The 42,240-nt window shown below is 54.7% G+C and carries 39 protein-coding genes, 1 rRNA gene, 1 pseudogene and 1 riboswitch; of the genes and pseudogenes, 36 read left to right on the top strand and 5 right to left on the bottom strand.

What is annotated here, in order from left to right:
* The first annotated feature begins 321 nt into the window (after positions 1-321).
* The 3 genes from rrf to FCN15_RS18375 all read left to right on the top strand — a co-directional run bounded on the left by rrf (position 322) and on the right by FCN15_RS18375 (position 2,564).
* Positions 322-438: ribosomal RNA gene (gene rrf / locus FCN15_RS18385) — 5S ribosomal RNA — on the top strand.
* A 324-nt stretch (positions 439-762) separates the two neighbouring features.
* Positions 763-1,512, top strand: a complete 750-nt coding sequence (locus tag FCN15_RS18380) for an acyl-[acyl-carrier-protein] thioesterase (RefSeq protein WP_238996748.1) — start codon at positions 763-765, stop codon at positions 1,510-1,512.
* 236 nt (positions 1,513-1,748) lie between these two features.
* Positions 1,749-2,564: a CAP domain-containing protein gene (locus FCN15_RS18375; protein WP_238996747.1), complete on the top strand. Its 816-nt coding sequence runs from the start codon at positions 1,749-1,751 to the stop codon at positions 2,562-2,564.
* Between the two features lie 84 nt (positions 2,565-2,648).
* Here the strand turns inward: FCN15_RS18375 and FCN15_RS18370 are convergent, their stop codons facing one another.
* Positions 2,649-2,909: a GlsB/YeaQ/YmgE family stress response membrane protein gene (locus FCN15_RS18370; RefSeq protein ID WP_138496469.1), complete on the bottom strand. Its 261-nt coding sequence runs from the start codon at positions 2,907-2,909 to the stop codon at positions 2,649-2,651.
* Between the two features lie 131 nt (positions 2,910-3,040).
* Here FCN15_RS18370 and FCN15_RS18365 point away from each other — a divergent pair, with 131 nt between their 5' ends.
* The 22 genes from FCN15_RS18365 to FCN15_RS18265 all read left to right on the top strand — a co-directional run bounded on the left by FCN15_RS18365 (position 3,041) and on the right by FCN15_RS18265 (position 28,669).
* Positions 3,041-5,179: a DNA topoisomerase III gene (locus FCN15_RS18365; protein WP_138496467.1), complete on the top strand. Its 2,139-nt coding sequence runs from the start codon at positions 3,041-3,043 to the stop codon at positions 5,177-5,179.
* Between the two features lie 99 nt (positions 5,180-5,278).
* Entirely contained in the window at positions 5,279-5,410 is a 132-nt protein-coding gene (locus tag FCN15_RS19630) for a hypothetical protein (RefSeq protein ID WP_275259494.1), read from the top strand.
* 199 nt (positions 5,411-5,609) lie between these two features.
* A complete protein-coding gene (locus tag FCN15_RS18360) occupies positions 5,610-5,873 on the top strand; it encodes a DUF1294 domain-containing protein (protein ID WP_138496465.1) in 264 nt (87 codons plus the stop codon).
* Between the two features lie 92 nt (positions 5,874-5,965).
* The gene (locus tag FCN15_RS18355; protein WP_138496463.1) at positions 5,966-6,397 is read left to right on the top strand and encodes a universal stress protein; all 432 of its coding nucleotides are present in this window, start codon (positions 5,966-5,968) and stop codon (positions 6,395-6,397) included.
* A gap of 194 nt (positions 6,398-6,591) precedes the next feature.
* Positions 6,592-6,693: riboswitch (purine riboswitch) on the top strand.
* Between the two features lie 143 nt (positions 6,694-6,836).
* Complete coding sequence (gene purE, locus FCN15_RS18350; protein ID WP_138496462.1) at positions 6,837-7,337, top strand: 5-(carboxyamino)imidazole ribonucleotide mutase; 501 nt, start codon at positions 6,837-6,839, stop codon at positions 7,335-7,337.
* 104 nt (positions 7,338-7,441) lie between these two features.
* Positions 7,442-8,662, top strand: coding sequence for a 5-(carboxyamino)imidazole ribonucleotide synthase (gene purK / locus FCN15_RS18345; RefSeq protein ID WP_138496481.1), 1,221 nt, complete (start codon positions 7,442-7,444; stop codon positions 8,660-8,662).
* Entirely contained in the window at positions 8,659-9,957 is a 1,299-nt protein-coding gene (gene purB, locus FCN15_RS18340) for an adenylosuccinate lyase (RefSeq protein WP_138496460.1), read from the top strand. Before purK ends, purB begins: the two co-directional genes overlap by 4 nt.
* Positions 9,958-10,102: 145 nt before the next feature.
* Positions 10,103-10,996: a phosphoribosylaminoimidazolesuccinocarboxamide synthase gene (locus FCN15_RS18335; RefSeq protein WP_138496458.1), complete on the top strand. Its 894-nt coding sequence runs from the start codon at positions 10,103-10,105 to the stop codon at positions 10,994-10,996.
* Between the two features lie 266 nt (positions 10,997-11,262).
* Positions 11,263-11,508, top strand: coding sequence for a phosphoribosylformylglycinamidine synthase subunit PurS (purS, locus tag FCN15_RS18330; RefSeq protein WP_138496456.1), 246 nt, complete (start codon positions 11,263-11,265; stop codon positions 11,506-11,508).
* 5 nt (positions 11,509-11,513) lie between these two features.
* Positions 11,514-12,203 (top strand): phosphoribosylformylglycinamidine synthase subunit PurQ, encoded by a 690-nt coding sequence (gene purQ / locus FCN15_RS18325; protein ID WP_138496454.1) that lies wholly within the window; start codon positions 11,514-11,516, stop codon positions 12,201-12,203.
* The gene (purL, locus tag FCN15_RS18320) at positions 12,181-14,427 is read left to right on the top strand and encodes a phosphoribosylformylglycinamidine synthase subunit PurL (protein ID WP_138496453.1); all 2,247 of its coding nucleotides are present in this window, start codon (positions 12,181-12,183) and stop codon (positions 14,425-14,427) included. Before purQ ends, purL begins: the two co-directional genes overlap by 23 nt.
* The gene (gene purF / locus FCN15_RS18315; RefSeq protein WP_138496451.1) at positions 14,412-15,890 is read left to right on the top strand and encodes an amidophosphoribosyltransferase; all 1,479 of its coding nucleotides are present in this window, start codon (positions 14,412-14,414) and stop codon (positions 15,888-15,890) included. Before purL ends, purF begins: the two co-directional genes overlap by 16 nt.
* A 662-nt stretch (positions 15,891-16,552) precedes the next feature.
* Entirely contained in the window at positions 16,553-17,596 is a 1,044-nt protein-coding gene (gene purM / locus FCN15_RS18310) for a phosphoribosylformylglycinamidine cyclo-ligase (RefSeq protein WP_138496449.1), read from the top strand.
* A complete protein-coding gene (gene purN, locus FCN15_RS18305) occupies positions 17,596-18,207 on the top strand; it encodes a phosphoribosylglycinamide formyltransferase (RefSeq protein WP_138496447.1) in 612 nt (203 codons plus the stop codon). Before purM ends, purN begins: the two co-directional genes overlap by 1 nt.
* Before the next feature lie 275 nt (positions 18,208-18,482).
* Entirely contained in the window at positions 18,483-20,030 is a 1,548-nt protein-coding gene (gene purH, locus FCN15_RS18300) for a bifunctional phosphoribosylaminoimidazolecarboxamide formyltransferase/IMP cyclohydrolase (RefSeq protein ID WP_138496446.1), read from the top strand.
* 137 nt (positions 20,031-20,167) lie between these two features.
* A complete protein-coding gene (gene purD, locus FCN15_RS18295) occupies positions 20,168-21,439 on the top strand; it encodes a phosphoribosylamine--glycine ligase (RefSeq protein WP_138496444.1) in 1,272 nt (423 codons plus the stop codon).
* A 219-nt stretch (positions 21,440-21,658) separates the two neighbouring features.
* A complete protein-coding gene (locus FCN15_RS18290; RefSeq protein WP_138496443.1) occupies positions 21,659-22,603 on the top strand; it encodes a VOC family protein in 945 nt (314 codons plus the stop codon).
* Between the two features lie 137 nt (positions 22,604-22,740).
* Positions 22,741-24,024: a threonine ammonia-lyase IlvA gene (gene ilvA, locus FCN15_RS18285; protein ID WP_138496441.1), complete on the top strand. Its 1,284-nt coding sequence runs from the start codon at positions 22,741-22,743 to the stop codon at positions 24,022-24,024.
* A gap of 189 nt (positions 24,025-24,213) precedes the next feature.
* Positions 24,214-26,640: a heavy metal translocating P-type ATPase gene (locus tag FCN15_RS18280; RefSeq protein WP_138496439.1), complete on the top strand. Its 2,427-nt coding sequence runs from the start codon at positions 24,214-24,216 to the stop codon at positions 26,638-26,640.
* A 205-nt stretch (positions 26,641-26,845) separates the two neighbouring features.
* Positions 26,846-27,235, top strand: coding sequence for a GntR family transcriptional regulator (locus FCN15_RS18275; RefSeq protein ID WP_138496437.1), 390 nt, complete (start codon positions 26,846-26,848; stop codon positions 27,233-27,235).
* On the top strand, positions 27,219-27,983 hold the full coding sequence (locus FCN15_RS18270) for an ABC transporter ATP-binding protein (protein WP_203232180.1): 765 nt from the start codon (positions 27,219-27,221) through the stop codon (positions 27,981-27,983). The genes FCN15_RS18275 and FCN15_RS18270 overlap by 17 nt, the downstream gene beginning before the upstream one ends.
* Entirely contained in the window at positions 27,980-28,669 is a 690-nt protein-coding gene (locus FCN15_RS18265) for a hypothetical protein (RefSeq protein ID WP_138496435.1), read from the top strand. The genes FCN15_RS18270 and FCN15_RS18265 overlap by 4 nt, the downstream gene beginning before the upstream one ends.
* A gap of 126 nt (positions 28,670-28,795) precedes the next feature.
* On the opposite strand, the gene FCN15_RS18260 is transcribed toward FCN15_RS18265, so the two are convergent.
* On the bottom strand, positions 28,796-29,515 hold the full coding sequence (locus FCN15_RS18260; protein WP_162515403.1) for a DUF1129 family protein: 720 nt from the start codon (positions 29,513-29,515) through the stop codon (positions 28,796-28,798).
* Positions 29,516-29,711: 196 nt separating this feature from the next.
* On the opposite strand from FCN15_RS18260, the gene FCN15_RS18255 reads away from it, so the two are divergent.
* Complete coding sequence (locus FCN15_RS18255) at positions 29,712-29,927, top strand: hypothetical protein (protein WP_138496431.1); 216 nt, start codon at positions 29,712-29,714, stop codon at positions 29,925-29,927.
* A gap of 130 nt (positions 29,928-30,057) precedes the next feature.
* On the opposite strand, the gene FCN15_RS18250 is transcribed toward FCN15_RS18255, so the two are convergent.
* Entirely contained in the window at positions 30,058-31,065 is a 1,008-nt protein-coding gene (locus FCN15_RS18250) for a hypothetical protein (protein WP_138496429.1), read from the bottom strand.
* Between the two features lie 169 nt (positions 31,066-31,234).
* Between FCN15_RS18250 and FCN15_RS18245 the strand changes: the two genes are divergently transcribed.
* From FCN15_RS18245 to corA, 5 genes are all read left to right on the top strand, one after another.
* Positions 31,235-32,065, top strand: coding sequence for an alpha/beta hydrolase (locus tag FCN15_RS18245; RefSeq protein WP_138496427.1), 831 nt, complete (start codon positions 31,235-31,237; stop codon positions 32,063-32,065).
* A 142-nt stretch (positions 32,066-32,207) separates the two neighbouring features.
* Positions 32,208-33,002 (top strand): DODA-type extradiol aromatic ring-opening family dioxygenase, encoded by a 795-nt coding sequence (locus FCN15_RS18240; protein WP_138496425.1) that lies wholly within the window; start codon positions 32,208-32,210, stop codon positions 33,000-33,002.
* Positions 33,003-33,410: 408 nt separating this feature from the next.
* Positions 33,411-34,028 carry a DUF47 domain-containing protein gene (locus FCN15_RS18235; protein ID WP_138496423.1) on the top strand — a complete coding sequence of 206 codons (618 nt, stop codon included), beginning with the start codon at positions 33,411-33,413 and terminating at the stop codon, positions 34,026-34,028.
* A 17-nt stretch (positions 34,029-34,045) separates the two neighbouring features.
* Positions 34,046-35,044, top strand: coding sequence for an inorganic phosphate transporter (locus tag FCN15_RS18230; RefSeq protein ID WP_138496421.1), 999 nt, complete (start codon positions 34,046-34,048; stop codon positions 35,042-35,044).
* A gap of 122 nt (positions 35,045-35,166) precedes the next feature.
* Entirely contained in the window at positions 35,167-36,129 is a 963-nt protein-coding gene (gene corA / locus FCN15_RS18225; RefSeq protein WP_138496419.1) for a magnesium/cobalt transporter CorA, read from the top strand.
* Positions 36,130-36,479: 350 nt separating this feature from the next.
* Here corA and FCN15_RS18220 read toward each other — a convergent pair whose 3' ends face one another.
* Positions 36,480-37,085: a hypothetical protein gene (locus FCN15_RS18220; RefSeq protein WP_238996745.1), complete on the bottom strand. Its 606-nt coding sequence runs from the start codon at positions 37,083-37,085 to the stop codon at positions 36,480-36,482.
* Positions 37,086-37,323: 238 nt separating this feature from the next.
* On the opposite strand from FCN15_RS18220, the gene FCN15_RS18215 reads away from it, so the two are divergent.
* The 4 genes from FCN15_RS18215 (at position 37,324) to rlmD (ending at position 41,150) form a co-directional block, all read left to right on the top strand.
* Entirely contained in the window at positions 37,324-37,617 is a 294-nt protein-coding gene (locus tag FCN15_RS18215) for a YerC/YecD family TrpR-related protein (RefSeq protein ID WP_138496417.1), read from the top strand.
* The gene (locus FCN15_RS18210) at positions 37,614-38,378 is read left to right on the top strand and encodes a sirohydrochlorin chelatase (RefSeq protein WP_138496415.1); all 765 of its coding nucleotides are present in this window, start codon (positions 37,614-37,616) and stop codon (positions 38,376-38,378) included. Before FCN15_RS18215 ends, FCN15_RS18210 begins: the two co-directional genes overlap by 4 nt.
* Before the next feature lie 34 nt (positions 38,379-38,412).
* A complete protein-coding gene (locus FCN15_RS18205; protein ID WP_138496413.1) occupies positions 38,413-39,294 on the top strand; it encodes a diacylglycerol kinase in 882 nt (293 codons plus the stop codon).
* Between the two features lie 203 nt (positions 39,295-39,497).
* The gene (gene rlmD / locus FCN15_RS18200; protein ID WP_138496474.1) at positions 39,498-41,150 is read left to right on the top strand and encodes a 23S rRNA (uracil(1939)-C(5))-methyltransferase RlmD; all 1,653 of its coding nucleotides are present in this window, start codon (positions 39,498-39,500) and stop codon (positions 41,148-41,150) included.
* On the opposite strand, the gene FCN15_RS18195 is transcribed toward rlmD, so the two are convergent.
* Positions 41,108-41,560 (bottom strand): hypothetical protein, encoded by a 453-nt coding sequence (locus FCN15_RS18195; RefSeq protein ID WP_138496412.1) that lies wholly within the window; start codon positions 41,558-41,560, stop codon positions 41,108-41,110. The two genes, rlmD and FCN15_RS18195, sit on opposite strands and share 43 nt — an antisense overlap.
* Positions 41,561-41,711: 151 nt before the next feature.
* Here FCN15_RS18195 and FCN15_RS18190 point away from each other — a divergent pair.
* A pseudogene (locus FCN15_RS18190) lies at positions 41,712-42,240 on the top strand (transposase); the annotation flags it as partial.

Genomic DNA, 42,240 nt, shown 5'->3' with positions numbered 1-42,240 from the left:
TGGAGCTGACCAGTACTAATCGGTCGAGGGCTTATCCAAAAAAGTACCCACCAAAGTGAAGAAAAAGCTGACGAAGCGGATTCCGAGTACTTTGGCGGGGCCCAGAAAGATACCCCAAAAAGTGACGCGTGGCTTCGAAGGTAATTCTGATTACTTTTCGGGGACCCCGGAAAACCCATTAGGGGCTAATTCGAAATATTGTTTCGTATCCAGTTTTCAGGTGATCAAACATCTGAACCGATTTTTAAGCTGCATGCCTTTTATAAGGTCTGATATTTTGCTGAAGCGGTAACGCAGAAGTGAAACAGCGCAAAAATCACGTTTGGTGGCGATGGCGGAGGGGTTCCACACGTACCCATCCCGAACACGACCGTTAAGCCCTCCAGCGCCGATGGTACTTGGACCGCAGGGTCCTGGGAGAGTAGGAAGCCGCCAAGCAAATGAAAGACCACTGTTGATAGATTTCGGCAGTGGTCTTTTTATTTTCCACATGTGAATAAGTTGAGATGTGCGCTTGATTCATCCACAAGTTGATCAAAATCAAATAGATATAACGCTTATTCACAGAAATGAATGTGTAAAACGTATACATCATTATATTTTTAAAAATTAATTCTCCACAAATTCACACATTCATCCCCATAACCCACAGAGAGAAGTGAATAGCCCAAGAGGAATGAGTAAATCGGCTGCTCTTTTTTGTGTATAATATTGCTTTAGAGGAATATTTGCGGTTAGGCCGGCAGAAGAGGAGGAAGAGATGTGGATAACAAGGCTTTGGTTTGGTCGGAAGAGCGGCTGATTTTTACCAGTGATGCTGATTATCGTGCGAATTGCCGATTGTCTGTTCTGCTCGATTATCTGCAGCAGGCTGCCGACTCGGCAGTTAACGCGCTGGGGATCAGCTGGCAGGAGCTTCTGGCTGGCGGAATGGGGTGGATGCTGATGACGCTTGACCTGGATATTGATCAGCATCCCCGGTTCGGAGATAAAGTGACAATCAGCACCTGGAGCAAAGGAACGAAGGGCCCTGTCTGGCAAAGGGATTACAGGCTAAAGGGACAGAATGGTGAACAAGCGGCGGCGGCCCGTTCGACTTGGACGCTGGTGGATATTCATAAACGTAAAATTTTAAGGCCTTCTGCGCTTCCTGTGGAGGTTCCTCCCTACACGGAAGATTCAGTTGGCGCAATGCCGGAGAAGGTCAGCATCCCAGAGACCATCCGTCTGGAGGAAGCGCTGGCTTTTGAATTGAAGTATAGTTCAGTTGATATTAACGGGCATGTGAATAATGCGCGGTATGCGGATTTTTGTTATGATACGCTCACGCAGGAGGAGCTTGCCGAGCTGGAGCTGCGGCGTTTTCACATTACATATATTAAGGAGACAAAGATGGGGGACAGGCTGAGAATTTGCCGATCGTCCTTAGCGGAGGGCCGGATTTATATTCGTGGATATGCTGGGGATGAAGCGGGTACGGTTTGTTTCGAGGCCTGCCTATATTTTGCATAATATATATATAAAGTAACCCAAGCTTATTAAAAATAAGCCGTGCTCAGGGAGATTATCCTTGGACACGGTTTTTTTGTTGTGCGGTCAAGTGGCCGACTCTATCAATTCCCAATATCTGAGGGGTTACGGCGTCCTGTCTTCATGTTATGATATTAAAGGTTACAAGAATGTTACCTTTTGTAAACTTTGATTATTATTTTCACATCTAACAAGGAGATGACAGGATGAAGACAAACATGACAAAACGTATTGCTGCCGGAGCTTTTGCTATATTACTATCGACAGGTATGGCTTTGCCATCTTTTGCAGCTTCCTCATCGACCGGAGGATCTACAACAAATCAACAGACCATTACGTATAAAGTGTACACAACAAATGGAACTGTGCTGAGCACTTCTAATTTATCCAGCTATCTGAAGAATTCGAATTGGAGCCAGCTTGTGAACCAACTGAAGTCCGGAAGCGGACAAGCCCAGGTGACTCAGCCGACAACAACTCAACCTGCAAAGCAAACTACAACAACACCAACTACAACTACAACAACACCAACTACAACTACAACAACACCAACTACAACTACAACAACACCAACTACAACTACAACTACAACTACAACAACTCAGCCGACGACAACCAAGCCGTCCACAACAAGCGGACAGCAGTCGACAACAACAACGGATCAATCCAGCTTTGCCAAACAGGTTATTGCTTTGGTGAATCAGGAACGCGCCAAACAGAATCTCAAACCGCTGACAGAAGATACGGCATTGTCGAATATGGCTTTGGTAAAAGCTAAGGACATGAGCCAAAATAATTATTTTGACCATACGTCTCCGACTTACGGCTCGCCGTTTGACATGATGAAGAAGTTTAATATCAGCTTCAGCTATGCAGGCGAGAATATTGCCAAAGGCCAAAAGACGCCGCAGGAAGTCATGACAGCCTGGATGAACAGTGCAGGCCACCGTGCGAATATTTTGAACGCTAATTACACGGTAATCGGTGTTGCTTATTACAATGGCTACTGGGTACAGGAGTTTATTGGCCGCTAAGGGCCGGACAGTCAAATTATGTTAATGAAGAAAACCGGTAGAGCTGAGCTCTGCCGGTTTATTTTTCCTTACACCTATATTTATTTACGGAGTTCTTCGTTTGCCCATAGCGCCCATAATCAGGCTCACAATAAAGACAAGCACCAGGGAACCGATCAAGGCCGGAATAAAGTAGAAGTCCCCAACGACAGGGCCCCAGTTACCTAATAGGAAGCTGCCCAGCCATGCGCCGATAAACCCTGCAATAATATTACCGATAATACCGCCTGGAATATCTCTGCCCATAATCAGACCTGCTAACCAACCGATAATACCGCCGATAATCAACGACCATAGGAATGCCATTTTCCGTCACCTCTTTAATAATTTTGTTGTGTAACAACTGTTGATGTCTACTTATTAACCTAAATGATTGGAACGAAACAGGATACCGCTGGAAATGTTATAATAGGCTGATGGAATAAAGGGGGAAGAAGATGAAAACCTTAGTATTGGCAGAGAAACCATCGGTTGCGAAAGAAATTGCACGAGTGATGGGGAGCCGGGATAAACATAAAAGTTATTTTGAAGGGCCGCAGTATGTGGTGACCTGGGCGCTGGGGCATTTGGTCGGACTTGCGGAGCCGGAGGATTACGATCATAAATATGCAGCCTGGAGTCTGGAGGACCTTCCTATTCTTCCGGAAAAAATGAAGCTGAAGGTGCTGCGCGAAACCAACCATCAGTTCAAAGCGGTTCAGCAGCTTCTGCGCCGCAGCGATATTAAAGAGTTAATTGTCGCGACCGACGCGGCGCGTGAAGGAGAGCTCCTGGCACGCTGGATTATCGACATGGCGAAATGGAACAAGCCGTTTAAGCGGCTGTGGATCTCATCGCAGACGGATAAAGCAATTAAAGAGGGCTTCGCCCAGCTCAAGCCGGGCAGCCAGTTCGACCGCCTCTATCAGTCGGCCAGATGCCGGGCGGAGGCGGACTGGATGATCGGGCTCAACGTTACCCGGGCGCTGACAACCAAATTCAGCTCACCTCTATCAGCCGGACGGGTTCAAACGCCGACACTCGGCATGATCATGGCAAGAGAGCAGGAGATCACCTCCTTCCGTTCCGACGAATATGCAAGAATCAAGGCCGAGCTGGGCGGGTTTGAGGTGCTTTGGCAGGGCCGCAGTGGGGACAGCCGGATTTTTGACATGGCCAAGGCCAAAGAGCTGCAGTCCAAACTGGAAGGCGCTAATGGAACCATTGTTAAGGTGAAAAAGAGTGAAAAAACCGTGCCGCATCCGCAGGCTTACGATTTAACGGAGCTGCAGAGGGATGCGAACCGCAGGTATGGTTTTTCGGCTAAGCAGACTTCGAATGTCCTGCAGAAGCTGTATGAGCAGCATAAGCTCGTTACCTACCCGCGTACCGATTCGCGTTATTTGACCTCCGACATGGTCGGCACGCTGAAGGAGCGTCTAAGCAGTGTGGCTGTAGGCCCATATGCTTCGATGGCGCGGCCGCTGCTGCGGGGCAGTATGACATTGGGCAAGAGAGTGGTCGACGACAGCAAGGTTACCGACCACCACGCCATCATTCCTACCGAGCAGACGGTGCTGCTGAATGCGCTGACCAGCGAGGAACGCAAACTGTATGACCTGATTGTGCGCCGGTTTATCAGCTTGTTTTACGGGCCTGCCCGCTTCGATCAGGTGGCGGTAACGGCGGATATCAGCGGCGAGATTTTTACGGCTAAAGGGATTACGGTTAAGGATCCGGGCTGGAGAGCGGTATATGAAAGCGCGGATTACGAGGAAACAGGCGAAAATGAAGAGGAAAATGCAGAGAACGATGCGGATTCCTCCGTTTCTTTGCCCGAGCTGCAGGAAGGGATGAAAGTAACCGCGAAGCGCTGCCGGCTTGAAACCGGGCGCACCCAGCCGCCGAAGCGCTATACCGAAGCGGCGCTCCTGTCGCAGATGGAGAAGCATGGGCTTGGAACACCGGCTACGCGTGCGGATATTATCGAGAAGCTGGTCAGCTCGGATACCATTGAACGTAAAGGGAACACGCTGCATCCAACGGGCAAGGGCAAACAGCTGATCGAGCTTGCGCCGTCGGAGCTTCGGGCTCCGGAGCTTACGGCCAAGTGGGAGGCGGAGCTCGAGCGAATTGCGCGGGGCAGCGGCAAGCCGGAGCCGTTCCTGCAGGATATCCGGAAAATGGCGGTTGGTCTGGTCAGCAAAGTCAAATCCAGTGACGCCGTATATAAACCGCACAACGTATCCAACAGCCATTGTCCAAACTGCGGTACACGGCTCTTGGAGAAAAAGACCAAACGCGGCCTGCTTCTGGTCTGCCCGGCCGACGACTGCGGGTACACCCGCTCCGGCGAGAAACGGCTGTCCAACCGGCGCTGTCCGCAGTGCCATAAGAAGATGGAGCTCAAAGAGGGCAAGGCCGGACTTTATGTCCAGTGCCTGTCGTGCGGAATTACGGAAACGGTCAATAAAGAGAACAATCATGTCAATAAGCGTGAACAGCAGAAGCTGGTTAAACAGTTTGCCAAACAGGAATCGCTCGGCTCCAACCTGGGTGAGCTGCTGAAAGCGGCCCTGGAGCAGAAGAAGGATTAATCACCGGAATAACCGCCGATGTGCCCGTTCTTGGTTTGGGCAAAGGCAGGAATAATTCCTCGTGCCAAGTGGGATGTTAACCTCAGGAGGTGAGGTTCCATGCCGCATCATAAGCCGAAGAAGCTGAACAACCAGCAGAACAAATCCAGCATTATGGAGGAAGCAAGGGAGACCAAGACCAAGAAACAAGCCGATTATCCGGCTAGTTTGAACGGAGTCCCCAAATTGTAAGGCTTGATCCATTGTGATGGATGATTGTTGATGAATGATTGTTGATGGATGATTGTTGATGAATGATTTTTGTTGAATGATGCTTGTTTTATTCACGGCGTCCTTTAGGGGGGCGCCGTTTTCGTTTGTTTTTGCCAGGAGGCAGATTTATAATAAGAGTGTAAGGATAATCAGCTTGCAGGGAAGGAGGCAGGATGCCATGAGGGAAGCCCTGCTCGTATGGTTCGTGTTTATCAATCTCATCTCTTACCTGATTATGTCGGATGATAAACGCAGGGCCAGAGAGAGGAAGGAGCGCATTCCGGAACGGACGCTGTTTCTCCTGGCTGTTATGGGAGGCGCGCTGGGGGTGCTCGTGGCTATGTATGCCAAGCGTCACAAGACCCGGCATAGCAGCTTTGTCGTCGGCATTCCGCTGCTGCTGTTCTTGAATGCTGTTCTTTATACTTATTTCTTGAGGTAGACTTAGCAGAACGCTGCTCTGCCGCCGGGCTGGTTTCATCAACGGCTGAATGGTTTACAGATTTACCAAGTACATAGAAAGAGGTGTTCGATATGTTATTTAACAAAATTCTGGTTGCGTTCGACGGCTCCAAAGCATCCAACAAAGCGCTTGATAAAGCGATTGAACTTACCCGTTTGACCGGCGCTTCCCTGGACGTTGTTCATATTTATGATTTCCCGCGGTTTTATGTCGCAGAAGGCTTCGCGCCCGTTCCAGCACAGGTGAATGAGGAATTCTATGAGCTTGCGAGCAAAACGTCGGATGAAGCTGAACGACGCCTTCAGGAGGCTGGCGTCACCGGGAAGGTGGAGCTTCTCCAAGGTCCGGCAGCGGAAGGCATTCTTGAATATGCGGCAGCAAACGGACACGACGCCATTGTAATCGGCAGCCGCGGTCTTGGCGGAATCCGCGAGTTTGTACTTGGCAGCGTCAGCCATAACGTCGTCCAGCATGCGAAGATTCCGGTTCTGGTAGTAAAATAATGAAGAGTTTTAGAGGAATGCCTGCAGAAGGCATTCCTTTTTTTGTTGCTGTCTGGCTAAAATAGCCAGGCTTTATCATTGTTTTCGCGATAAATACGAACGTTTAATTAAGTGTAAAAAGGAACGTTCGGTTTTAAGTTGACATGACATGACCGGTATTGTTAAACTGTTCATAGAAGAGCAGCGGTTATTACCATGCTTATATAGCCGATTATCGTATAAAGCCGGGAATAGGGCCCGGCAGTTTCTACCTGAAAACCGTAAATTTTCGGACTACGAGGGCTTATATTTCAATGAAGAACGACTTTCGTCCTGCGAGAGGCCAGACGAAAGGCTTGTTTTGACTTGTCCATGCCCGCGTAGTCCGATATCACGAAAATGTTGTATTTTCCTAGATATCGGATTTTTTATTGAAATAAAGAGGGGAGTAGGTCAAACGATGTCAGCGCAGGTAGCTGTGATCATGGGCAGCAAATCAGATTGGGAAACCATGAGCCATGCATGTGTGGTGCTTGAAGAGCTTGAAATTCCATATGAGAAAAAGGTTGTTTCCGCGCACCGGACCCCGGATTTGATGTTTGAATTTGCCGAACAAGCGGCGGAACGCGGAATTAAAGTCATTATAGCCGGAGCCGGAGGCGCGGCCCATCTTCCAGGGATGGTAGCTGCCAAAACTGTGCTGCCGGTTATTGGCGTTCCGGTTAAATCAGCGGCTTTGAACGGATTAGACTCCCTGCTGTCCATCGTGCAGATGCCGGGCGGAATTCCGGTTGCGACCGTGGCCATCGGCAAAGCCGGGGCGACCAATGCGGGGCTGCTTGCGGCACAGATTCTCGGCGCGTTTGACCCTGAGCTGAGCGCGAAGGTCCAGGCCCGCCGCGATCGTATTAAAGACGAAGTGCTGGAAAGCGGCGCTGAGCTGGAGCAGGTGAAGCTGTGAGCGGGTTACATAGCGGAGGAGCAGGACAGGGAAATGACGGACAGGTCTTGACGGGAGCCGGGCACGGGCGTGAGCAGCAGGCTGGAGAGCAGCGGAGTGCAGAGATGCAGAGCGCAGGGAAGCAGACCGGCCTGGAGAGCGGGATTGGCGCGGAATTCAGCGCAGAGCAGCAGGCTGTGAAGCCCGGAGCTGCGATCGGGCTGCTCGGCGGCGGCCAGCTTGGCCGCATGATGGCCTTGGCGGGCACGAACCTGGGGTACCGGTTCGTGACGCTCGATCCGACACCGGACAGCCCGTGCGGGCAGGTGGCGGATCAGATTGTCGCGGCATACAGCGACAAGGAGGCGGCCCGCGAGCTGGCGCAGCGGGCGGACGTCATTACGTACGAGTTCGAGAATGTCGATTCCGAAGTCGCGGCGCTCTTGGAGGAGCTGTCCTCGGTTCCGCAGGGCAGCGGGCTGCTCTACACCACGCAGCACCGCCTGCGTGAGAAGCGGGCCATTGAAGCGGCAGGCGTGCAGGTCGCGCCGTACGCGGAAATCCGCAGCGAAGCTGAGCTGCGGGAAGCAGTGGGCAGGCTCGGCATTCCGAGCGTGCTGAAGACGGCGACCGGAGGCTACGACGGGAAAGGCCAGTGGGTCATCCGCAGCGAGGACGAAATCGCGGAGGCCTACGCGACGCTCAGCCGGGGCGGAGCGGAGCTGGTGCTCGAACAGTTCATCAAGTTCGAGAAGGAGCTGTCCGTGATCGCGGCGCGGAGTCCGCGCGGGGAGATCAAGACTTTTCCGGCGGCAGAGAATATTCACGTCGATAATATTTTACATGCTTCCATCGTTCCGGCACGGGCTGCGGCAGACATTCAGGCTCACGCCGAGGAGCTGGCATCACGGATTGCGGAATCGCTGGGCGCTGTCGGCCTGCTGGCGGTAGAGATGTTCCTGACGGCTGACGGACAGATCTATGTCAACGAGCTGGCGCCGCGTCCGCATAACTCGGGACACTACACGATGGAAGCCTGCACAACCTCGCAGTTTGAGCAGCATGTTCGGGCGGTGTGTAACCTTCCGCTGGGCGAAGCAAAGCTGCTGACACCGGTTGTGATGGTCAACGTGCTGGGCGAGCATCTGGAGCAGGTCATAGAACGGACGGCGGATGGCGCGTGGCTGAACCCTGCAGACGGCGTCGTGCCAAAGGTTCATTTATACGGCAAAAGCGGATCGGCCCCGAAACGGAAAATGGGCCACATCAACCTGTTATGCCAAGACGTCCAGCAGGGGCTGGACTGGATACAGCAAACCAATATTTGGAGGAATCAACAACGATGATTGAACGTTACAGCAGACCCGAAATGAGAGCCATCTGGACGGAGCAGAACAAATTCCAGGCGTGGCTGGAAGTCGAGCTTTGCGCCTGTGAAGCCTGGGCCGAGCTCGGCGTTATTCCGAAGGAAGATACAGCGGCACTCCGGGCCAATGCCAAATTCGATATTGACCGCATTTATGAAATCGAACAGGAAACCCGCCATGACGTGATCGCGTTTACGCGTGCCGTTTCCGAAAGTCTGGGCCAAGAGCGCAAGTGGGTGCACTACGGACTGACTTCTACGGACGTTGTAGACACAGCGCTGGGCTACCTGCTCAAGCAGGCCAACGAAATCCTGGAGAAGGATATCCTTAACTTCATTGAAATTTTACGTAATAAAGCAATCGCTTATAAAAATACCCCAATGATGGGCCGCACGCACGGCGTTCACGCTGAACCGACTACTTTCGGCCTCAAGATGGCCCTGTGGCATGAAGAAATGAAACGGAATCTGGAGCGCTTCCGCCATGCGGCGAACAACGTCCAGTTCGGAAAAATCTCCGGCGCTGTCGGCACTTACGCCAACATCGACCCGTTTGTTGAAGAATTTGTATGCCGCAAGCTGGGCACTTCTCCGGCGCCGATCTCGACGCAGACGCTGCAGCGTGACCGCCACGCCGAATACATGGCAACGCTGGCTCTGATCGCAACGTCGCTGGACAAGTTCGCGACTGAAATCCGCGCTCTCCAGAAGAGTGAGTTCCGCGAGGTGGAGGAAGCTTTTGCTAAAGGTCAAAAAGGTTCTTCCGCCATGCCGCACAAACGTAATCCGATTGGCTGCGAGAACATTTCCGGCTTGTCCCGCGTCATCCGCGGGCATATGCTGACGGCTTACGAAAATGTGACGCTCTGGCATGAACGCGACATCTCGCACTCCTCTGCAGAACGCGTCATTCTGCCGGACGCAACGATGCTGCTCAACTATATGCTGAACCGCTTCGGCAACATCGTGAAGAACCTGACCGTGTTCCCTGAGAACATGAAACGCAACATGGAGCGTACCTTCGGGGTTCCATTCTCCGGCCGCGTCATGACGAAGCTGATCGACAAAGGCTTCAGCCGCGAGCAGGCGTACGACACCGTGCAGCCGCTGGCGATGCAGGCTTGGGAAACACAGCGTCAGTTCCGCGATATTATCGCAGACACGCCAGCGATTACCGAGGTGCTGAGCGCAGAGGAGATCGACGACGCGTTTAATCCAGCATGGCATTTGAAGCATGTGGATACGATTTTTACAAGATTGGGCTTGAATGACTGATCTTTAGCTGCTTTTGAACAATCCGTTCTAAACGAGAACAAGGAGTTAACCGGGGCGTAACCTGCGGTTGATCCGCGGGGCGTGACCCATTAATTTTTTGGAATAGATAACCCGCTGCAGCAGGCGGACAAAGGAGAGGGCTTACTTGGCAGCAACCGCGATTTCGACGGCCGTGGATCTGATAGATCTGCCGCTGATTTACAAGGGGAAAGTCAGAGAGCTTTATGATCTTGGCGAGCATTATCTCATCGTTGTCACCGACCGCATTTCGGCGTTTGACTACATTTTGGATCCGGCGGTTCCGGACAAAGGCAATGTGCTCAACCGGCTGAGCGCTTTCTGGTTCGAGCGCACCAAGGACATTATGGAGAACCATGTTGTTCATACCGATGTGGATTTGCTGGGCGACGTCGTTAAGGACAAAGAGCTGCTCAGAAACCGCATCATGGTGACCCGCAAAGCGGAGCGCATCGACATTGAATGCGTGGTGCGCGGTTACGTGACCGGCGGCGGCTGGCGCCAATATGAGACAACAGGCGAGGTCAACGGCATCAAGCTGCCGGAGGGCCTGCGCAAGAACAGCAAGCTGGAAGCGCCGATCTTCACGCCTGCTGCCAAGAACGACGTCGGGCATGACGAGGACATTTCTTTTGAGAAAATGACCGAACTCGTCGGCCGGGAACTCGCCGAACAGCTGCGTGACCGCACGCTCGAGCTCTACGCCTACGTCCGCGACTACTGCGAGGAACGCGATATTCTCCTTGCGGATTGCAAGCTGGAATTCGGCCTGCTGGACGGCAAACTGATCGTCATCGACGAGATGTTCACCCCGGACGCCTCCCGCTTCTGGGCCAAGGAAAACTATGTGCTCGACATCGATATTGACAGTATGGACAAGGAACCGGTGCGCACATACCTGGCCAACTCCGACTGGGACATGAACAGCGCACCCGAGCCGCTGCCGCCGCTTGTCGTGCAGGAGACTACCAACCGCTACCGCGAAATCTACCGCCGTCTGACGGGGGAAGAGCTTAACTAGGATTCGCGTTGCTAGACTGCCGTATCACCCCAATTATTTGAAAAAGCTGCACCCGGCACGCCGTATCTGGCGGAGGGGCAAGTGATTCTGAAAAAGCGTAAGCGTCCGCCTTTGCTCCCGAATTTTAACCACCTTAATAGAATAAGAAAAATTCAGGAGCAACAGCGGTTGTAAGACCATTCGCCCCGCAGCCCATGCGCAACATAGGCAGCATCAATAGCAATCTTTTTAAAATAATCCCACTCTCTAGGAGGAACCAAAAACCCATGTTAAAAGCAAAGGTATACGTCACCATCAAGCAAAGCGTACTCGACCCGCAGGGGGTTGCCGTTCAAGGCGCGCTGCATTCCATGGGCTTCGGCGAGGTTGAAAGTGCCCGTATCGGCAAGTATATGGAACTGACGCTCGACACTGCGGACCGCGCGGAAGCGGAAGCCCGCGTCAAAACGATGTGCGAAAAGCTGCTGGCCAACACAGTCGTGGAAGACTATCGCTTTGAATTGGAGGGCTAACCGCCATGAAATTTGCTGTACTTGTGTTTCCGGGTTCCAACTGTGATATTGACTGCTATAAAGCTGTAGAAGAGGTGCTGGGTGAGCCGGTGGATTATGTTTGGCATACGGCAACCGACCTGTCCGCTTATGACTGCATTTTGGTGCCGGGCGGCTTCTCTTACGGCGATTATCTGCGCTGCGGCGCGATTTCCCGATTTGCTCCGGTAATGGCGGAAGTCGCCAAAGCGGCTGAGCAGGGAAAATACGTCCTGGGCATCTGCAACGGATTCCAGATCTTGACCGAAGCCGGCTTGCTGCCGGGCACGCTGCTCCGCAACACGTCCCTGAAATTCCTCTGCCACGACGTGGTGCTGCGCGTGGAGAACAACAGCAATCCTTTTACCGTGGATTACGCGCAGGGGGAAGAAATTACGATTCCGATCGCTCACGGCGAAGGCAACTACTACTGCGACGAAGCTACGCTTGCGAGCCTGAAAGCGAACAAGCAGATTATTTTTACTTATGCGAGCAACCCGAACGGATCTTTGTCCGACATTGCCGGAATTTCGAACGAACGCGGCAACGTGGTCGGCATGATGCCCCATCCGGAGCGCGCAGTGAATACGCTGCTGGGCAGCGAGGACGGCAAACGGATGTTCACATCTATTTTGAAAGCATGGAGGGATCAACATGACGCAGCAACTATCCGCTAAAGAGCCGACGGCGGAGCAAATCGCCGAGCAGCAAATTTACAAACAAATGGGCGTTTCTGACAGCGAATATGAGCTGATCTGCGGTTTTCTCGGCCGGAAACCAAACTATACGGAAATTGGCGTGTTCAGCGTCATGTGGTCCGAACACTGTGCTTACAAGAACTCGAAGCCGCTGCTGAGACGCTTCCCGGTAGACGGGCCGCGCGTCCTCATGGGACCGGGCGAAGGCGCGGGCATCGTGGACATCGGCGATAATCAGGCTGTTGTATTCAAAATTGAAAGCCACAACCACCCTTCGGCCGTTGAGCCATACCAAGGCGCGGCGACAGGCGTGGGCGGCATAATCCGCGATATTTTTTCCATGGGCGCAAGACCGATTGCATCTCTTAACTCCCTGCGTTTCGGCAGGCTGGAGAGCGACCGCGTGAAATATTTGTTCGAGCATGTCGTTTCCGGCATCGCCGGTTACGGCAACTGTATCGGCATCCCGACAGTCGGGGGCGAAGTGGTTTTTGATGAAAGTTATGAAGGCAACCCGCTTGTTAACGCGATGTGCGTAGGTCTGATCGACCATGACAAAATCCAGCGCGGCGTCGCCAAAGGCGTTGGCAACCCGGTGTTCTACGTGGGACCTCCAACCGGCCGCGACGGCATCCACGGCGCAACGTTTGCATCCGAGGAATTGACGGAGGAGTCCGAAGCGAAGCGGACAGCGGTGCAAGTCGGCGATCCGTTTATGGAGAAGCTCGTTATGGAAGCTTGCCTGGAGCTGATTGACACCGGCATCGTGCTCGGCATTCAGGATATGGGCGCTGCGGGCCTGACGTGCTCCAGTGCGGAAATGGCAAGTAAAGCGGGCAACGGTCTGGAGCTTTATCTGGATCAGGTGCCGCAGCGCGAAGAGGGCATGACGGCTTACGAAATGATGCTGTCCGAGTCCCAGGAGCGCATGCTGTTTGTCGTGGAGCCGAAGGATGAAGCGCAGGCGAGAGAAATTTTTGACCGCTGGGGCGTTATTTGTGCCAAGGTTGGCAAAGTGACCGATGACGGCCGCTTGAAGCTGTACCATCACGGTGAAATCGTCGGCGACATGCCGGTGACGGCGCTCGTTGACGAATGCCCGATTTACAACAAGCCATCCACTGTACCGGCTTACTATACAGAGAATGAGAATGTAGACACCACCCGTTATGCAGAGGTCAAAGATTTGGGAGCAGCCCTCGAGCAGGTGCTCGGTTCCCCGTCCGTAGCCAGCAAAAGATGGGTCTACGAGCAATATGATTACATGGTGCGCACCAGCACGGCGGTTCGTCCGGGTTCGGACGCAGCGGTAGTTACGGTAGGCGGAACGCGCAAAGCGTTAGCGATGACGACGGACTGCAACGGACGTTTTGTGTATCTCGACCCTGAGGTGGGCGGACGGATCGCAGTAAGTGAAGCGGCGCGCAACATCGTCTGCTCCGGCGCTGAGCCGCTGGCAATCACGGATAACCTGAACTTCGGCAGCCCGGAGAAACCGGATATTTTCTGGCAGATGGAAAAAGCGGTAGACGGCATGGCTGAAGCCTGCCGCGTGCTGGAAACGCCGGTCATCGGTGGCAACGTCAGCCTGTACAACGAAAATGCCAAAGGCGCGATTTACCCGACACCGGTTGTCGGCATGGTAGGTCTAGTGCACGATGTAGACCACATCACCACACAGGGCTTCAAACAGGAGGGCGACGTCATTTTCCTGCTGGGCGAAACGAAAGCGGAGCTTGGCGGCAGCGAATTCCAGGCGGTTGTGCACGGCGTAACCGAAGGACGTCCTCCGGTATTGGATCTGGATACGGAGAAGAAGCTGCTCGGGACCGTACTTGCTTCTATTCAAAAAGGGCTGGTCAGCTCGGCGCATGACCTGTCTGAAGGCGGTCTGGCTGCCGCATTGGCTGAGTCCTGCATCAGCGGCTCTGTTGGTGCCAAGATCGCTTTGGAATCCGGCGGACTTCGCCCGGACCATCTGCTGTTCAGCGAATCGCAGTCCCGCATCCTGCTGACGGCTTCCGCTGACAAGGCGGAGGAGCTCGAACAATATATTGCCGGCCAAGGCGTGCCGGCGGCTGTAATCGGACGCGTAGAAGGAACCAGCTTGGAGATTGAAATCAACAGCGTTTCGGCCTTGAACAAACCAGTTGAAGGTTTGAAGCAGGTCTGGGAGGAAGCGATTCCATGTCGGATGAAATAAAGCAGAATAAGCTTTGGACAGGCGACTATTACAACCAGGGCACGGGCCCAAATGATATTTTTGACACGCTGAAAGAGGAATGCGGCGTCTTCGGGGTCTTCGGACATCCGGAGGCCGCCTCCTTGTCTTATTACGGGCTTCACGCTCTGCAGCACCGCGGGGAAGAAAGCGCGGGCATGTGCGTCACCGACGGTAAGGAATTTCACTATCACAGAGGCATGGGGCTTGTAAAAGAGGTCTTCGACAAAGACCGTCTCGCTTCGCTCACCGGCAGCCTCTCCATTGGCCATGTGCGCTACTCCACGAGCGGCGACAGCCGCCTGGCGAACGCGCAACCGCTGGTGTTCAAGTACCGCGACGGCGACCTGGCGGTGGCTACCAACGGGAATATCGTCAACGCGCCGAAGATCCGGCGGGAGCTGGAGGAGAGCGGGTCGATTTTTCAGACGACCAGTGACACCGAGGTTGTGGCGCATCTGATCGCCAGATCCAAGAAACCGCTCGTTGAAGCGGCGAAGGACGCGTTCCGCCAAATCGTTGGCGGCTTTGCCTTTCTGCTGCTCACCAACGACAAGCTGATTGTCGCTTCCGACCCAAATGGTCTGCGCCCGCTGTCGATGGGCCGCCTGGGCGACGCTTATCTGTTCTCATCGGAGACCTGCGCATTCGAAATCGTCGGCGCCGAAATCATCCGTGACATCCAGCCGGGCGAGCTGCTGGTGCTGGACGCTGACGGTCTGCATGAAGACCGTTTTGCCGAGCCGCAGCGCAAGGCGCTGTGCGCGATGGAGTACATCTATTTTGCCCGTCCGGACAGCGACATGAACGGCTCGAACCTGCATTCGGCCCGTAAACGGATGGGCCAGCGTATGGCCTTGGAATCCTTCATTGACGCTGACGTCGTAACCGGCGTTCCGGACTCCAGCATCTCCGCCGCAATCGGCTACGCTGAGCAGACCGGCATTTCCTACGAGCTTGGACTCATCAAAAATAAATACACCGGCCGGACCTTCATCCAGCCGAGCCAGGAGCTGCGCGAGCAGGGCGTCAAAATGAAGCTCAGCGCCGTGCGCCGCGTCGTTGAAGGCAAACGGGTTGTCATGATCGACGACTCCATCGTCCGCGGCACGACCTCGCGCCGCATCGTCAACCTGCTGCGCGAGGCCGGCGCCACCGAGGTGCATGTGCGCATTACGTCTCCTCCCTTTAAAAATCCCTGCTTCTACGGCATCGACACGCCGGATCGCAGGGAGCTGATCGCTTCCTACAAAACGATCGACGAAATCTGCAGGGAGATCAACGCCGACTCCTTGTCCTTCCTCAGTCCGGAAGGCCTTGTCGAAGCCGTTGGCGGCGGCAATGTCACCGACTACAAAGGCGGCCTGTGCATGGCCTGCTTTGATAACGACTATCCGACGCAGACGGATTTCGGGGGCGAGGAGCAGTTCGGGTGCGGGTGCTGATTCGAGGAAGATTCACTGAAGAGGGTGCGGGAACCGCTGCGGGGCGAAAAATCTTTCGATCGCTGTTGTCTTCGGATTTCCTCTTAATGAACTAACAATGAAGAAATCCGAAGACGCCTATGCTTCCGATGAAAGCTTTCCTTCGGAAAGCTTTCAGGCGAATGCTGCGCTTCTACAGATTCTTTTCGCCCCTGCGCTATGCACCATGTTTACCCACTCTCCCCCGCATCCCAACTGATGTGCGAGGCAGCGGGAGAGCGCAGCCGCGCTGCCCGCAGCTCTTTCAGCCGGTAAATACTTACCGGCATGAAATACCGGGCGAGCGGGGCGTTAGCAGCGAGCCGCCGCTTTTCTGTAAGGCCCCATTTGAAAACAAATGGGGCCTCGCGATCAGGCAGCGGAGCGCAGCTGCCAAAAGAAAAGCTGAGCGCGGGAGCGACAGCAGTCGGAATTGGGTGGAGGAACGAAGTGTTCGCCTTTATCCTTGGATAATCCCAATTTAATCTAATTCAAATTATCCCAGGATAACAGCGGCCGGATCCCAATCCGACTGCCGAGCGGTACAGAGCGACGATTTTTTGTTAAAGGGGAGTTTCGCTCCAAATTCGCCAGTCCTATTTTTTTCAAATACTATTTCAAATACTATTTAGGAGAGTGTCACAGTGTCAGAAGCCTACAAAAGCGCCGGCGTCGATATCGCGGCAGGAAATGAAGCAGTCGAACGGATGAAGAAACACGTGAAGCGGACCTTCCGTCCGGAAGTCATGACCGATTTGGGCGGCTTTGGCGGATTGTTTGGCCTGAACAAGGACAAATACGAGGAGCCGGTGCTGGTCTCCGGTACGGACGGTGTCGGCACGAAGCTGAAGCTGGCTTTTGCGATGGATAAGCATGATACGATCGGTATTGACGCCGTGGCGATGTGCGTGAACGACATCGTGGTGCAGGGGGCGGAGCCGCTCTTTTTCCTCGACTATTTAGCTTGTGATAAAGTGATTCCTTCCAAAATTGAAGCCATCGTGGCGGGCATCGCCGAGGGCTGCGCCCAGTCGGGCTGCGCTTTGATCGGCGGCGAAACCGCCGAAATGCCGGGTATGTACGCTGAAGGCGAATACGACATTGCCGGATTTACGGTCGGCGTTGTCGACAAGAGCAAAATTATCAACGGCAGCACGATCAAGCCGGGCGACACGGTCATTGGGCTGCCGTCGAGCGGCGTGCACAGCAACGGTTTTTCGCTGGTCCGCAAGCTGCTGCTTGAGGATGCCGGCTGCAGCCTGCAGGATGCACTGCCTGAGCTGGACGGGGCGAAGCTCGGCGACGTTCTGCTGGAGCCAACCCGTCTTTATGTCAAACCGGTCCTCTCCCTCGTCGACAAAGTTCAGGTGAAGGGTATGGCGCATATTACGGGCGGCGGCTTTATTGAAAATATTCCGCGCGTGCTGCCGGACGGCGTAAATGTCGAAATCGACTATGCTTCCTGGCCGATCCTGCCGGTATTCAAGCTGCTTCAGGAGAAGGGCCAAGTGTCGAACCGCGATATGTTTACGACGTTCAACATGGGGATCGGCATGGTGATTGTCGTCGGAGAGGAAGAGGCAGAAGCAGCAAAAGCGGCTCTGACCGAAGCCGGAGAAACGCCTTATGTGATCGGCCGCGTCACCGCAGGCAGCAGGATCGTGACTTTTACGGGAGCTGAGGTTTAATGGTGAAGATTGCGGTATTTGCGTCCGGTCAGGGCAGCAACTTTCAGGCTTTGGCGGACGCGGCTGCGGCCGGCCGTCTTGGCGGGGCATCGGTGGAGCTGCTGGTTTGCGACAAGCCGGAAGCGCCTGTCATCAAACGGGCGGAAGCTGCGGGGATCGACACCTTTGTGTTCCGGCCGAAGGAATACGCCAGCCGCGAAGCTTACGAGGCAGAAATTGCAGCAGAGCTGGAGAAGCGGGGCATTGAGCTGATCGCGCTTGCCGGTTATATGCGGTTGATTACCTCGGTTCTGGTCAAACCTTATGAAGGGCGGATGCTGAATATCCATCCTTCGCTGCTGCCTGCTTTTCCGGGTAAGGATGCAATCGGGCAGGCGCTGGATTATGGCGTAAAATGCACCGGGATTACGGTTCATCTTGTCGATGGCGGCATGGATACCGGAGCCGTTGTCGCACAGCTGCCTATTGCCATTGAGGCGGAGGATACGCGTGAGTCGCTGGAGGCCAGAATCCATGCCGCGGAGACGAAGCTTTATCCGGAGGTTGTGGCAGTTTTTGCAGAGAAGCGCGTATCTGTCGAGGGACGCAAGGTGTCGATTGCCGGGCGTTAATGGGAAGCAGAACGGGGATTTGGCGGGCCAGTCAAACTCCTGCTTTCTTTGGCGAATGGGCAATGATGGAAGGGGCAATTCGATATTTCCCGAGAAATATTTGCGAATTAGCTGGAATACAGCACATGCTGTCATGCGGCTGAACAAGCCGTCGACTGCTGAAGTCAGCTGCTTCAAGCACGAAAGCTGGAGAATAGGAAGCATCATGAATATCCGAATGGGCGGGCGGGAACAGAGGGTTTCGCTCCCTGCAAATATTAAGGAGGTTGTTTCTTTTGACGATCAAACGTGCGCTGGTTAGCGTGTCAGATAAAAGCGGGATTGTGGAGTTTTGCCGCGAGTTGTCCAACCTGGGTGTGGAGATTATTTCAACAGGCGGTACTAAAAGTCTGCTGGCCAAAGAAGGCGTTCCAGTCATCGGCATTTCCGAAGTGACCGGCTTCCCTGAGATTTTGGACGGGCGCGTCAAGACGCTGCATCCTGCCGTGCACAGCGGTTTGCTGGCTGTTCGTGACAGCGAAGAGCATCAGGCGCAAATGAAGGAGCTTGGACTGGACTATATCGACATGGTTGTCGTTAACCTGTATCCGTTCCAGGAGACGATCGCGAAGCCGGATGTCGAATACGAAGATGCCATCGAAAATATCGACATCGGCGGGCCTACAATGCTCCGTTCCGCAGCCAAGAATCACGCGTTCGTCAGCGTTGTCGTGGACTCGGCTGATTATCCGGCCGTGCTGAACGAAATCAAAATCAAAGGCGACACTTCCCTGGAGACCCGCAAACGCCTTGCGGCAAAGGTATTCCGTCATACGGCTTCGTATGATGCCTTGATCTCTGACTATTTGTCGAACGTAACGGGCGACCCGCTGCCGGAGCGTTTTACAGTGACCTATGAGAAGATCCAGGACCTCCGCTATGGGGAGAACCCGCACCAGAAAGCAGCCTTCTACAAAAAACCTCTTGCCGCAGCCGACACGCTGACTACAGCCAAGCAGCTTCACGGCAAGGAGCTTTCCTATAACAACATCAATGACGCTAACGCAGCGCTGCAGATCGTCAAAGAATTTGAGGAGCCGGCTGTGGTTGCGGTTAAGCATATGAACCCTTGCGGCGTCGGCATCGGCGGCAGCGTGCTTGAGGCCTACCAGAAAGCTTATGACGCGGATCCAACCTCGATCTTTGGCGGCATTGTAGCGGCTAACCGGATTATTGATGCGGATACAGCTCTGCTGCTGAAAGAGATTTTCCTGGAGATTATCATCGCACCGGGCTTTACGAAGGAAGCGCTGGAAATTCTGACCCAGAAGAAAAATATCCGCCTGCTCGAAGTAGGCTCGCTCAAATCCGGCGAGAACCGGGAGAAGAGCTTCACCATCACAACAATTGACGGCGGCATGATCGTGCAGGAGAGCGATGTTCACTCCTTGAACGCCGATGATCTGCAGGTCGTAACCGACCGCAAGCCGACCGAAGAAGAGCTGAAGCAGCTGCTGTTCGGCTGGAAGGTTGTGAAGCATGTGAAGTCGAATGCGATTGTGCTTGCGAAAGACAGCATGACCGTTGGCGTGGGCGCGGGTCAAATGAACCGCGTAGGCGCGGCGAAGATTGCGATTGAGCAGGCTGGCGAGAAAGCGAAGGGCAGCATCCTCGCTTCCGACGCCTTCTTCCCGATGGGCGACACGCTCGAGCTGGCCGCTAAAGCGGGCATTACGGCGGTCATTCAGCCGGGCGGCTCCATTAAAGACGAAGAGTCCATCAAAGTAGCGAACGAGTACGGGATCGCAATGGTCTTCACAGGCGTGCGCCACTTCAAGCACTAATTTCAGCTTCGAACAATGACCAAGGCCCGCCTGTGCGGGCCTTCTTTAGAATTCAGGCTGCCGGGCTGGACGGAGAACAAGCTAAGACGCCAAGCTGGGCAGAACCTATTTTTCAACCATGGGGAGGATTTCGGGTAATGGATATTTTGGTGGTTGGCGGGGGCGGCCGCGAGCATGCAATCTGCTGGGCTTTGTCGAAGAGTCCAAAAGCGGATAAAATCTACTGCGCGCCGGGCAATGCGGGAATCGGACAGGTGGCAGAGCTGGTGCCGATTCCGGTAAGCGATTTTGACAGTCTGACCGCATTTGCGGCAGAGAAGAAAGTGGATTTAGTGGTGATCGGACCGGATGACCCGCTGGCGGACGGCATTGTGGACGCTTTTGAAGCGAAAAATATTCCGGTCTACGGCCCGCGCAGGAACGCGGCACATATCGAAGGCAGCAAAACCTTCATGAAGGATCTCCTCAAGAAGTACAGCATTCCAACAGCGGCTTACGAAAAATTCGACAATTACGAGGCTGCGCTGGCGTATCTGCGCTCCCAGCCGGTGCCGATTGTCATTAAAGCAGACGGGCTTGCGGCGGGCAAAGGGGTTACGGTTGCTTTTACCCGCGAAGAAGCCGAACAGGCGCTGAAAGATATTATGGTGGACAAGGTATTCGGCAGCTCCGGCAGCCAGGTTGTGATCGAGGAGTTTATGGAGGGCCAGGAAATGTCGATTCTGGCCTTCGTGGACGGCGAAACGGTGCGTCCGATGGCAGCCGCGCAGGACCACAAGCAGGTGTTTGACGGCGACAAGGGGCCGAACACCGGCGGCATGGGCACGTATTCGCCGCTGCCGCATATCGACAATGTCATTATTGAAGAAGCGATTGAAAAAATCATCAAACCAACCGCCAAAGCCATGGTGGCGGAAGGGCGCCCGTTCCGCGGCGTCTTGTTCGCCGGCCTGATGATTACGCCGGGCGGCGTGCCGAAGACGGTAGAATTCAACGCCCGCTTTGGCGACCCGGAAACCCAAGTGGTGCTGCCGCGTCTCAAGAGCGACCTGCTGGACATTTTTCTGGCATCGCTGGACGGAACGCTCGACCAGGTGGAGATCAAGTGGAGCGACGAAGCCGCGGTTTGCGTCGTGCTTGCATCCCCGGGTTATCCGGCCTCTTATCCGAAGGGACTGGTCATTTCCGGACTCGACACCGTGTCCGAGGACGAGGCCTTGGTGTTCCACGCAGGCACGTCTAGAAGCGAAGCCGGCGAGTGGCTGACGAACGGCGGGCGCGTGCTGGGCGTTGTAGGCCGCGGCACGGACATCGCCGCCGCCAGGGAGCAGGCTTACAAGGCTGCCGAACGCATTCAGTTTGAAGGCAAACACCAGCGCTCCGATATTGCAGCGAAAGCGCTGGTCTAGAAGGGGTTATTTATTTTAGAAGGGATTATTTACAGAGAAGCCGCTGATCGGCCGGGACTGTCCTCTTGTCTAAGAAGGGGAGGGCAGTGCGAGGCGATCAGCGGTTTTTTTGCGAGTCTGCCAGCATGCGGGGATGATTTCAGCCGTCCGATTCTTTATAATGAAAAAAATGACAGACAAAGACCGACATGCGGATTTCAAAGCCGAGGAGGATTCAACTTGCTTAAGACGGCTGGCATTCATCACATTACGGCCTATGTTCATGATGTTCAGGCCTGCGTGGATTTCTACGCGGGGCTGCTGGGACTGCGCCTCGTTAAACAAACGGTTCATTTTGACGCGCCTGAAGTAGGCCATTTCTATTTCGGCAATGAGGCGGGTCATCCGGGCACTTTGGTGTCCTTTCTGTTCCGGAAGGATCTGCCTGCAGGAAGGCTTGGCGGCGGACAGGTCGGGGTAATCGTGTATGCCGTCCCTGAAGGCGGCCTGCTGTATTGGCGCCAGCGGCTTAAGAAATATGATATTCCGTTTATGGAAACGCGCCGCTTCGGCAAAGATTATGTCCGGTTTACCGATGAGGCGGGGCTGCTGATTGATCTGGTGGAGCTGGAGCCTGGAGCGGCGGCGGGAGCCAGAGGCAGCGGAGAGGGGCCGATTCCTGAGAGGTACGCCATTCAAGGCATTGACGGCGTGCTGCTGTTCAGCAGACAGCCGGAGCGGACGGCGGAGGTTCTGGAGAACAGCCTTGGGCTTGCCTATAAAGGCAGCGAGGAAGGGCTTGTCCGCTTTGAAGCTCACGGCCCAAGAGGCAGCAGGATCGACATGAATGTCGAGCCGATGCCTGCCGGCTCCCCGGGCGCCGGCGTGGTCCAGCATTTGGCGTGGCGGACCCCGGACGCCAGCGAACAGATCCTGTGGCAGGAGCAGCTGAAGGAAGGCGGACTTGATCCGACACCGGCGATCAACATGGAGTATTACAAGACGGTGAAGTTTCGCGAGCCTGGCGGGATTCTTTTTCAAGTGGCTACGGATGCTCCAGGCTTCCTGAGAGATGAAACGGCTGGACAGCTGGGCCGGGAGCTGATGCTTCCGGACAGGCTTGAACCGGACAGGACTTCCATTGAACGGAATTTTCCGGCGTTCCGGGTTCGTGAATTGGGCTGATTGTAGGCTGTGAGGGCCGCAGGCGATGGGCAAAGAAACTTGCCCCGCTGCGCTGACAAGGTGGTACAATCAGTGTAACAGGCCGGCAGCGGCATTATAGAATCTATGAATAGAATAAGCGGAGTGTGGAGAAGAAGATGAAACAGACAGATGACACCCCTAAGACGGCCCCTTCAGCGTCAGTGGGTATGGAAGATATCGTACGTGCGCATCATGTACTGCGTGAGGTGATTGTGCGGACGCCGCTGCAGCGGGATCCGGTTTTGTCGGCCAAATACGACTGCAACGTCTATTTAAAGAGAGAGGATCTGCAGATTGTCCGCTCGTTCAAAATCCGCGGGGCTTACAATATGATCCGGAGCCTGACGCCGGAGGAGATCAGCCGCGGCATTGTCTGCGCCAGCGCGGGCAATCATGCGCAGGGTGTGGCTTTTTCATGCAATGCGCTGGGCATCCAGGGGAAGATCTTCATGCCGGCAACGACGCCTAACCAGAAAGTGAAGCAGGTGAAGCGGTTCGGCGGCTCGCATGTGGAGGTCATTTTGACGGGCGACACGTATGACGATGCCTATGAAGAATCTATGAAAGCCTGCCGGGAGCAGGGCATGACGTTTATTCATCCGTTTGATAATCCGAAGATTATCGCGGGCAACGGAACGATCGGCATGGAGATTATGGAGGACCTGCAGAGTCCTGCTGATTATGTCTTCGTAACGATCGGCGGCGGCGGTCTGGTATCGGGCGTGGGCGCCTATCTGAAAATGGTAGCTCCGCAGACCAGGGTCATCGGCGTGGAGCCGCTCGGCGCGTCGTCCATGACCGAAGCTTTGAAGCTGAATCAGGTGGTCACGCTGGATACGATCGACAAATTTGTAGACGGCGCAGCCGTGAAGCGGGTCGGCGACCTGAATTTTGAAATTGCCAAGGAAGTGCTGGAGGATGTCGTTAAGGTGCCGGAAGGCAAAGCGTGCACTACGATTCTGGAGCTGTATAACGAAAATGCTATCGTCGTTGAACCGGCCGGTTCTCTGCCTGTAGCCGCGCTCGATATGTACCGGGATCAGATTCAGGGCAAGACGGTCGTCTGCGTCATCAGCGGCGGCAACAATGATATCGACCGGATGCAGGAAATGAAGGAGCGTTCGCTGATTTACGAAGGGCTGAAGCACTATTTCATGGTAAACTTCCCTCAGCGGGCGGGCGCGCTGCGCGAGTTCCTTGCGGAAGTGCTGGGTCCGAACGACGATATTACCCGGTTTGAATACACGAAGAAGAACAACAAGGAGAACGGTCCGGCGCTGGTCGGCATCGAGCTGATGAACAAAGAGGATTATGAGCCGCTCATCCGCCGGATGGATGCGAAGGGCATCATTTATACGGAATTGAATCGTGACCTGAACCTGTTTAATCTGCTGATTTAAGATTGGAGTCTGTCTGAAAGTCCCTCGGTATTGAGGGGCTTTTCTTTTTTTTCCAGAGTGAACCGCGGGCCCTCTCCCTTGAATACCCCCATGGGGTATGATATGATGAGTTCAGAGCTTATCAATTCATGAATATTTTTAATAAAAATATACCCCCATGGGGTAAAATAAAGACAGGGGTGAAGCAAAATGGAGAAACATCCAGAGGAGCGGCAGGTGACCTTTCAAATTGCCGGCATGACCTGCGCGGCCTGCGCCAGCCGGATCGAGAAGGGCATAAAGAGGCTGGAGGGCGTGGAGGACGCGAACGTCAATTTTGCGCTGGAAAGAGCCTCGGTGACCTATCTGCCTTCCAAAGTGGATACAGCTGCCATGGAGCAGAAGATTGCGGATCTGGGGTACAGCACGGTTAAAGACGGGGTTGATTTCAAGCTGGAGGGCATGACCTGCGCAGCCTGTGCGAACCGGATTGAGAAAGGTCTCGGCAAGCTGCCGGGCGTCAGCAGGGCGGCGGTGAATTTTGCGCTGGAGAGCGCCCATGTCGAATATAACGCGGCAGAGGTTACGCCGGCCGATATGATGAGGAAGGTGGAGCAGCTCGGCTATAAAGCCCTTCCTAAAGAGGAGGCAGCCGCCAAGGGCGGGGATTACAAGCAGAAGGAAATCCGCCGCAAGAAAATGCAGCTGCTCGTATCCGCCTTGTTGTCGCTTCCGCTGTTCTGGGCGATGGCCGGCCATTTTTCATGGACCTCCTGGATTTATTTGCCTCAATTTCTGATGAATCCGTGGGTGCAGCTGGCGCTGGCGACTCCGGTCCAATTCTGGATCGGCCGCCAGTTTTACGCCGGAGCCTATAAAGCGCTGCGCAATAAGAGCGCCAACATGGATGTGCTGGTTGCTCTGGGCACGTCGGCCGCCTATTTCTACAGTCTGTATTTGACGCTGAGCTGGGCCGGATCGGAACACGGCGGTATGGCGCCGGACATGTATTACGAAACGAGTGCGATCCTGATTACGCTGATTCTTCTCGGAAAATTATTCGAGGTGCTGGCCAAAGGGCGCACGTCGGAAGCGATCAAGAAATTAATGAACCTGCAGGCCAAGCAGGCCACGGTCATCCGCGGCGGCAGGGAAATGTCCGTGCCTGTGGAGGAGGTAGCGGTGAACGAAATCGTCCTGGTCAAGCCGGGCGAGAAGATTCCGGTGGACGGCGAAGTGCTTGAGGGGATATCCGCGGTGGACGAATCCATGCTCACAGGGGAAAGTATCCCGGTTGAAAAAGAACCCGGCGCCGCCGTTATCGGCGCCACCCTGAACAAGCACGGCGCTCTGAAGATCAGAGCCGCCCGCATCGGCAAAGAAACCGCCCTGGCCCAGATCATCAGGGTGGTTGAAGAGGCCCAGGGCTCGAAGGCGCCGATTCAGCGCGTGGCCGATTCGATCTCCGGCATCTTCGTTCCGTTCGTCGTAGGCATCGCGGTGCTCACCTTCCTGATCTGGTTTGTCTTCGTATCGCCGGGCGACTTCGCGTCCGCGCTGGAGAAAGGCATTGCCGTTCTGGTCATCGCCTGCCCCTGCGCCCTAGGCCTTGCGACACCGACCTCGATCATGGCGGGATCCGGGCGCGCGGCGGAGTACGGGATTCTGTTCAAGGGCGGTGAGCATCTGGAATGGATGCAGAAGGTCCAAACTGTAATTCTGGATAAGACGGGTACGGTTACGAAAGGCAAGCCGGAGCTGACGGACATTCACATCGAAGGCATGGATGAGGCCGAAGGGCTTCGCCTGATCGGTTCTGCCGAGAAGCAGTCGGAGCATCCGCTCGCCGAGGCAATGGTTGCCGGGATACAGGCAAGAGGCATTTCCCTCCCGGCTGCAGAGCAGTTTGAGGCGATACCCGGATATGGAATCCGCGCCCGTGTAGAAGGGAGAGAAGTGCTGGTCGGCACGCGCAGGCTTCTGAGCCGCGAGCAGATTGAGTTTAGTGAAGCCGGCGAGCTGATGAACCGCCTTGAAGCTGAAGGCAAAACCGCCATGCTCCTGGCCGTGGACCGGACCTATGCAGGTGTAGTTGCTGTTGCCGACACCATCAAGGAGACCTCCGCAGCTGCGATTGCGAAGCTGAAGCAGCTGGGCATAGACGTCGTGATGATCACGGGCGACAACCGGCGCACCGCTGAAGCGATTGCGGGGCAGGCCGGGATTGAGCACATCCTTGCTGAAGTGCTGCCGGAAGGCAAAGCGGAGGAAGTGAAGCGGCTGCAGTCCATGGGGCAAATCGTCGCCATGGTAGGTGACGGCATCAACGATGCGCCGGCGCTTGCAACCGCCGATATCGGCATTGCGATCGGAACCGGCACAGACATTGCGATGGAAGCCGCGGATGTGACCCTGATGCGCGGCGAGCTGACCAGCGTGGCGGACGCCATAACGATGAGCCGCAAGACGATGAGGAATATCCGGCAGAACCTGTTCTGGGCGCTCGGATACAACACCCTAGGCATCCCGATCGCTGCCGCAGGGCTGCTCGCCCCTTGGGTGGCGGGAGCCGCGATGGCGCTCAGCTCGGTTTCGGTCGTGCTGAATGCCCTCCGCCTGCAGAGAGTCAAATTGTAAGCAGCGTTAAGCGTGCCTGCAAGCATCAGAAGAGACAAGGTATACCTCGCGGAGGTATGCCTTTTCTTTTTTTCAGGCAGCCATTTAATTGAATTAAATTTTAATTGAAAAAAAATTCCTTAAAATCCTCTTTACACGACTACGATATTAGTGTACTATTCAACTATAACAGTGATACAAAACGGAAGAGAGGGGCAGCGAGCAGGTGAGCATAGAATTTGATAACAACCTTCCGATCTATCTGCAGATTATGAACTATATCAAACGGCAGATCGTAAGCGGAATCCTCGCGCCGGGAGACAAAATTCTGTCGGTGCGGGAGCTGGCGGCAGAGCTCCAGATTAACCCGAACACGATACAGCGGACCTTTCAGGAGCTGGAGCGTGAAGAAATTGTTGAGACCCGGCGCGGGCTGGGCAGATTCGTGACAAGTGAGGAATCGAAAATTATGGAGATCAAGAAAGAGATGGCCGGCGAGCTGCTGGAGAAATTTGTGCAGGGCATGAAAGAGCTTGGATTTGCAGAGCGGGACATTGTATCCATCGTATCCGAAGCGGTAGAGCAGGAGGGAGAAGCGCATGAACGCAGTAAATAACGGGACCAGGAAGGCAGAACCGGCAGCCTATACGGCGAAGGCCAGTTTGACCCAGCCTGTGCTGAGCGTCAGCAATCTGACCAAAACTTATGGTCGGAAGACGGCTTTAAATAACGTAACCTTTGATATTGAGCCCGGGCGGATCGTGGGCCTTCTGGGAACGAACGGAAGCGGCAAAAGCACGCTGATGAGAATTGCAGCCGGGCTGGCCCAGCCGTCCTCCGGGCAGGTGACGGTAGCCGGAGAGCCGGTTGGCGTCCGCTCCAAGGGCCTGGTTTCATTCATGCCGGATGCGCCGGTGACGGAGGATTGGATGCGGATAAAGGATGCGATGGGCTTCTACCGCGATTTCTATGCCGATTTTGACAGCGCCAAAGCGTCCGAAATGCTGCAGTTCATGAAGCTGAATCCGGACGACCGGGTGACCTCGCTGTCCAAAGGGATGAAGGAGCGGCTTCAGCTGACGCTGGCCTTCTCCCGAAGATCGAAGCTGTACCTGCTCGATGAGCCGATCGGCGGGGTGGATCCGGTAGCGCGGGGCAAAATTTTGGATGCCATCCTGGAATTTTACGATGAAGACAGCAGCGTTGTCATTACGACTCACCTGGTGCGGGATATTGAGCGGATATTTGACCAGGTTGCTTTTATCCGGAATGGGGAGCTTGTCCTGATGGATGAAGTGGAGACGCTCCGGACGAGAACGGGGAAAAGTGTGGACGAATTATTCAGAGAGGTGTTTGCCGAATGATCAGATTGCTGAAATATGACTGGAGAAGGAACATGACTTATCTGCTGAGCGCGTTTGTGCTGTTTGTGCTCGGAGAGCTGGCGGTGGAGTGGTTTGTGAGCAACAGCGATGCCGCTGTCTCGCTGATGATTATCGGTTACGCGGCGATGCTGGTCTTTATCGTTGTGTCAGCGGTCAAAACCTATGTGAAAAATATCGGCTCCAGCGGCCGGCGCATGCTCCCGGTGACCAGCCTGCAGCATATCCTGTCCCCGCTGGTGATGGGCCTTGCGGGCACCCTGGTGATCGGACTTCTGTTTGTGCTCCACTTTTCCATGAGTACGACTTTTCAGCATTATACTGAATTTGACCAGGTGAGCAGCCTGGACCCCGGTTCCGTCGTGCTCCTTGGCCTTTCCGGCCTTGAGTCGATGATGTTCGAGCTGCTGCTCTTCTTCCTTGCTTATACCATCGGGCGCAGCCTCCGCGTCAAATTTAAAGCGGTCATCATCGTAGCTGCTTATCTTGTTCTGCAAAATGGCCTGCTGCTGATTGAAGACGCCCTGAAGCTTGATAACTTGGGCTTGAACAGCTCCGAATTCTTCTCCATGAAGCTGGTGTCTGCCTCCACGGTTTTTGAACTGATCTGCAGTCTCGTCATGATCGTGGTCATGGTGAAGCTGATCGACAAACGGGTCGAAGTGTAAGCTGCATTTCAGCAGCCCCGGCCCCTTGAACAATAGAAGAGGAACGCTTCCGCACAGCCTGGCCGGCGCGGGGCGTTCCTTTTGCTGTTCCGTTCTAGTTCGTTTTCTAATCCGCTCTAATTCGTATTAATCCGCTCTGTTCCGTCGAGGCTTCCTCAGGAAAAAGTATTGCCCCGCCAGTCCGGCGGCGAACAGCCCCAGGCATGTCCACACCGATAAGGTGAAGGCAGGCAGCATCTGCTGCAGCATGGCATAGAGGGCTACGACCACAATCGCGGTGCCGATGGTCAGAGCCGCCGATTTCAGCTCGGCCTTGAGCGGCCGGCGTCCGTCAGTGCTGTTCTGCGAATCCGGCGCCCCCAGAAAGCGGGTCATCAGTTCCATCAGCAGCAGGGAGCCGGCGGCAATGAGAATCAGCGTAGGCAGCTTCACCGTAACCTCACCTGCTTCTCCCTTGAACCATCTGTTCATGAAGCCCAGGAACGTATAAATAAAGAATACCCAGGTCAAAGCAATCCAGGGAATCATCGTATAATATTTGACCTTGTCCCGGAGCGTCCGCGGCCGGCGCATCTCCAGATCGGTAAGCAGCTCCTCCGTATAAACCTCAGGATCGTAGCTGTAGCGCTCAAGATAAGATCTGCCCCTGTTCTGGTCCTTCAGCATTTGGCGCGCCGTGTCCAGCAGGGCGTAGGCTGCCGCGGGTCCATTAAGCGGGCTTGCGCTTACTCTACGGGATACTTCGTCAAGAAACAGAGAGTTCGCCTCGGTCAGCTGCGGGCGGAGCCGCTCCATTTCCTGTTTGATCTGCTGCGTGTTCATAACCTTCCAATTCCCTTCCTGCATGTTAGTAAAAGTATACTGTTCACCGGTCCGCTCCTGCAAGGCGGGAGCCAGATATGTCATTTTTGCGGCAGCCGAATAAAACCGCTCCCTTTCAGCCCACAATATTCCTGAATGATCAAGCTTCGAAGCTCCTCGTTACTTATGGAATGGGGCCAAGCAATCCTGGCTTGTACTTGAATATAAGGAGTGGGATGAAATGGAACGGTCAGGCGAGGAAGAAACACGGGCGATGCTGCTGAACAGCCAATCCCGCGGCTCGCTGCATGAAGTAGCGGGCGAGGACGACAGGGTGGAGCTGGGCGGTTTAACCGGCAGCGCTGCCGGAGACGGCGAAGGGGAGAATGCCCCCTTTTATTACAGCTGGGAAGGCCGCGACCTCACCCGAAAAATGTATCTTCAATCCTACGATTGAAGGACTTGCCTGCCGGCTGCTGCGGCTTAAGCGCACAGCAAGAGGAGGTCCGGTGCCGTAAGGCAGCCGGGCCTCTTTGCGTTTGGTCAGGCTAATAAACCAGCCTTGAACCCGCTCTTATGACTCAGCCTTATGACTCAGCCGGAAAATGCTCACTCCGGTACTTCTCCACCTCGGCGGTCAGCTTGCCGCCATTCTGGTCGACCACCTTCATGAAGGCCGCAAGGCCGGTCAAATAATCGCTGCCGGCCGCATCCCGGTACTGGAGCGCCGCTTTGTAGCCCCGGCTTGCATCAGGCTGAATCTTCTTGTCGTCATATTGGAACAGAGGCGTATTGTTGAGCCCGTAATAGGTATACAGCTCATAATTGCTGAACAAGCTGCGGATTTGCCCGATCCGGTTGGAGTAAGGATAACTTTTTATAAAATGCTCCTGAGCCACCGCCCGGCCCACAATCTGCTGGTAGCCGATGACCAGCCCTCCATCCTCAGCAGGCGCCAGCCGGCTCTCCTCGGCCATGATATCTATATAGGCCTGGATGTCCGGAGAAACGTAAGCCCGGTAATCCATGTACTGGGAATAATCCAGCACGGGGAAGAGCATTCCCTCCGCCATTTCCGGCTTATAACCGCTGGCTCCCGCCTGGCTCAGCAGGCTCTTCAGCGTTTTGCTGGAGGTCCGTGCCGCCATATTAGCAAAAGAATCTCCGCTTCGGTACAGGGACGCCAGCTGCGGCTGTACGGCCGGGTCAGACAGCTTGGCAGTGCAGCTGTCCAGCTGCTTCAGCTGTTCATTTTCGAGATGAAGCGTCATGACAGAGGCCTCCTGCCGGCTGACCTGGGAACGGTGGGATTTGAAATAGGCAATCGCCTGCGCCAGCCGGCCCTTGCCGAGCAGCGCCTCGAACTCTTTGTAGGTATTGCTGTGCGCACTGGACGCGGAAGCGGCAGAGGACTGAGCCGATGAGGACTGAGCCGATGCGGACTGGGCAGAAGCGGCCGGGATAAGGCCGGCATTTCCGCCAAACGATACCAGCCCCAAACCTAAGGCCAGCGCGGCGGCCAGGCCTGCGGCAGCAAAGCGTCTTTTTCCGGATAACTTGGATGACCCTGATGACTCGGATGGTAGAATGCGCATGTTAAACCTCCTGCAGATCGGATTTTTGGATCTCACCCAAAATTACCCATTCAGACGTCTTCCGGCTGCAGAAGGTTGCATTGACAGAAAATCCTGCAGGGTGTTACACTCTAAATACAATTAAACAACTCGGAATTATAAGGTTTATTTTATTGAGGAGGAATCCGGCATGGAGCGGCAGATTACGATTCATTACGGCAAGGAGGATATTGCGGCAAGCCTGCATTATCCGGCTGAAACGGCCAGGAAGGAGGGGCGGTGCAAGAGCCGTGTTCCTCTTGTGGTCATCTGCCACGGTTTTGTCGGCAGCCGGATCGGCGTAGACCGCCTGTTCGTGAATACAGCCAGGGAGCTTGCGGCATCCGGTTATCTCGTACTGCGCTTTGACTATCTGGGCTGCGGGGAGAGCAGCGGCAGCTATGGGCAGGAGGGGCTGAAATCCATGGTTGAGCAGACCAAGGCCGTCCTCGATTACGCCCTGGGATGCAGCGATGTGGATCCGGCGCAGGTCACCCTCATCGGCCACAGCCTTGGCGGCGCGGTGGCGGTGCTGACGGCGGCATCGGACCGCCGGGTGAAGAATCTGGTGCTGTGGTCTGCTGTAGGATATCCGTTTAACGATATCGTGAAGATTACGGAACGCAGCGTCTATGACAGCGCCGTAAAGCATGGCCGCGCAGATTACCTCGGCTATGAAATGACGCCCGTATTCTTCGATTCGCTGGCGCTTTATCAGCCGTTCCAGGAGGCCGCCAAGTTTGACGGCAACGTTCTGGTCATTCACGGAACATCGGACGATGTGATTCCCGCTGATTATGCCTTCCTGTATCAGAAGGTGTTCTGGACCCGGCGGGAAGGGCGCTGCGACAAGGACATTATTTTTCAGGCCAATCATACGTATTCTTCCGGCGAGCACCGCAGGCATCTCATCAAGACGACGAAAGACTGGCTGGACGGCCAGGAGGCGCTGCAGGCGGAGTGGCAGAACTGGATGATCTGACAGCTGGTGAAGAAGGCGTCCCTGCGGGGCGCCTTTTCTGCTATTTTTCCTATGTCCCATAAGCTCCCAAGTGGTAAATAAGTCACAAAAGCGATACAATGAGGATAAATATACACTATCAAGGGATAAGGAGGTGGCCCGGTTGACGATGCCATCCTTATTTATCGCACACGGTTCACCGTTGCTCGCAGTAGAAAACAGCGCGTATACCGCTTTCCTGAAGCGGCTGGGCCGTCGCCTGCCTGTTCCCAAGGCCGTTGTCATCTTCTCGGCCCACTGGGATGAGCCGCAGCAGCAGCTGACAGACGCGGACCGTTATGAAGCGATTCATGATTATTACGGGTATCCTGAGGAGTTGTATCAAATCCGTTATTCCATTCCCGGCGACCGGAAGATTGCCGCTGAGGTGCAGCGGTTGTTCCAGCAAGGGAATCTCAAGCACCAGACCGTGCCGGACCGCGGGCTTGACCACGGGGCATGGATTATTCTCAAGCAGCTGTACCCGGATCTGGAGATTCCGGCGATGGAGCTGTCCATTGATTCCAGGCGGTCACCGTCTGAGCAGTATGAAATTGGAAAAATGCTGGCCGCTCTCCGTGAGCAGAGCGTCCTGATCATCGGCAGCGGCGCTTTGGTGCACAACCTGCGCCTGCCAAGCCAGAACGGCCCTGTTCCGCAGGTCGAGGCCTTCGACCAGTGGATCAGCGAGAAGATCAGCCGCTGGACCCTGCCGGAATTGTTCCGGTACGACAAGCTGGCTCCGAATGTCAGAGACGCTGTTCCGTCTTATGCACAAGAGCATATCAGTCCTTTGTTCTACGCGATGGGAGCCGCCGATCAGGAACGCACAGCGAAGCGGCTGTTCCAGGACCGCAGGCCCGGGGCGCTGAATCTCGATATTTGGCAGTTCGGGGGCGATGAGCTTACCGGCATTTGAGCAGACAACCAGAATGGCTATAAATCAAGAGCCGTGCCCTAGAGGTGCGGCTCTTTTGGCGCTGGGCTTAGCGCCGGATGCGGCGTAAGGTGTGACGTTGGTTGTGACGCCGGGTGCGCCTGCTCTTCTCCTTTTCGCTTTGCCCGGTTTGGCTTTATAATAGAAGAAGAGCCTGGGGGCTCTTGCAGGACTTTGGCGCAGCTCCTGTGCGAATTATTGATGCATGAAAAACCCCCTTTTTACTAATATTAGGAATAGAAGGGTTCAGATGGGGTAATGTTAAATGAATATTGACTGAAAGTTTTGATAATGCGCTTACATAATCTTTACAATAGGTCTTTCAGGTTGGTAAGATAACAAGGGTTGTCATCAACTGCTTAAATTCACCAAATTTTTTATAAAGGAGATATCCAGGTGGCCAAGAAGAAGGATATTTTTTTCCAGACACTCGAAAATATGGCGGACACGATTGTACAAGCCGCTGATTATTTTGCCGCACACGTTTCGGATTTCAACAACATTTCCGATTTTGCGAAAGCCATGAAAGAATTTGAAAGAAAATGCGATGAATCCACGCATACCATTATCAAGGAACTGAACAAAACGTTCATTACGCCGATCGAGCGGGATGACATTATGGATCTGGCCACGACAATGGACGACGTGATGGACGGGCTCGAAGCGACGGTATCCCGGTTCTACATGTATCATTTGGGACAGCCGGACAAATATATCGTCCAGTTCGGGGAAATTCTGCGCAACTCTGCGTATGAGATCCAGAAAGCGGTTCAACTGCTGTCTTCCAAGAAGCTGCTGGCCATTCGTGAGCATACGATCCGTCTGAACGATCTGGAGAACCAGGGCGACGACCTGCTGCGGATCTGCATTAACGAGCTCTTTAAATCCGTTACGGACCCGATTGAGCTGATCAAGAAAAAAGAAATCTACGAGCGTCTTGAGACGACGACGGATGCCTGCGAGCACGTAGCCAATATGCTGGAATCCATTATCATGCGCAATTCGTAAGGGGCGTTGACAAAACAATGGATACAACTTTGCTCGTATTAGGCGTCGTCATTATACTCGCGCTTGCTTTCGACTTTATCAACGGTTTCCACGATACGGCGAACTCCATCGCTACATCGGTATCGACACGGGCGCTGACGCCCCGCAGAGCGATTATTTTGGCGGCCGGAATGAACTTTCTCGGCGCGATCCTGTTTACAGGCGTCGCCAAGACCATCGGCGGCAAGATCGCCGACCCGACTACAATGGACAACGGCCTAGAAGTCATCATCGCGACGCTGCTCGCGGCGATTATCTGGAACCTGGTCACCTGGTATTTCGGCATTCCATCTTCCTCCTCCCATGCGCTGATCGGCGCGTTGGTAGGTGCAGTCTTCGTCGGTGCCGGCTCCGATCAAGTCAAATGGGCGGGCTTTAGAGAAATTGTGGAAGGCCTGCTGCTTTCGCCGATTATTGCTTTTATCATTGGTTATATTGTTATGACGATTCTCAAATATATCTTTGCCAAGCGAAGCCCGCACACCGTTAACAAAGGTTTCCGCACCCTGCAGATCCTGACAGCGGCGCTTCAGTCTTTCACGCACGGCACGAACGATGCGCAGAAGGCGATGGGGATCATTACCTTCGCGCTGGTGACCTCCGGTCAGCTGTCTGACCTGACAGTCCCGCTCTGGGTAAAGATCGCGGCTGCACTGTCTATGGCGGTCGGCACTTCTGTTGGCGGCTGGAAGATCATCAAGACAATGGGAACGAAGATCTTCAAGATCGAGCCGATCAACGGCTTTGCGGCGGACATCTCGTCGGCCTCCGTTATCTTCTCGGCAACGCTGCTGCACCTGCCGGTCAGCACGACGCATGCGATTACGCCGGCCATTCTGGGCGTGGGCGCTGCCAAACGGTTCTCCGCGGTGCGCTGGTCGCTGGCCGGACGGATCGTTATTACCTGGTTTATCACCATTCCGATCTCGGCCGTTCTGGCCGGTTTGATCTTCAAGCTCCTGTTCGGATGGTCTTAACCTGCAAAGCTAAGCTCTTCAGGGCCTGGAAAGGCCGGGGGAGCTTTTTTCATACCTGAGCCCAGAGTTCAGGCGTTTGAGCCCGATATTTTCCCAGAAGACAGAAACGAGGAGAAATCACGATGATCCGCACGCTATCCATTTCCCTTGATAACGAAATAACAGAAGGAAGCTCTCTGCAGGAGCTGGACCGGGATTCGGCCAAATGGATTTGGGCCGATTTCTGTCAGCCAACGGAGGATGAATGCGCGCTGCTGAGCAGCTATTTTCACTTCCATCCGCTCGCGATCGAGGACTGTGTGCTCCATAATCTGCAGCGTCCCAAGCTGGATGTGTACGAGGACGTCCGGTTTTATGTGCTGCATGCGATCGACCCGGACCGTCTGAAGGCGAGAGAGGTGAACCTGTTTGTCGGGGAGAAGCTGATCGTATCCTTCCATAAAAATAAACTCGAAGAGGTGGATCAGGCCATCCAGCAAATGGTCAGCCTGGTCCGCAGCGGGCAGGAGGTGCAGCAGGGGCCGATGGCGGCTGCGCACGCGGTGATGGACCACCTGGTGGATTCGTATTTTCCAAGCCTCTATGCTATTGAAGACGAGCTGGCGGATATTGAATCCATCGGGAGCGGGGAGCCGGTGGAGACGCTGATGAACCAGGTGTTCGACCTGCGGGGGCGGCTGCTGAAGCTGCGCCGGTCGGTGGTGCCGATGCGCGACCTGCTGTACCGGATCGTCAATTCCCAGCATATGCAGGAGAACGGGCTGCTGCGGGCTTATTTTGCCGATATTCATGACCATCTGCTCAAGCTGTCCGATATGATCGAGGCGGACCGGGAGATGACGGCGGACCTGCGCGACTCCTACATCTCGCTGAACTCCAACCGCATGAACGGCATCATGAAGACGCTGACGGTTATCACCACCATCTTTATGCCGCTGACGCTGATCGCCGGGATCTACGGCATGAATTTTGAGAGGATGCCAGAGCTGCACTGGGCCTACGGCTATTTCACCGTGCTGCTGTTTATGGCGGGCTTGTCCCTCTGGATGGTGCTCTGGTTCAACCGGCGCGGCTGGTTTAAATAGGAAGACGGCAGCGCTTATAAATAACGTGAAATCTTCCGATGAAAAAAAGAGGGAGGCGTGCGGGAAGGCCTGCACGCCTGTTTGCGCTGTCTGCGCGCTTGCCCGCGCATGTATATAGGACGAGATAGGACGATAAAGGACGGGCGAGAGGGCGATATAGGAGAGTAGGGAGATAAAGGGCGATGTAAGGCGATGTAGGATGATGTAGGCGATACGTTATAGGGCGATATAGGACGAGGTAGAGCATGATAAAGGGAAGGGCGATAGGGCGCTAGGGCGGATCGATATAGCGATATAGGGCGGGCCTGTGTCTGCGGCGCCGGCGGCGCCTTCCTTCCCGGCCGCAGCTGTCAGCGGCGGCGCGGGCTGCGGCGCTTGGCGGAAGAGGAGCGGCGGTAGCCGTTTTTGCCGGAACGGCCCTTGCCGCCGGAGCTGCGGCGTCTCCCGCTCCCGGAGCCTTTGCGTCTGCGCTTCGGACGGTATTCATCCAGCCGGTCAGGGTCGGCTGTGACACCTGCGGCTGCTTTGCCTCCAGGGAGGAAGGAGCCCATCAGCAGTTTGGCCATCGGCGCGATCTGCTGGAAGCTGGACATGATCTTCTGCACACGGCCGATATGGCCCATGATGCCGTCAATACCGCCAAGGCGGTCAATCATGCCTTTCAAGTCGCCGATGTTGGAGAGCAGTCCGCCGCCTTTGCCGGCAGCTCCGGCGCCTGTGGCAGCCGCGTCCGTTACAGAATTGGCCGCATTGAACGGGACGAGAGAGCTCTCAGGTGAAATGCCGTAAGGATTAACACCTGGATAATACTGCGGGACGGACGGCAGCTCGGGCGGGGCCGCGCTGCTGGTGCCGACACTCCGGTAGCGGTTCATGCCCGGATAAGAGGCTGCGCCCTGCCGATGGTTCGTATTCCGGTTCGGAATGTTGGGATTTGGATTGTTGTAATGAGGCAATTTGCATCACGTTCCTTTTCCAGTATTTGTGTCTATGAATGATAGACATTCGTGGATGCCTTTCTCTACAACATCGTATGATTTAGGCAGGAGCGGGGTATAGACGAACGCCCGGTTTTGGGCTGGGCGAATGCGGAAATCAGAATTAGGCTCTGCAACGCGTGAATCCGTTAACGCTTGAAAATGAGGCCTTCACTCGTGTACAATGAAACTACTAATGGTAGGGGATGATAAACAGGTGCAGCTCAAGAAATTGAATGATTCCAGCATTGATCAATTATTTCAAGCGATTCTTACTCTTGATAACCTCGAAGAATGCTATGTGTTCTTTGACGATCTTTGTACTGTGAATGAAATCCAGTCCATGGCCCAGCGGCTCGAAGTTGCGCGCATGCTTGGGAAAGGCTGTACGTATAATCAAATCGAAGCCGAGACAGGCGCCAGCACGGCTACGATTTCCCGTGTCAAGCGCTGCCTGAACTACGGCAACGATGGATATAAAATGACATTGGACCGGCTGGAGAGCAAATGAAGCATCCAGGCGTTCTGATTATCAGCCACGGTTCGCCGGACGATGCCTGGATCAGGCTCGTCGACGACGCCGTGGCGGAACTGAAGCTTCCAACCGGGATTCCGGTGGAAGCTTCTTTCTTGGAGGACGACGGAGACCGGAGCATTCAAGGCGGCATCGACCGCCTGGAGGCAGCTGGCGTGACCGATCTGGTCGTCATCCCTTTGTTTGTGTCTTCAGGCAGCACGCATATCGACGAGATCAGCTATGCGCTGGGCGTGAAGCCGGAGCCGGAGCTTCCGACGGATCTCGCGCCCTTCCGGATCGGAGAAGGGGTGGCCGTGCATTTCGGCCGCCCGGTGGACGACGATCCGGTGATCGCGCACATGGTCTGGGACAAGGTGCGCGGTTTGTCCCGGGACCCGGACCGGGAAGCGGTGGTGCTGGTCGGGCACGGAAGCGGGCATGACGGCTTCCGGCAGCGCTGGGAGGCAGGGATGGCTTCCCTGGCGGCCAGCGTGCAGGCCATCAGCGGCGTGGCAGCCGCCGATTATGGCCTGCTGCGGACGGACACCGTGCGCAGCAAGGTGGCCGAGTGGAGCGGGCGGGGCTACGAGGTCATCGTGGCCCCGCTGTTCCTGAGTGCGGGATATTTCACGAAGCAGGTGATCCCTTCCAGGCTGGAAGGCCTGGAATACCGGTACAGCGGAGAGGCGCTGCTGCCGCATCCGCGCCTGGCGGACTGGATACAGGAACAAATCTCGAATATAATGGAAAGATAATGACTATTCGAGAATAAATGGAGCTGCAGCAGCAATGAAGAGAGCGAGATTAATTTATAATCCTTCCTCCGGACGCGAGGAGATTCGAAGACTGCTTCCGGACATCTTAAACCGGCTGGATCTGGCCGGGATTGAAACCTCCTGCCATGCGACCACCGGCGAAGGCGACGCGACCCGCGAAGCGGCTGAAGCCGTGTACCGCGGGTATGACATTATCATTGCGGCGGGAGGCGACGGCACCCTGAACGAGGTCGTGAACGGCATGGCCGGTAAGGAGAACCTGCCGCCGCTCGGCGTTTTCCCTATGGGAACGACCAACGATTTTGCCCGCGCCATGGGCATCCCGAGAAAATGGGAAGAATACTGCGATCTGCTGATCAAGGGCGAGACCCGTCCGATCGATATCGGCAAGGCGAACGACCGCTATTTTATCAACATCGCCGGAGGCGGCTCCCTGACCCAGCTTACCTACGAGGTGCCGAGCCGTCTGAAGACGATGATCGGGCAGCTGGCCTATTATATGAAGGGCATCGAGAAGATGGTGAATCTGTCCCCGACCGAGCTCTCGATAATGGCAGACGGCTATGACCCGATGCACGGCGAATTCATGATGTTCCTGATCGCGAACTCCAATTCAGTCGGGGGCTTTGAGAAGCTGGCGCCGGACGCGCGCATCGACGACGGCCTGCTCGATGTTATCGCCGTTAAACGCTGCAACCTGGGCGAGTTTATCCGGCTGGTGACGATGGCGCTGCGGGGCGACCATTTTAACGATTCGCACGTCATTTACTTCAAAACAAAACGGATGATCGTCACCTCCCCGGCTCCGGTGCTGCTGAATCTGGACGGCGAGCTCGGCGGCCAGCTGCCTGGCGTGTTCGAAATTTTGCCGTCGCATCTGCAAATTTTTGCTTGAGGACCTGCGGGATAATAAGGAATTAAGCTGGAAATCGGTATTATAAGATCATAAATAGAGCGTTAGAAGTGAACAGGGTGAACCAAGCGCATACTGCATAGAGCTTACTGTCTTCACCTTTTAGAAAAAGTCTTGCTGCTGGCCGGGCGGCCGGGCAAGGCTTTTATTTTTTTGACTATCAGGAAAGAAGTGAAATGAACAAGATGAGTAAACACCGGGGCGGAACACGCGGAGGCGCGTCAACCGGACGGGGCGGGCGTTCATCAGGCGGGAATCGCAGCAGCACTGCGGCCGCAGCCGAATGGAACCTGCCGGTAGCGAAGAACGAAGAACACATTATCGACATCATCGGGATGAATCACGACGGGGAAGGGGTAGGCCGCGCGGAGGGCTATACCCTTTTTGCTGCGGGCGCGCTGCCGGGCGAGAAGGTCCGGGTCAAGGTGCTCCACACGAAAAAGCAGTTCGGCTACGCCAAGCTCCTGGACGTGCTGGAAGCCAGCCCGGACCGCGTCGCGGCGCCATGCCCGATTTACGACCAATGCGGCGGCTGCCAGCTGCAGCACATGAGCTACGCCGGCCAGCTGGCGTGGAAGCGCCAGCGTGTTGTCGATGCGCTGGAGCGCATCGGGAAGCTGCGGGTGAGCGGGAGTGCAGGGATTGGAGCGGGTGCTGATGCTGATGCGAATGCTGGAACAGGCGAGATTGCTCCGGAAAGTGCTGAAGGCCTTGGAACGAGCAATCCTTCAGACGGCTCCGCACATTCAGCTGAACCCGTGCAGAATACTATCGATGCAGGCGTGCAGGAGTACGGCAAGAATGAAGGCATCATTGTCCGCGACACGCTGGGCATGGATGAGCCTTGGCGCTACCGCAACAAAGCCCAGGTGCCGATCGGTGTAACCGAAGGCGGCCTGGTTGGCGGTTTTTACGCGAAAAACAGCCACCGGATCATCGACATGGAGACCTGTCTCATCCAGCACGAGCATAACGACGAAGTCGTCTCGCGCGTTAAAGCGATCGGCCGTGAGCTCGGCATCTCTGCCTACAACGAAGAGACAGGGCGAGGTCTGCTTCGCCACGTTGTGGTGAAGAAGGCCTTCCGCACCGGTGAGATTATGCTCGTCCTTGTCACGAGCGGGCGGGACATCCCGCATAAGGACGAATGGATCGGCCTGATCCGCGAACAGATCGCAGGTGTAGCGAGCATCTGCCAGAACGTCAACACGAAGCAGACCAACGTTATCTTCGGTGACGAAACCCGCGTCCTGTGGGGCCGCGACGTCATTTACGATTACATCGGCGACGTGCAGTTTGCGATTTCGGCGCGTTCTTTTTACCAGGTGAACCCGGTCCAAACCGAAGTCCTGTACGGCAAAACGGTGGAGTACGCCGGCCTGACCGGCAAAGAAACCGTCATCGACGCCTACTGCGGCATCGGCACGATTTCCCTGTTCCTGGCGCAGCATGCGGACCAGGTCTACGGCGTGGAGATCGTCAAAGAAGCGATCGAAGATGCCCGCAGCAATGCCCAGCTTAACAACATGAACAATGTGAAGTTTGAAGTTGGAGCGTCAGAAGATGTCATCCCTCGCTGGAAAGAGCAGGGAATTGAGGCGGATGTCATCGTAGTCGACCCACCGCGCAAAGGCTGCGACCCGCGCCTGCTCGAGACCATCCTTGAAATGAAGCCCGAGCGCGTGGTGTACGTGTCGTGCAATGCCTCGACTCTGGCACGGGATTTGGCGATTTTGGAGGAAGGCGGGTACCGGACGGTGGAAGTGCAGCCGGTGGATATGTTTCCGCATACGGTTCACGTTGAATGCTGTGCGTTGATAGTTAGAAGTAAAGAATAAGCAGAGGGGTTCGAGAATCTGTAAAAGATTCTCGGACTCCCATCTGCTTTAATCTCGATGCGATCAATTAGTCTGTGAAGGATTTCGGGCGTTAGCTCGTCGAATAACAGGAACTCCTCCAAGGAATTCTTTAGTTGGGAAAATGCTAAAGTATCGTCTTGGATTTGAAGCGATTCATCGTACTGTCGCTTTTTGGACTTCAGCTCGTCTAACTCCTGATTGATCGAAGCAACATACTCATCGTACTCGCTCTTTGGCATGTCTCCGTCAAAGTGCTTATCGTGTGCTTGCTTCTTTCGATGCTTCAATTTGTCCATTTGAGCATCCAAGGCTTTGATCGCTTTTTCATTTTGTTGCTTTTGTTTCTTTAGCTGGTTTTCAAGCTTCTTAATTACCGCTTCATTATTCAAGTTGGATACAAGCAAACGAATATCTTGAAGAATAACGGATACCAAGTCGAGAGCGTAAAATATCTTGTGTAAATAGATAAATAGCAAAAAGGAAGACCTTTCTTGTAGAATTAAGTCACCACAACCAACTCACAAGAAAGAGGTCTTCCCTATGAATCATTTTACATCAGATTTAGTCCAGGCTCTAGTCACAAAGCAGGACGTAACCGAGATTTTTCGCAATCATTTGGAAATGGCTATGAATCGCTTGTTAGAAACCGAGCTCACCGCATTTTTAGATTATGAGAAGTACGACCGTGCGGGCGTAAACTCTGGAAATTCTCGAAATGGCAGCTACTCACGTACACTGCACACCGAATATGGTGATTTAATGCTCACCATTCCCAGGGATCGCAACGGGGAGTTTAAACAGCAAACGATCGCTCCGTACAAGCGATCCAATGACACGCTGGAGTCCTTCGTCATTCACATGTTCCAGAAGGGTGTGACGATGACGGAGATTGCGGACCTCATTGAGAAAATGTATGGGCATCACTAGACGCCGCAAACGGTGTCGAATATGACGAAGACCATGGTTGAACATGTCGATGCCTTCACGACACGCAAGCTGGCTAAGCGTTATGTTTGCGTGTATATCGATGCCACTTATGTTGCTGTCAAAAGGGATACGGTCTCTAAAG

The organism is Paenibacillus pinistramenti (genome assembly GCF_005869875.1).
Taxonomy (GTDB): Bacteria; Bacillota; Bacilli; order Paenibacillales; family Paenibacillaceae; genus Fontibacillus; species Fontibacillus pinistramenti.
The sequence above is the reverse complement of the archived record's forward strand: the minus strand, read 5'-3'. Positions and strand labels throughout refer to the sequence as shown.

Bases quoted from the DNA above. Each gene is read 5' to 3' on its own strand.
- FCN15_RS18280 (WP_138496439.1), top strand. From the start codon at position 24,214: ATGGAGAAACATCCAGAGGAGCGGCAGGTGACCTTTCAAATTGCCGGC.
- corA (WP_138496419.1), top strand. From the start codon at position 35,167: ATGATCCGCACGCTATCCATTTCCCTTGATAACGAAATAACAGAAGGA.
- FCN15_RS18250 (WP_138496429.1), bottom strand. From the start codon at position 31,065: ATGCGCATTCTACCATCCGAGTCATCAGGGTCATCCAAGTTATCCGGA.
- purS (WP_138496456.1), top strand. From the start codon at position 11,263: ATGTTAAAAGCAAAGGTATACGTCACCATCAAGCAAAGCGTACTCGAC.
- FCN15_RS18255 (WP_138496431.1), top strand. From the start codon at position 29,712: ATGGAACGGTCAGGCGAGGAAGAAACACGGGCGATGCTGCTGAACAGC.
- FCN15_RS18265 (WP_138496435.1), top strand. From the start codon at position 27,980: ATGATCAGATTGCTGAAATATGACTGGAGAAGGAACATGACTTATCTG.
- FCN15_RS18355 (WP_138496463.1), top strand. From the start codon at position 5,966: ATGTTATTTAACAAAATTCTGGTTGCGTTCGACGGCTCCAAAGCATCC.
- purL (WP_138496453.1), top strand. From the start codon at position 12,181: ATGACGCAGCAACTATCCGCTAAAGAGCCGACGGCGGAGCAAATCGCC.
- rlmD (WP_138496474.1), top strand. From the start codon at position 39,498: ATGAGTAAACACCGGGGCGGAACACGCGGAGGCGCGTCAACCGGACGG.
- FCN15_RS18205 (WP_138496413.1), top strand. From the start codon at position 38,413: ATGAAGAGAGCGAGATTAATTTATAATCCTTCCTCCGGACGCGAGGAG.
- purK (WP_138496481.1), top strand. From the start codon at position 7,442: ATGCAGAGCGCAGGGAAGCAGACCGGCCTGGAGAGCGGGATTGGCGCG.
- FCN15_RS18245 (WP_138496427.1), top strand. From the start codon at position 31,235: ATGGAGCGGCAGATTACGATTCATTACGGCAAGGAGGATATTGCGGCA.
- FCN15_RS19630 (WP_275259494.1), top strand. From the start codon at position 5,279: ATGCCGCATCATAAGCCGAAGAAGCTGAACAACCAGCAGAACAAATCC.
- FCN15_RS18270 (WP_203232180.1), top strand. From the start codon at position 27,219: ATGAACGCAGTAAATAACGGGACCAGGAAGGCAGAACCGGCAGCCTAT.
- purE (WP_138496462.1), top strand. From the start codon at position 6,837: ATGTCAGCGCAGGTAGCTGTGATCATGGGCAGCAAATCAGATTGGGAA.
- purB (WP_138496460.1), top strand. From the start codon at position 8,659: ATGATTGAACGTTACAGCAGACCCGAAATGAGAGCCATCTGGACGGAG.
- purQ (WP_138496454.1), top strand. From the start codon at position 11,514: ATGAAATTTGCTGTACTTGTGTTTCCGGGTTCCAACTGTGATATTGAC.
- ilvA (WP_138496441.1), top strand. From the start codon at position 22,741: ATGAAACAGACAGATGACACCCCTAAGACGGCCCCTTCAGCGTCAGTG.
- FCN15_RS18210 (WP_138496415.1), top strand. From the start codon at position 37,614: ATGAAGCATCCAGGCGTTCTGATTATCAGCCACGGTTCGCCGGACGAT.
- FCN15_RS18360 (WP_138496465.1), top strand. From the start codon at position 5,610: ATGAGGGAAGCCCTGCTCGTATGGTTCGTGTTTATCAATCTCATCTCT.
- FCN15_RS18230 (WP_138496421.1), top strand. From the start codon at position 34,046: ATGGATACAACTTTGCTCGTATTAGGCGTCGTCATTATACTCGCGCTT.
- FCN15_RS18375 (WP_238996747.1), top strand. From the start codon at position 1,749: ATGACAAAACGTATTGCTGCCGGAGCTTTTGCTATATTACTATCGACA.
- purF (WP_138496451.1), top strand. From the start codon at position 14,412: ATGTCGGATGAAATAAAGCAGAATAAGCTTTGGACAGGCGACTATTAC.
- FCN15_RS18260 (WP_162515403.1), bottom strand. From the start codon at position 29,515: ATGCAGGAAGGGAATTGGAAGGTTATGAACACGCAGCAGATCAAACAG.
- purD (WP_138496444.1), top strand. From the start codon at position 20,168: ATGGATATTTTGGTGGTTGGCGGGGGCGGCCGCGAGCATGCAATCTGC.
- purN (WP_138496447.1), top strand. From the start codon at position 17,596: ATGGTGAAGATTGCGGTATTTGCGTCCGGTCAGGGCAGCAACTTTCAG.
- FCN15_RS18370 (WP_138496469.1), bottom strand. From the start codon at position 2,909: ATGGCATTCCTATGGTCGTTGATTATCGGCGGTATTATCGGTTGGTTA.
- FCN15_RS18365 (WP_138496467.1), top strand. From the start codon at position 3,041: ATGAAAACCTTAGTATTGGCAGAGAAACCATCGGTTGCGAAAGAAATT.